Below are 57671 nucleotides of genomic sequence, written 5' to 3'. Positions count from 1 at the left end.
CATATCCAAAACGTCCCTTCGTAATTACACGTTCGGCTTATTCTGGTACACAGCGTTACACCTCAACTTGGACAGGAGATAATGTGGCGTCATGGGAGCATCTATGGATTGCTAATATGCAAGCACAACGCATGGCCATGTCTGGCTTTTCTTTTGCAGGAAGCGATATCGGTGGTTTTGCAGAACAACCTCAAGGCGAATTATTTACACGCTGGATTCAATTAGGTATATTTCACCCATTTTTTAGAGTTCACTCTTCGGGAGATCACGGTGACCAAGAGCCTTGGGCTTTTGATGAAGAAGTAACGGATATAGTTAGAAAGTTTATTGAAATTCGTTATCAATTATTACCTTATTTATATACCTCATTTTGGAATTATGTAGATCACGGTACGCCAATATTAAAGTCTTTAGTACTTTACGATCAAGATGATTCACAAACACATTACAGAACTGATGAGTTTGTTTTTGGAGAACAAATATTAGCTTGTCCCATCTTAGAACCAAACGCCAAAGGTAGACGAATGTATCTACCACAAGGATTATGGTATAATTTCTGGACCGATGATATTATAAAAGGAGGTAAGGAAATGTGGGTGGAAGCCGATATTGATAGTATGCCAATTTTTGTAAAAGAAGGAGCTATTATTCCAAAATATCCAATTCAACAGTACGTTGGTGAAAAAGAAATTACGGAAATTACTTTAGATGTCTACTATAAAGAAGGTAAGGAAGAAAGTGAATTGTATAGCGATGCTAATGATGGTTATGATTATACAAAAGGACGTTATAGTTTAAGGAATTTTACCCTTAGAGGAAAGTCTAATGAATTAATTATTAATCAATACAAAGAAGGGAAATTTGTAACACCTTATGAAACGTTCAATGTTCAGTTTCATGGTTTACCTTTTGATGTGGTTGAAGTTCAGCTCGATAATGAAAAAATTAACATTGAAAGCTTAAAAGTTAATGGAGTAACGTCAATTGTGGTAGACAAGAATTTTTCTGAGTTACATATACTAGGTATAACGTCAAAAACTTAGTGACCTATTGATTATTTTAGTGTCTTAGAATTGCAAATTGATTTTTGTATTTTTAATAACTTTAAATAAAAATTATTAGCTATGAAATTTAATAAAACAATATTAAGTTTAGTGATTATTGCAGTTGTATATTCATGTGCAACAAATCCTTTCACAAAGAAGAAAACTTTAGCATTTGTAAGTAATGATCAATTATTTCCATCTGCTTTTGCCCAATATAATCAAGTACTTACAGAGAATAAAGTAATTACTGGAACAAAAGATGCTCAGATGATTACTCGTGTCGGTCAACGTATTGCCGTGGCGGCCGAACGATATTTAAATGCGAATGGTTTTCAGGGATATTTAGATGATTATAAATGGGAATATACCTTAATTCAATCCGAGCAAGTGAATGCTTGGTGTATGCCAGGTGGTAAAATTGCATTTTATACGGGTATTTTACCAATTGCAGCCAATGAAACGGGTGTGGCAGCGATTATGGGACATGAGGTGGCACATGCATTGGCTAATCATGGTCAGCAGCGTATGAGTGCTGCGTATATACAGCAAGGTTTAGCAGTTGCTGGTAATGTGGCATTGTCTAGTGATGAACAAGCTTTAGGTATTTTTAATCAATCTTATGGTGTGGTATCTAATGTGGCAGGGATGTTACCATTTAGTAGAAGTCATGAAACAGAAGCAGATAAAATAGGTCTTTATCTAATGTCAATTGCGGGTTACAATCCTACTGAAGCAGCAGAACTATGGAAACGTATGAAAGCAAATAGTGGTGGTCAGTCACAACCAGAATTTTTAAGTACGCATCCAAGTAATGATTCGAGAATTCAGAATTTACAAGCTTTAGCGCCACAAGCTAAGGCTGAAGCAAAAAAATATGGCGTTACTAATTTCAGACCTATTAATTAGTTTTGAATTTATAAATATTTGATTACTTTAGAAGCTGCTCTCCTGAAATGTCGGGATGAGCAGCTTTTTTTACAAAATTATTTTAAAGAAAAATGATTTAATAGCCCCGATGAAAATTGGGGTCTCATTATTATAGGAAACAAATTTATTTATGAGCGAATTGAAAAAAGGAAGTAAAAAACTTCTTAATGCATGGGCATTTTACGATTGGGCAAATTCCGTATATACCTTAACCATTGCATCCTCTATATTTCCTATTTTTTATTCTGCATTATTTTTAGGAACCGTTGAAAAAACTGTGCCTGCTTTTGGTTTAGTTTTTAAAAGTACAGCATTAATTACCTATGTGACGGCCTTCACATTTTTAGTTGTTGCTTTTACCTCACCTATTTTATCGGGAATTGCCGATTACGTCGGTAATAAAAAGAAATTCATGAAATTCTTTTGTTATATCGGAGGTCTCGGTTGTATTGGCTTGTACTGGTTTAGCTTAGAAAGTATACATATTAGCCTCTTATTTTATTTTATGGGATTGATTGGTTATTGGGGAAGTTTAGTGTTTTATAATTCGTACTTGCCAGACATTGCTTATCCGGAGCAACAAGATACTATTAGTGCTAAAGGGTTTAGTATGGGATATTTTGGAAGTGTTATTCTTTTAGTAATTAACCTCGCCATGGTAATGTATCCTGATGTATTTTATATATCCGATAACCTAAATGAAAATGGAGAAATTATTGAAACCGCTGCTCAAGTAGGTATGAGATATTCGTTTGTTATGGTAGGATTATGGTGGATTCTTTTTAGCCAGTACACATTTTATATACTTCCTAAAGGCGTTTCAAGTGGAGATAAGGTTTCTAAAGATGTTATCTTAAATGGTTTAAAAGAATTGAAACAAGTTTGGCTTCAATTGAAACAAAATCTACGATTAAAACGTTACTTAGTGGCTTTTTTTGTATTCAGTATGGCTGTACAAACTATTATGTTAGTCGCTGTATATTTTGGAGAAGAAGAAATTGCTTGGGGTGATTCTGATGCTAAAACACAAGGCTTAATTGTAAGTATATTAGTTATTCAATTAGTGGCCATATTAGGTGCATTTCTAACGTCACGAGCGTCCCTAAAATTTGGAAATATTAGGACACTCATTGTTATAAATTTCTTTTGGATGTCATTATGCTTTTATGCATATTTTATGGAGACACCACTTCAGTTTTATATTGCTGCAAGTTTTGTAGGTTTGGTAATGGGAGGTGTACAATCTTTAGCCAGATCAACGTATTCTAAATTTTTGCCAAAAACAGAAGATACGACTTCATATTTTAGTTTTTACGATGTCGCAGAAAAAATAGGAATTGTTATAGGAATGATAATTTTTGCTACTATAGATCAGGTTACAGGAAGTATGCGAAATGCTATATTGTTTTTAGTCATCTTTTTCATCGCTGGGATTTTACTTTTATTTAGAGTACCAAGCACCGAAATAGAAAAAAGCACGTCAGTATAAAAATATTAATTTATATTCTTAATGAGGCCATTATTGTGGTTTTCAATTTTACCGTTTCTATTTTTCTCCTCGTGCGGAGATGGTAATACCATTAATTTAGTTATTGATAACCCAACGAATATGATCATAGAAATGTCTATGGATTCGCTTAACGTCGATGTGCCTTCAATGCATACAGTTAATCTTAATATCAGTAAAGGAGAACATCGACTAGTGTTGGCAAATGATAGTGTAATTAGATTCAATTTTACGGAACCTACTTATTTTATAAATCCATCGTTATCAAACTACTTAATAACCGAAGAATATTATGGGCCGGAAGAATATTTAGAAAACCGAAATACTAAAATTCCGAAACAAGAGGTGAGTTTTTCAGGTATCACTCTTAATGGTAATTACAAAATAATTTCGAATGTAATTAATAATGTAAATTGGGATTATGGACCACGAGAACTGTTACCAAAAGCGTTGGAAATAAATGACGATATAGCCTACACTAGTGCAATTAAAGTTTTTGATGCCAAGGAATTTATTAATTATATCAATTCAAAACGGTAAAAGTAAAGCGTAACATTTTAATAGTACTAAAAGTAAACTTCTACTCTAAGTTATATTAATTACTAACACTGCCAGAACCTGTTATCTTAGTGTCTTTATTTGTTGGTTTACCAGAATAATTAACATCACCCGAACCTGTGATTCTTGCGATGAGTTCTCCATTGCAAACTACATTTGCAGAACCAGAACCAGTTATTTTCGCTGTAACATCGCTGCTTTTCAATTCCTTACCATCAAAATCTCCAGAACCTGCAATTTTTACGGTTAAGCTATTTGTGGAACCATCTAATTCAATATCTTCTGAGCCAGCGATACTACTTTCAGTAGATTGTGTACTGATGTTTAAATTTATATCACCGGAGCCAGATAAGGATACCTTAAAATCATCTGCTTCTATGACCCCACTATTTTCTACGTCACCGGATCCCGCTAGTGAAACTGAGCTGATAGATTCATAAGGAATTGTGACTTTGATAGTTCGACTTGGCCTTAAATTATAACCATCTTTTATTTGAACAAAAAGTTGATTCTTTTTAACTTCAACAATAATATACTCCATAAGATTGGCATCACCTTTAATCTTAATCTCGCCTTCCGATCCTTTTACTAATTGAAAATCCATTGATCCGGCGACTTTAATTCCATCATACCCACTTGTAGTTCTAGTGACTGTGGTGATGTTTTGATCTCCTTTAATTTTTCTTCCGTTCCCCCATTGGGCACAAGATACGATTGTGCTTAATAGAAATGCTAATACTGTTATTGATTTAAATAAATTCATAATTGCTTGCTTTTTTAATTGATTTTATATTTTCTGTATAATCTGGTACTGCGACTGAAACCTAGTTCTTCTTAAACGTTACACTGCCATATTCAGAGTTGATTTTAATCAAATTACCTGAATTCTTCGATCCATGGTAACCTTCGTATTTTTTCTCTGTATGATCAATTTCCTTATTCGTAAAATTGAAACCATCAGACTCTCTTAACGAAGCGTATTCTAATGCTATGTTGAAGTCAAAATTATAGGCTGAATCATGTCCGATAGTTATTCCTGTGAAATCAGCATTAATATCAATATTATTTGCTTTTGAAGCCATGCGATCAATTTTTACAGAACCATAATTCGCTTTCAGTTCTACGTTTTTAAAAACGTTACCTAATCGTAAAGCTAAGTAATCTCCATTGCCAGAAAAATTATTGATATTATCTATTTTTAAAGAGCCATAATCACAATTATAGGATACGTTTTCTGCCACTTCAACAATAGATTTGGTGTAGTCTGCTTTTATATTTAAATCTTTTGTTTTCGCTACAGTGAATCCGCTGTAATCCGCTGTGATTTTACCACTTTTAATGTATTCGAAATAACAGTTAGAGCTATAATCGAATCGTATATCATTGTGATCTGCCATCAATTCCTTTGTGGTTATTTTGCCGTAATCACAACTAATTTTTGCCACACCATCCAAACGGTCTAAATTAATAGAGCCATAATCTTGAGTTAAATCTACGTTTCCAGAAATTGGCATTTTAATCACATACTTAATATTGAGCTGTAAGTTGTTGTTTTTTCCCCAGATCCACCAACTGCTTTTAGTTTCTCTTATTTTAGTAATTGCCGTAATAACATCGGTAGATGCCGAAAATACAACAGTTATTTCATCCAATTTATCTTGTATTTTTTCAGAATCATTTCCTGTAACTTTAATCAGGATATCGAATTCAATGCGGTTGTTTTCCCACGTAATTACGTCCACACTACCATAGCTGTTATTCACATTTAATGTCACATCAGGTGCTACGTTAAACATTTTTTTAATACGTTTTTCTTCGGTTGTTTTAATTAGGGTTTTACCTACATTGGCTAGTGAAATAACCGGAATGAGTAAAAATAGCAATGCAATTCTATATTGTAAATTTAGTTTCATTTTCGTTAATTTTAATTTGTTTTACAACTTCTATTTGTTCTAGAACGGTATTTAAAATATCAATTCTATTCTGAAAATTTGAAATCATCGCATAAATAACACGTTGGTTTTTTCCACTTTCGGTTAACGCTGATTTTAATTTTTTGTAATCAGTTTCTAAAATTCCTATTTGTTCCAAAGCATCAGAAATAATCTGTTCCGTTAAAGGCGAACGTTCCTTGTTTAGTTTTTTTAATTCATTTTCAATAGTTACGGTAAAAAAATCTTGAGTTTCAGACATTTCTGGGGAGATGCTTGCGAGATCTAAGGTTTCAGGCTGATATTGCAAGGTTGTAAAAACACTTATGCATATTATTATGGCAGCAGCAACTGCTAATAAGGGTTTCCAATTAAACGGCGATTGCCTTATTACACCGTTTGAAGCCATATCGACTTCGTTCAACTTTTGTAAGAACCGTTGTTCATGATGTTCTTGAAGAGTTTCAGTATCAAACTGATCTTTCAAATCATCAAATAAATGATCAAATTTATCTTTATTCATATTTAATTCAAAACTAATTTCTTGCGCAAACTTTCTTTAGCCCTCGATATCAACGTTCGGCAGTTGGCATAAGAGATATTCATAATTTCACAAATTTCTTCGTAATCATAACCTTCAATTAAATGCAAAGTTAAACTCAAATGGTAGTTGGGTTTTAAAGATTTCATAACGTATAAAACTTGCTTCATTTTAGCATTAAATTGTTCACAGTCGGTAATGCCATCATCTTCTTCAACTTTATAAATAACCGTGTCTAAAGGCACTAGATTTTGTTTTACTGTTTTATTGTAGTGCCCAATGCTATTATTTATAACAATTCGTTTTAACCACGCTCCAAACAAATGTCTATCTTCTAAGGTGTTTAGTTTTGTAAAAGCCGTTAAAAAAGACTCTTGCATAATATCCTCAGCCTTATAAGAATCTTTTACAATTCTAATGGCTGTATTATACATGGCTTTGCTGTATCTGTTGTAAACCTCTAATTGTGCACGCTGGTTACCAGAACTACAAAGCAATATTAACTGTTCGATATCTTGATTGGTTGATGACAAAAAAACAATTGCTTTAAAGTATAGAGCGTATAAATTTTAAATTGTTACAGTTTTCAATAAAAAAATTAATGATGTCCTAAAGATAATGGCATAACAATTGAAATTAAAATAGTGTGAATAACTTTGAATATCTTATAAAACGTTGATGTTCAGTATAAAGTTAATTTTTAATACATTTAAACTAATGTTGTTCTGCATTTATTAATGACAGAATGGCTCGAAAATATATATGGGAAAATCAAATTTTTTAAATTTAGACAATCTGTCATTTCAGGATTTCGATGAGAATTCAGAGTTAATTCCATTGATGACGCCTGAAGATGAAGAAGCAATTAATAACGAATCTTTACCAGAATCTTTACCAATTTTGCCCTTGCGAAACACGGTTTTGTTTCCTGGAGTTGTAATTCCAATTACTGCTGGACGTGATACCTCGATAAAACTGATTAATGATGCTAATAAAGGCGGAAAAGTAATTGGTGTGGTTTCGCAAAAGGATGAATCGGTAGAAAATCCTTCAGCGAAGGATATTTATAAAACAGGGACGGTGGCACGCATATTAAAAGTGCTAAAAATGCCAGATGGTAATACTACCGTTATTATTCAAGGTAAAAAACGATTTGTAATTAATGAAGTCGTTTCAGAAAAACCGTATTTAACAGCAACTATTTCTGATATTGCTGAAGCGAAACCAGCACCAGATAATCAAGAATTTAAAGCGATTATAGATTCCATAAAAGATTTGTCTTTAGATATTATAAAGCAAAGTCCAAACATTCCTTCAGAAGCGAGTTTTGCAATTAAGAATATTGAAAGCAATTCCTTTTTAATCAATTTTGTGTCCTCTAATATGAATCTTAAAGTTGAGGAAAAGCAAGAGCTGTTAAAGATTAATGATTTAAAGGAACGTGCACTTCAAACGTTGAAGTACATGAACATGGAATATCAGAAGCTAGAGCTTAAGAATGATATTCAGTCTAAGGTTCAAAGCGATATGAACCAACAACAACGTGAATATTTTTTGCATCAGCAAATGAAAACCATTCAAGAAGAGTTGGGTGGCGGGGTATCTTCGGGTGAAGAAATCGAAGATATGAAAACACGCGCCAAGGATAAGAAATGGGACGAAAAGGTTGAGAAACATTTCAATAAAGAGTTGGCAAAAATGCAACGAATGAACCCTCAGGTGGCTGAGTATTCTATTCAACGTAATTATTTAGACTTGTTTTTAGATTTACCTTGGAATGAATTTAGTAAGGATAAATTCGATTTAAAGCGCGCAGAAAAAATTCTAGACCGTGACCATTTTGGATTGGAAGACGTTAAAAAACGAATCATTGAATATTTAGCGGTTTTAAAACTCAGAAATGATATGAAATCTCCGATTCTATGTTTATACGGCCCTCCTGGTGTAGGTAAAACCTCATTAGGAAAGTCGGTAGCCGAAGCATTGGGTAGAGAATATGTGCGTATTTCATTAGGTGGATTACGAGATGAAGCTGAAATTAGAGGACATAGAAAGACTTATATTGGTGCCATGCCAGGTCGAATTATCCAAAGTTTAAAGAAAGCGCAAACGTCTAACCCTGTATTTGTTTTAGATGAGATAGATAAATTGTCTACAGGCAATCAAGGTGATCCTTCTTCTGCGATGTTAGAAGTCTTAGATCCTGAGCAAAATAATGAGTTTTACGATAATTTCCTAGAGATGGGTTATGATCTGTCTAAAGTGATGTTTATTGCTACGTCTAATAGTTTAAATACTATACAGCCAGCTTTAAGAGATCGAATGGAGATCATAAATGTAACGGGTTATACTATAGAAGAGAAAGTAGAAATTGCAAAAAGACACTTATTGCCAAAGCAATTAAAGGAGCATGGTTTAGATAATTCTAATCTAAAAATAGCGAAACCACAACTCGAAAAAATCGTAGAAGGTTACACACGCGAATCTGGTGTTAGAGGTTTAGAAAAACAAATTGCTAAAATGGTGCGATACGCAGCTAAGAACATCGCCATGGAAGAAGAGTACAATGTTAAAATTTCTAATGAAGATGTTATTGAAGTATTAGGAAGTCCTAGAATGGAACGTGATAAGTACGAGAATAACGATGTTGCTGGAGTTGTTACAGGTTTGGCTTGGACGAGAGTTGGCGGAGATATTCTGTTTATAGAATCTATTTTGTCTAAAGGAAAAGGTACGTTATCGATTACTGGAAATTTGGGTAAGGTGATGAAAGAGTCTGCAACTATTGCGATGGAATATATAAAAGCAAATGCAGACGAATTTGGAATTAACCCTGAAGTGTTCGAAAAATATAATGTTCATATCCACGTGCCAGAAGGTGCCACACCAAAAGACGGACCTAGTGCAGGTGTAACCATGTTAACATCATTAGTTTCTTTATTTACGCAACGTAAAGTGAAAAAGAGTATAGCGATGACAGGAGAGATCACCTTACGTGGTAAAGTATTGCCGGTAGGAGGTATCAAAGAAAAAATCTTAGCTGCAAAACGTGCGCGTATTAAAGAAATTTTACTTTGTGAAGATAACCGAAGAGATATTGAAGAAATAAAACCTGAATATTTAAAAGGGTTAACATTTCACTATGTAAAAGATATGAGTGACGTGTTGAAATTAGCGCTTACTAAACAGAAAGTTCAAAATGCTAAGAAACTTTAAGTCTCAGAAATATAATTCAGAAGTCTTGCATTGAAATAAAAATTTTAAGTAAAACATGTATAAAAAGGTGTGTTAGAGTTGAAACTTATTTTCAGCTCAGCACACCAAAAATTTATATATCTATGATTAACGCTGTAGAGTAGAAAACTGTAGAGTAGAAATGGGAAATCGTCTCAGAATAGTGAGTTAATGTTTTACTCTACTATATCAATCGTTTTTATTGGTATGGTGACGATTCATAACCAAAAAACTGCAATTCATAGAAAACATTTATATTCCAAAAAATAAAAAATCCATATCCTCGTTTAAACATAGATTGATTTCTCATTTTTTTACAAAAAATGTTCTAAAAGTTGGTGATGATTTTTGCTTTTAATGAACTAAATGGAAAACATTACTTTAACTATAGTTGGCTATTGTATTGATTTATAATGAAAAAAAGAGCGTTTTATTTAAGTTATTTTTTAGGAAAAATGATATATTTTTGCCGCTTCTATGATTAAGAGGATTTCTACCTTATGTATTATGCTAATGGCATTGCCTGTGTTCGCACAATTGGGTGGAGAGTCAACCTATCAATTTCTCAATTTGGTGTCCTCACCTAGACAAGCTGCTTTAGGTGGTAAAATAATTACCAATTTCGATCACGATGTTACAGAAGCGCTTTATAATCCTACTTCTATTAATTATCAAATGGATAATCAGTTAGCTATTAATGTTTCTAACTATTTAGGTGGAATTACTTACGGAACTGCTGCTTATGCTTATACTTGGGATAGGCATTTGCAAACTTTTCATGTTGGTGTAACCTATATTAATTATGGCTCTTTTGATGGTTATGATGTTAATGGTAATTCCACAGGTTCGTTTAACGGTAACGAAACGGCGGTATCATTTGGTTACAATTACAATATTCCTTCTACAGATTTTTATGTGGGAGCCAATTTAAAATTTATAACCTCGCTTTTAGAACAGTATAATTCCATTGGTGGTGCTTTCGATTTTGGAGCCATGTATATAAATGAAAAGCTCGATTTTCATGCCGCTCTGACGGTTAGAAATGTCGGAACGCAATTCAAAACTTATGCCGGCCGACAAGAACCTTTGCCATTCGAAATTAATTTTGGGATGTCACAAACCTTAGAAAATGTACCATTGCGATGGCATTTAACGTTAGAAAATTTACAAAAATGGCCTATTGGCGTTAGTAACCCTGCACGAGCCACAACCGATTTAGATGGTAATCAAACTGAGGAAAAAGTCAGTTTTTTTAGTAAAGGATTACGACATTTAATTTTGGGTGCCGAATTGTTTCCAGAAGGTGGCTTTAATGTCCGCTTAGGGTATAATTTTAGACGTGCAGAAGAATTGCGAATTGTAGATCAAAGAAATTTTTCAGGATTATCTATTGGTGTTGGTATTAAATTAAATAGAATGCGATTTAGTTATACACATGCCAGATTTACAAGTGCATCAAATACCAGTTTTTTTGGACTTCAGATAGATTTGGATCGAAGAAGACGCTGGTAATTTTTTTCGAAAACAAAATTTTCTTTTTGATAAGTGAGTCAAAATACATTTTATAATAGAACTAACGCTTAAACCGCATTAAGTATGGTTTCATCTCAGCTTTAAAAGAAAAGAATGGTAAATTTAATTTAGATAAGTATTAAACTGCATTGTTTTAACTAATTTTGAATTCGATTAAATAACATATTTCCCATTTCGAAGGTCATAACTACTGAAATTAATTCAGCTCAAAAATGAATAAAATCACCATAGCCATTGATGGATTTTCATCCACAGGAAAAAGTACAATTGCTAAATTATTAGCCAAAAGCTTAAACTATATTTATGTAGATACTGGGGCAATGTATAGAGCTGTGACCTATTTTGCGCTTGAAAATAACTTTATTTCTGATAAATTTTTTAATGAGGAAGAATTAATTGCTAGGTTAGGAGATATTAGAATAACTTTTAAATTTAATGAAATATTAGGTTTTGCAGAAGTTTATTTAAACGGAAAAAATATTGAAGGAGATATTAGAACCTTAAAAGTGTCTAAATTTGTGAGTCCTGTCGCAACCTTATCTGAAGTGCGTAGAAAACTTGTTGAACAACAGCAGCTCATGGGGAAAGACAAAGGCGTTGTTATGGATGGCCGCGATATCGGAACGGTCGTTTTTCCTGATGCTGAATTAAAAATCTTTATGACCGCTTCTGCAGAGACTAGAGCTAAACGGCGCTATAAAGAGTTATTAGAGCGTGGACATAATTTGAGTTACGAAGATGTTTTAGAAAATGTAACCACACGAGACCATATAGATTCTACAAGAGAAGATTCACCTTTAGTTAAAGCAGAGGATGCTATAGCCATTGATAATTCTAATTTAACTATTAGCGAGCAGCTAGATAGATTAATTGGTTTGGCAAATAAGATTATCGCGCAATAAAAAAGCGATAAACTTTATGTTCATCGCCTTCTTTGTTAGTTTAAAATTCTTAATTAATCATTAGGAATAATCAGTTCCTGACCAGGATGAATTAAATCAGGATTCTTAAGGATATCAGTATTCGCTTGGTAAATCTTTTGATATTTACTAGGCTCACCATAATATTGTTTGGCAATTTTTCCTAAAGTTTCCCCAGACTTAACCGTATGCCTCGCATAAACAGATTCATCTTCAACTTTAATGTCTGCCATAATATCAGTGGGGTTTTCACCACCGATTCTTTTAATTTCGTCCCACAATAAATTCTTTTCATATTGTGTTGAGGCCGTTCCCCAAACTTTTAGTTTGCCATTTTCCTCTTCAACTTTACCTTCTTTAATATTTAATCTGTCGCCCAAGTCTAATACATCTTGGTATTTCGCTTTAACCATTGTTTTTAAGTTTTTATATGTTAATACTCTTGTAAAGATAAGGAAATATGAGATAAATAATTAGCGCAATCGATTTGAATATGTCTGCATTTCAATTGAATGATTTTCAATACTTTAATTTTTTATAATGTTTTGGAAAAACTAGAAATATATCGTACTTTTGCACTCCTTTTAGCGGTTTATAGAAAATAAAAAGGAATTATAGAAACAAAACAAACACTTCTACAGCTTGTATCGCTTTATTTTCTAAGAAGTTAGTAGAATACAAATTATTATTCAGCACATGTCTGAAAAAGAAACAAATCAAGCTAATTCCGACGTTTCGGGAGAAGCTAACGCAGCTGCAACAGCTGAAGCACCTCAGATCTCTGAGGCACAAAAAAATCCAGAAAAATTCTTAAAAGAGTTCGATTGGCACAATTACGAAGAAGGAATTGAGCAAGTTGCGGACACAAAATTAGAAGAGTTCGAAAAATTAGTATCAGAAAATTTCGTTGACACATTAGATGACGAAGTCGTAGAAGGTACTGTTATTACAATTACAGATCGTGATGCAATTATTGACATTAACGCAAAGTCAGAAGGTGTAATTTCTCTTAATGAGTTCCGTTACAACCCTAACTTAGCTGTTGGTGACAAAGTTGAAGTATTAATTGATGTGCGTGAAGACGCTACAGGTCAATTAGTATTATCTCACAGAAAAGCGAGAGTAATCAAAGCATGGGATCGTGTAAATAATGCACATGATACTGGCGAAATCGTAAACGGTTTTGTAAAATGTAGAACTAAAGGTGGTATGATCGTTGACGTATTTGGTATAGAAGCATTCTTACCAGGTTCTCAAATCGATGTGAAGCCAATTAGAGATTACGATCAGTATGTAAATAAAACTATGGAATTTAAAGTTGTGAAAATCAACCACGAATTCAAAAACATAGTTGTTTCTCATAAAGCTTTAATTGAAGCTGATATTGAAGAGCAAAAGAAAGAAATCATTGGTCAACTAGAAAAAGGACAAGTATTAGAAGGTATTGTGAAAAACATTACGTCTTATGGTGTGTTTATCGATTTAGGTGGTGTAGATGGTTTAGTTCATATTACAGATTTATCTTGGTCTCGTATCAACCATCCAAATGAGATTGTTGAGTTAGATCAGAAATTAAATGTTGTAATCCTTGATTTTGATGAAAACAAATCAAGAATCCAATTAGGTCTTAAACAATTATCTAAGCATCCTTGGGAAGCATTAGGTGAAAATGTAAAAGTTGGAGATAAAGTAAAAGGTAAAGTAGTAGTTATTGCTGATTACGGTGCTTTTGTTGAAGTAGAAGAAGGTGTAGAAGGCTTAGTTCACGTAAGTGAAATGTCTTGGTCTACGCATTTACGTTCAGCTCAAGATTTCGTAAACGTTGGTGATGAAATCGATGCTGTAATCTTAACTTTAGATAGAGAAGATAGAAAAATGTCTCTTGGTATTAAGCAATTAACACCAGATCCATGGACGGATATTACAACTAAGTATCCTGTAGGTTCTAAGCACACAGGTATTGTACGTAACTTTACAAACTTTGGAGTTTTTGTTGAATTAGAAGAAGGTATCGACGGATTAATTTATATCTCAGATTTATCTTGGACTAAGAAAATTAAGCATCCATCTGAGTTCTGTAACGTTGGTGATAACTTAGACGTAGTGGTATTAGAGTTAGATGTTGACGGACGTAAATTATCTTTAGGTCATAAACAAACTACAGAAAACCCTTGGGACAAGTACGAAACTGAGTTTGCATTAGATACAGTGCATAAAGCAGCTATCACAGAGATGGTAGATAAAGGAGCAACTATTGATTTTAACGAAGATATCGTTGCCTTTGTACCAGCACGTCATTTGGAGAAGGAAGATGGTTCTAAACTTGGTAAAGGTGAAGAAGCAGAATTCAAGATCATTGAATTTAATAAAGAATTCAAACGTGTTGTAGCATCTCATACCGCAGTATTTAGAGAAGAAGAAGCAAAAATCGTTAAGCAAGCTGTTAGAAAGCAGGAAGCTCAAGCGGCAGAAGCTAAACCAACTTTAGGTGATGCCAATGATGCTTTACAAGCTCTTAAAGATAAAATGGACGGGAAGAAATAATTTTCTGTTATTTTAAATAATCTAAAGCCTTTCAGAAATGAAAGGCTTTTTTTATGCACTCTGTAAGATTTTGATGCTTAACGCCTTTCGCCTTTGCATGAAAAGATATTGCAAACCACAATTTTTATCCTAACTTTGTATACCGCAATGCTTAATAGCTATATGAGTCACAAAGTACTACTTAACTCTAAAGAAGTCAATATCACCTTGCATAGATTGGCTTGCCAACTCATTGAAAATCACGATGATTTTTCCGAAACTGTTTTAATTGGTATTCAACCAAGAGGAATATTTTTAGCGGAACGCTTAGCCAATTTACTTATTGAAGATTATAAAATTAAAAATATTGAGCTCGGACATTTAGATATCACATTTTTTAGGGATGATTTTAGAAGAGGTGACAAACCATTAGAAGCTAATAAAACCAATATAAATTTTATAATCGAAGATAAAAACGTTGTTTTTATTGATGATGTTCTCTATACGGGAAGAAGTATAAGATCCGCATTAACAGCAATTCAATCTTTTGGAAGGCCAAAAGATATCGAGTTGTTAACACTTATCGATAGACGATTTAGCAGACATTTACCAATTCAGCCCAATTATAAAGGTCGTCAAGTAGATGCGATTGATAATCAGAAGGTGAAGGTAAATTGGGTGGAGAATGAAGGAGAAGATGCGGTATATTTGGTGGATAAGTGAGGGAAGCACGGTGTAAGAAACTTGAAAATTAAAAAATCAATTGCATATATAAGTTTATACTTTTAAAGCTAAAAAGTCACAAAATAATATTAAACAATTAGGTTAAGGTTTCAGATAGAGAACTGAAGACTGCCAACTGAAGACTATAACAAATGAGCGAATTAAGTGTCAATCACTTATTAGGAATAAAATACCTCAACGAAGAGGATATAGACCTTATTTTTGAAACTGCCGATCAGTTTAAAGAGGTTATTAATAGACCGATCAAAAAAGTACCTTCTTTGAGGGATATCACAATAGCGAATTTGTTTTTTGAGAATTCAACAAGAACGAAACTGTCCTTTGAGTTGGCAGAAAAACGATTATCTGCAGATGTTATAAATTTTTCGGCGTCACAATCTTCAGTTAAAAAAGGAGAAACGTTGATTGATACGGTAAACAATATTCTTTCCATGAAGGTGGATATGGTGGTGATGCGACACCCCAATCCTGGCGCAGGTGTATTTTTGTCAAAACATATTAATGCTAGTATTATCAATGCTGGCGACGGTGCACATGAACACCCAACCCAAGCCTTGTTAGATTCTTATTCTATTAGAGAGAAATTGGGAAGTGTAAAAGGAAAAAATGTCGTGATTGTTGGCGATATTTTACATAGTAGAGTAGCTTTATCTAATATTTATGCTTTGCAATTACAAGGTGCAAATGTGATGGTTTGCGGCCCAAAAACATTATTACCTAAATATATTAAAGACTTAGGAGTTAGAGTAGAAACCAATCTAAAAAAAGCTTTAGAATGGTGTGATGTCGCTAATATGTTGAGAGTTCAGAACGAACGCATGGACATAAGTTATTTTCCAACTACTAGAGAATATACGCAACAATTTGGAGTTAATAAAGAATTACTAGATAGTTTAGATAAAGAGATTGTAATAATGCATCCTGGACCCATAAACCGAGGTGTGGAAATTACAAGTGATGTCGCAGATTCCAAACAAGCCATTATTTTAAATCAAGTAGAAAATGGTGTAGCTGTTAGAATGGCTGTCATTTATCTTTTAGCCTCTAAAATAAAACAATAAGTTATGATTATAGATAGAGATGGTAATACGACCATAATAGCACAAGAAACCGCCTCGGTGAAAACATTGGTGAATAATATTGAACAAGCTTACCAAAAGTATAAAAACTATCATCTTATTGTTAGATTGTCGAGTTTAGAACAGATTTCTTTAGAAGATATTATCGAATTTTTAAGATTAAGTAACAATCATAGAAGCGCGAAAAAGAGTTTTGTGGTTGTTTCTGACCAAGTGGATTTAGATCAAATGCCGGATGAGATAGTTGTTGTGCCAAGTCTTCAAGAAGCATTCGATATTATTGAAATGGAAGATATGGAGCGTGATTTAGGATTTTGAAAATAGATATGTGTTTTTTATGGTAAAATCTAAACTGTAACTCTACAATTGATATAATGAAGTTGACCATCCTAGGTTGTCATAGCGCAACACCACGCATCAATACCAACCCAACATCTCAGGTTTTAGAGATAAAAAATCATATGTTTTTAATCGATTGTGGTGAAGGCACTCAAGTGGAGTTACGACGAAATAAAATTAAATTTTCAAGAATTAAACATATTTTCATTTCCCATCTGCACGGAGACCATTACTTTGGTTTAGTTGGATTGGTAAATACCTTTAGTCTTTTAACGCGTGAAACTGAATTACATATTTATGCACCAAAAGGTTTAAAAGAGGTAATAATACTTCAAATGAAATTAGCTTCAAGTTGGACGAAATATCAACTCATTTTTCATGAGTTAACGTCTAAAACTTCAGAATTAATATACGAAGATGAGAAAGTGGAAGTTCATACCATTCCGCTGAAACATCGTATTTATACTAATGGATTTCTATTCAAAGAAAAAGAAAACGAACGTAAACTAGATATTAATTTAGTTAATGCCGCAAATATTAATGTTGCATATTTCAGAAAATTAAAACAAGGAAGCGATGTTGTAAATGAAGATGGTATTTTAATTGCTAATGAAAAAGTAACTAAGGATCCTAATCCTCCAAAAAGTTATGCTTATTGTAGTGATACGGTTTATAATGAAGACATAATACCTATTATTAATAAGAGCACAGTTCTGTATCACGAATCCACTTTTTTAGAAAAGAACGCGTCACTTTGTATTCCCACAAAACATAGTACAGCAAAGCAAGCAGCAACCATTGCAAAAAAAGCACACGTTGATACTTTAATACTCGGACATTATTCTACACGCTATAATGGTTATGATGAGTTTAAGCAAGAAGCACGAATGATTTTTGAGAATGTGCATTTAGCCAAAGATGGTAAAACTTTTAATTTTGATTAACATTCTTAAACTCTTTTAAATTAAGAGCCCATTCTAGGGCTTCATCGAGGCTGTTGCAACGCTTCAGGCTTTTATTAAAAAACTGTTTTTCTAGCGAAGCATTGAGATAGCTAAAATCAGAATAAGAGACAATAGCACTTGCAATTAAAAAATCATAGTCATTATTGAAATCTACCCAAAGTTGAGGATTAGATGAATATGAATTAAAACGATTAGCAACGTAAACTATTTTAGTGTCATCATTAATTTTACTACTAAATCTTGAGATGATTTCACTAGCAATATCATAATCAACATGAATTCCTTCATTTAATTCGGACACAACAAAGTATTTGGTAGCATATAAAATTCCAAACGAGAAAACTTCTTTTGTGTAAGCAAAACGTTTAGAATATTTACTGTTTTCAAATGTCATATATGTGTTTTAATCCTTAAATTTAGCGAGTATAAAGCATTTGAAAAAATATTATTGTAAGAAAAATAATAAAAAATTTGTAATGGATACAGACTTAGGTGATTATAGAAAATCGTACGAGAAAGGGCAGTTATTATTAGATAATGTACCTGAAAACCCATTAGAGCTATTCCGTAATTGGTTTATGGAAGTCGATACTCATTTTAATGTGGATGAAACTAATGCTATGACCATTTCAACTTTGGGTTTAGATGGCTATCCGAAAAATAGAGTAGTGCTGCTCAAAAAATATACACATGAAGGCTTTATCTTCTATACCAATTACGATAGTGAAAAAGGAAACGCAATTGCCAAAAATCCTAATGTCTGCTTATCCTTTTTTTGGCACGCCGCAGAACGACAAATAATTATTAAGGGCAAAGCGGAAAAGGTTTCTGAAAATCTTAGTGATGGTTATTTTGAATCGAGGCCAAGAGGTAGTCAATTAGGTGCTTTAGTTTCTGATCAGAGTGCCGTAATAGACGATAGAGGAGTATTGGAAAGAAAACTAAAAACCTTAGAATCTGAATTAGAAGGTAAAGAAATAGAACGCCCTAAGAATTGGGGAGGCTATATGGTAAGACCAGTAGAGCTAGAATTTTGGCAAGGCAGACCCAATAGACTGCATGATAGAATCCGTTATCAATTACAAGAAGACTACAACTGGAAGATTGAACGTTTGGCACCGTAATTTTATTCTGGCTTCAATAAAAGCTTAAAATAAGCTGTAATTTATAATCTTAAATTTTTATGCTTATATGGCCTCTGTATTTGAAAAATATGTTTTGAGAAAGCTATGTAGTAATTTCATATTTGTGGATCAATTTTAATTCGGATTAACTGAATTTTATGGTTTTAAATCATCGATGAAATACATATTATATAGCTCAAGGGTTGAATTCTGTTTTAAAAACGTGTATTTCATCGATTATTTACATAAAATACCGACAAAACGCATGCATTTCGTCGAATACTTTTGAATATTTTTTTTTTTTATAAAGTAGGTCACTAATTTAGAGGTCCCAAACCTAAATTACCTACTTATGAAAGTTTCTCAATTATTACCATTTTTGGCAATTCTTATCTTTATTAATTTCACATCTTGCTCTAAAGATTCTATGGAAGATGAAACCATAAATGCTATTGATGTTCCTGTTGCACCTCAAGCCAAACAGATTGAAATAGAGATCATGGAGCTAATTAACGATTATAGAATAAATGAAGGATTGAACCCACTACAAAATCATAGTACTGTAAAGGCGGTAGCATATACACATACGGACTATATGATTGAGGTTAACAACGTATCTCATGATAATTTCTATTTGAGACAACAAAGTTTACAAGCTAATGCGAGTGCTAATGTGGTTTCTGAAAATGTGGCCTATGGCTTTAATTCGGCATCATCTGTAGTCAATGCATGGTTGAATAGTCCTGGGCATAAAGAAAATATTGAAGGTGATTTTACGGATTTTGAAGTGTCTGCTGAAAAGAATGCTGCAGGAAAGTGGTATTTTACTAATATGTTTATAAAGCGATAAATTTTGCTTTAATATAATGACCTTTCTTCTTAATAATCAACCTCAGTTGATTTAAATTTATGATAATTGTCCCTATGACATTATTTTCCCCATTCAATTTTTTTTCTATCTTGTCTAAATGGATAACTTCAGTATTCATAATATAGTTAAACATTAAACTTTCATATTCAATGGTAACTGTGATTGAAAATACCAACGATACTTATTATTTTTAGTAATAGCAGCAATTAACACCATAATTTTAGTTTGTGAAATTCATTTAAAAGCTGTTTATTTTATGAATTTTATATACCAGATATACATTGTAATATTTCAATGAGACATCGCCTGAGATTTAATTGAAGTATTAAATATTTCTATTTTAATTAGATTAGAGGCTTAAAGCAATTATTTTAATTCACATGCATCATATCTTTTAATTTTCATACGTCTATAACTGAAATTGAAAATTAGTTATTGATTCTAATAATTGAATTTATTAAGAGGATCTAATCATGGTTTATTATAGGCACTACATTATTTATTGATACGATTGGTAGTCGTCTATAGAAATTATATTCAACATTTATTAATGTGTTTTGGAATACGCTAAGAAGCAAAAAAAAAAGCAAGCTCATTACATGCTTGCTCTTTCATCTAAATTTTGTTGGAGTATCTATTCTCTTTTTTTATCTCCTTTAACTATATAGAAATAAGACCTTCTATTAAGTTGGTGTTCTTCCTCGGTACATTCTACACCGTTAGCACATTTATTTAATAATTGTGTCTCACCAAAACCTTCAGCGCTTACTATTCTACTAGTATCAATACCTCTAGAGATAATATATTCCGCTGTTGATTTTGCACGCCTATTTGATAACTTAAAATTGTATTTATCACGTCCTCTACTATCGGTATGAGATTCAATTCTAATAATCATTTCAGGGTGCTTACGTAGTACGTCAATAATGTTTTCTAATTCGTACTGAGCATCTGTTCTAATAGCAGATTTATCAAAGTCAAAGAATATTGGATTTATTATAATCTGGCTGTCTATAATTAAAGGCTTCAAAACTAAATCAACCTTATTAATTTTATTGTTCTCTTTTGATGTAGTTATTGTATGTTGGTCCTCTTTATAATCTGGTTTAGTTCCTAGAATGGTATAAGTTGTGTTGCATTCAACATCAAATGTATAAGATCCATCTTCTAAGGTTACAACTTCTGCGATAATTTTGCCTGTTTCGTCAATGAATTGTACCGTAACGTTGCTTAAAATAATCCCGGTACCGTCTTCTGTAGCAACGCCTGTAATTTGTTGGTTACATTCGGTAATATTAAAACTATAGATATCATCTCCACCTTTTCCGTCTGGTCGGTTAGAAGAGAAAAAACCTTTTTTAGTTTCACTATCTATAAAATAAGCGAAATCATCATATCCACTATTAAAAGGAGCTCCAATATTTTCTGGTTCTGTAATGGTTTCTTCCTTTAAAATGTTTGATTTAAAAATATCTAATAATCCTAAATTTAAATGACCATCTGAAGAAAAATAGAACGTACTATCTTTAGCCACATATGGAAACATTTCACGACCTTCAGTGTTTATATTTTCACCTAAATTAACCGGTGTGCCGTAAGAACCGTCCTCATAAATGGCCACCGAATATATATCAGTTTGACCAATGCCTCCATCACGATCAGAAACCACATATAAGGTTTTGTTATCTAAACTCAAAACAGGATGACCGGTGGAAAACACCTCATCGTTAAATGGTAATTCTTCTATATTAGACCAAGTTTCACCGTCACGCGTCGCTCTATATATTTTAAGATGGGTAGTTCCTTCTTTATCATAATTTAACCTATTACGTTTATTAATATTATCTCTTGTAAAGTACAATGTTTTACCATCGGAGGTAATAGCTATTGATGCTTCATGATAGTCTGTATTTATATTTTCAGAATTAATCTCAATAGGAGACCCATAAGAAAGTGTATCCTCTGTTTCATTCTCAGTAACTTCAATCTGGAAAATGTCTAGAAAAGGCTCTTTATTCCAACTATAAACTTTATTGTCATCACCTCGTGCAGAGGCAAAATATAACGTATTATTATACATGTAAGAACCAAAATCTGAATTTTCAGAATTAAATGATACGTTTTCAATAGTCACTACAAGCTCTTCATTTTTCGAAGTAAGTTTTTCAAAAATATCAACATTATCTGGGTTATAGCCTTTTAATCTGCTATCTCCTTGTTGGGCTTCACGTAATTTTTTAAACCATTTATCCGCTTCGTCGTAATCGCCGACACTTCTAAGTGACTGAATGTATTTGTATATATATTCCGCTTCAATATCTTTATGTTCCTCTAAGGCTTTTTTATACCAGTACACCGCTTGTTCGGAATTGGAATTATTGTAGTTGGCATCTCCTAAACGGGTTAGAACATGGACGTCTGCATTTCCTTTTTCAACCACTTTTTCATATAATTCTATAGCCTTAACATAGCCAAAATTCTCAAAAAATTTATCGGCCAGTTTCGTTTGAGCAAAAGACAACGAACTGAATAAAATTAGAACAAGCGCTAAAATTTTTATTTTCATGTGTTTAGATTTATTGTTAGTCAAAGGTCATCACGTTATTTTTCGAGACTTGTATTTTTAAATATTTGAATAAATTCTGAGCATGTCCGAAATATAATTAGGTTCTATTTAAAAATATCTTGGTGATTTAATTCGTTTGCTTTTAAACACTTCAAACATGAGTAGTATCTCATGTGTACCGCTCGTGTAAGGGGCGATATCTGAAAGTGGGTATTCATAAGCATAACCAATTCTAAATTGCTTTGATATTTGAAAATCGGCAATACCACCAAGCGCTGCTGCATGTTCGTTAGCTCTATAAGCGGCTCCGAGCCATAATGTTTCATTAAATAGAAAATTTGCTGACACATCAAAAGAAAGTGGTGCTCCATTAGTTGCTTTTAATAAAACAGAAGGTTTTAATTTTGTATTAGCACTGAGGTCAACAACATATCCACCAGTAATATAGTAACTAATACGCTCTAGTGCTACATAATCTAAAGTACCTTCACGTCCTTTATTATAGTCAGTATTTAGAATTCTTGGAACCGACAGGCCTGCATACCAACGCGATGAATGTAAATACAAACCAGCACCAATGTTGGGACTCCATCGATTGGAGACATCATTAAAAAATTGATCTCCAACAACACTTGGGTCGGTTAGTAATTCTTCATCTAAGAAGTAGTGCGTCATTCCAGCTTTTAAACCAAAGGCTAATTTGATACTTTCAGTTGCTTTTATAGTATAAGAGTAATCGGCATAGAGGTATGAAAAATTTTCATAGCCTAATTTGTCATTGATAAAGGAAATTCCTAAACCCATGTTTTCGTTTCTTAGTGGTGTATGGACCGATAAGGTTTGGGTTTCGGGACCTCCTTCTAAACCCACCCATTGACTTCTATGTAAACCTACAATACTTAAGGTTTCTCTACTACCAGCATAGGCTGGGTTTATAGAAATTGTATTAAACATGTATTGTGTAAATTGAGGTAACTGCTGCGAAAATGCAGTTGACATACTCAATAAGAGAATCACAACGCTTGTAATTTTTGATAACTTCATTGGTTAAGTTTTAATTTGTTGCTACGTAAATAGGACCTGTGAATGGTGCCAATCCACTATTTTTCACATTAATTATATAATAATAGGTACCAGTTGGGACTTTACCTGAACTTCCTATTGAAGAACTATGAGCTTCTCCATTCCAATCATTTTGGTAATTGTTAGATTTATATATTTCTGCACCCCATCGATTGAATATCTGTAATTCTATTACAAAACCACATTCCTCAATAGATTGTACGGTAAAATAATCATTTACATTATCACCATTAGCCGTTACCGTTTTAGAAATAAGAATATTATCTACAGAACTACATGGTAATACTAAGCAATCATCATCAATAGTAACATTGACTTCAACTTCTGTTGGGCAAGGTCCGTCTGTAATAGCATACAAAAATGTATATTCTCCTACTTCTGCAGTAGATGGATCGAAAGAACTTCCGTTTAGAGTTGTATCTCCACCAATAACACTCCAACTGCCATCCCTATTATAATTACCAGACAACAATTCGAATAAATCAAATTCAATATCTAGTACACAACGGAAACCGTCTTCTACGTTTATTACATTGTTAAGCTCTACACTAATATTTTGTGTATAATCAGCTGTGTTTCCACAATCATCTGTAACGGTCCAAACTCTTGTAATGTTGTAGTCTTCAGAAATGTTCGTTTGCGTTGACGTTTCATTATAAGTAACGGTGATATCGTTAGAACAAGAATCTTCAAATACTAAACTTGGTTTTTCAGGAATACCATCACAAGCTACTACAATATTTTCTTCTAATGGAGATACCAACGCTGGTGCCGTAGTATCTTGTACCGTAATTAATTGTGTATGCTCAGCTAAATTTCCACAACTATCTTCAGTTTTCCAAGTACGCTGAATAATATAATCTCCAAGACATAACCCATTGATAGTTTCTTCTTCAAAAGTAACCTCAACCGTACCACAGCTATCCGTTGCTGTTAAAGTGTCTGCAGCTGGTATAGCATCGCATTCAGCATCAATATCTGATGGTAACATTTCATTAAAAACAGGAGCCGCTGTATCTTGAACAGTTATGGTTTGTACCAGCGTGGTGGTATTGTTACAATCGTCGGTTAATGACCAAGTTCTTGTAATCATAAATTCACCTGGACAATTACCATCTATTATATTATCTGTAAATGTAGCATTTAGATCAGTTGAACAATTATCAGATTCATCAGTTACATCACCCGTTATATTCAAATCTTGCGTATCACCATTGCATTCTATTGTTAAATCTTGGGGCACAGTAAACGTTGGGGCAGTGGTATCTTGAACATTGATTATTTGATTTACTGATACCGTATTGCCACATGTATCCGTTGCAGTCCAAGTTCTAGTAATTGACTTTGCGTTTCCACAAGTAATTTCTTCAGAGTCTTCATAGGTTATATCAGTCTCAGCGCATTCATCTTCAGCTGAAGCCATTCCTGTAATTGATGGATCGATACTTTGGTTACATTCAATAGTAATATCCGAAGGAACTGTAAGAATTGGTGCTACCGTATCTATTACAGAATATGTTGCTGAAACCGTAGAACTATTTCCACAGTCATCGGTTGCCGTAAATATGACTGAAATGCCACCGTCTTCACAATTTAAATTTGTGTTAGAATCGTAATTGTTAGTCCAAGTTACTAAACCACAATTATCAGTCGCAGTGGCTCCAGCGTTATTTGCTAACCAACTTTCTAGAGTTCCGTCGGCAGAACTCGCACATTCAATATTAATATTTTCTAGAGTGGTATTATCGATTAATGGTGCCGTTGTATCCTGAACTGTAATAGTTTGCATCAAGGTTGTGGTATTATCACAATCATCCGTTAATGTCCATGTTCTTGTTATAATAGAAGCACCTGGACAAGTTCCGTCAGTAACACTATCAGTAAAAACAGCATCTAAGTTAGCCGAACAGTTATCGGCTTCATCAGTAACATCACCCGTAATAGTAAGATCTGTAACATCCACATCGCACTCAAGAGTAATATCAGCAGGCACTGAGAATGTTGGAGGTGTGGTATCTTGAACTGTAATAGTTTGCATCAAGGTTGTGGTATTATCACAATCATCTGTTAATGTCCATGTTCTTGTTATAATAGAAGAACCTGGACAAGTTCCGTCAGTAACACTATCAGTAAAAACAGCATCTAAGTTAGCCGAACAGTTATCGGCTTCATCAGTAACATCACCCGTAATAGTAAGATCTGTAACATCCACATCGCACTCAAGAGTAATATCAGCAGGCACTGAGAATGTTGGAGGTGTGGTATCTTGAACTGTAATAGTTTGCATTAAGGTTGTGGTATTATCACAATCATCCGTTAATGTCCATGTTCTTGTTATAATAGAAGAACCTGGACAAGTTCCGTCAGTAACACTATCAGTAAAAACAGCTTCTAGATTAGACGAACAGTTATCGGCTTCATCAGTAACATTACCCGTAATAGTAAGATCTGTAACATCCACATCGCACTCAAGAGTAATATCAGCAGGTACTGAGAATGTTGGAGGTGTGGTATCTTGAACTGTAATAGTTTGTACAAACGTTGTGGTATTATCACAATCGTCTGTTAAGGACCAAGTTCTTGTTATAATAGAAGCACCCGGACAAGTTCCTTCAGCAAGACTATCAGAAAAAACAGCTTCTAAGTTAGCCGAACAGTTATCGGCTTCGTCATTTACATCACCTGTAATAGTAAGATCTGTAGCATCTGCATCGCACTCAAGAGTAATGTCAGCAGGCACTGAGAATGTTGGAGGAGTGGTATCTTGAACTGTAATAGTTTGTACAAACGTTGTAGTATTATCACAATCGTCTGTTAAGGACCAAGTTCTTGTTATAATAGAAGCACCCGGACAAGTTCCTTCAGCAAGACTGTCAGTAAAAACAGCATCTAAGTTAGCCGAACAGTTATCGGCTTCATCAGTTACATCACCTGTAATAGTAAGATCTGTAGCATCTACATCGCACTCTAGAGTAATGTCAGCAGGTACTGAGAATGTTGGAGGTGTGGTATCTTGAACGGTTATAATTTGGTCTTCAGAAACGGAATTACCACATACATCAATTGCGGTCCATGTTCGTGTTATTGTTTTTGTGTTTCCACAAGCTTCGACTTCAGAATCGGTAAACGAAATATTTGGCGCAGCACAATCATCTACCGCTATAGCAGTTCCTGTAAATGTTGGGTCAGTAGATTCATTACATTCAATAGTGACATCAGTTGGCACCGTTAATGTCGGGGGAAGAGTATCACTAATTGAGTAGCTAGCAGCTACGGTAGCTGAGTTTCCACACTCGTCAGTCGCCGTGAATCTTACTATAATAGCACTATTATCACAATCAATATCTGTATTAAATCCAAAGTCGTTAGTCCAAGTAACATCTCCGCAAGAATCAGTTGCTGTTGCTCCGGCGTTATTATTAAGCCAAAGTTCTAGTGTTTCCTTTGGATCTATACCACATTCTATATTAATATTCTCAACAGTTGTTTCATCAATCATTGGTGGTGCTGTGTCTTGTATAGTAATCGTTTGGATAGATGTGGTGGTATTATCACAATCGTCTGTTAGGGACCAAGTTCTTGTTATAATAGAAGCGCCTGGACAAGTTCCGTCAGCAACACTATCCGTAAAAACAGCTTCGAGATTAGACGAACAGCTATCCGCTTCATCAGTTACATCACCTGTTAATGATAAATCCGTAGCATCTACATCACATGCTATAGTGATATCGGCAGGCACAGAAAACGTTGGTGGTGTGGTATCTTGAATTATTATAGTTTGAACATTGGTTGTAGTATTATCACAATCGTCTGTTAAGGACCAAGTTCTAGTAATTATAGAAGATCCTGAACAAATTCCATCAGCAATACTATCTGTAAAAGTAGCATCTAGATCGGTAGCGCAATTATCAGCTTCATCCGTTACATCACCTGTGAGAGCTAGATTGGTAACATCTACATCACATTCAATAGTAATATCGGCAGGGACTGTAAAAGTAGGATTCTTTGTGTCTTTAACAGTTATAATTTGATCTTCAGAAACTGAGTTCCCACAAGCATCGGTTGCTGACCAGTTTCTTGTAATGGTTTTGGTATTTCCACAAGCTTCAACTTCGGAATCTGTAAAGGAAACACTTACTGCAGCACAATCATCTACTGCTGTAGCCATTCCCGTATTCGTGGTATCGGTAGTTTCATCACATTCAACAGTGATATCGTTAGGCACAGTTAATACAGGTGCATTTGTATCTATAATAGAATAGGTTGCTGTAAATGTATCTGCATTACCACAACTATCAGTTGCTGTAAAGGTGACTACAATTGCTCCGTCGCTGCAATTTAAATTTGTATTAGCTCCAAAATCATTAGTCCAAGTTATAGTGCCACAATTATCAGAAGCAGTTGCTCCCGCATTATTAGCTAGCCAATTTTCTAGTGTTCCGTCAAGAGTAATTCCACACTGAATATCGATATTTGAAACTCCTGAATCGTCAATAATCGGCGCTGAGATATCTTGAACTGTTATGGTTTGAACAAATGTTGTAGAATTATCACATTGGTCTGTTAAGGACCAAGTTCTTGTTATTACTGAATTATTTGGACAAGTTCCATCTGCCACACTATCCGTAAAAATAGCATTGAGGTTAGAAGAACAATTATCAGATTCGTCCGTTACATCACCTGTTAATGTAAGGTCTGTTGCATCGACATCACACGCAATAGTAATGTCAGCCGGAACCGTAAAAGTAGGAGCAGTAGTATCTTCCGTTGTAATTATTTGATCGGCAGAAGCTACATTGCCACAAGCGTCAGTTGCCGTCCATGTTCTTGTCACGATTTCTGTGGTTCCACATGCAACAGTTGAGACATCGTTAAAAGTTATTGTTACTTCGCCACAAGCATCGGTCGCTGTTGCGTTTCCGATATCGGCAGGATCTAAACTCGTTCCGCATTCCACTTTTACATCGCTAGGAATGGTTAATGTTGGTGGAGTGATGTCCTCCGTTGAAATTATTTGATCGGCAGAAGCTACATTGCCACAAGTATCAGTTGCTGTCCATGTTCTAGTTACAATTTCTGTGGTTCCACAAGCAGCATTTGAGACATCGTTAAAAGTTATTGTTACTTCACCACAAGCATCGGTAGCTGTTGCGTTGCCAATATCGGCAGGATCTAAACTCGTTCCGCATTCCACTTTTACATCGCTAGGAATGGTTAATGTTGGAGGAGTGGTGTCCTCCGTTGAAATTATTTGATCGGCAGAAGCTACATTACCACAAGCATCAGTTGCTGTCCATGTTCTGGTTACTATTTCTGTGCTTCCACAAGTAGCAGTTGAGACATCGTTAAAAGTAATTGTTACCTCACCACAAGCATCGGTCGCTGTTGCATTGCCAATATCGGCAGGATCTAAACTCGTTCCGCATTCCACTTTTACATCGCTAGGAATGGCTAATGTTGGTGGAGTGGTGTCCTCCGTTGAAATTATTTGAATGGCAGAAGCTACATTGCCACAAGCATCAGTTGCCGTCCATGTTCTGGTTACTATTTCTGTGCTTCCACAAGTAGCAGTTGAGACATCGTTAAAAGTAATTGTTACCTCACCACAAGCATCAGTAGCTGTTGCGTTTCCAATATCGGCAGGTTCTAAACTCGTTCCGCATTCCACTTTTACATCGCCAGGAATGGTTAATGTTGGTGGAGTGGTATCTTCCGTTGAAATTATTTGATCGGCAGAAGCCACATTGCCACAAGCATCAGTTGCCGTCCATGTTCTTGTTACTATTTCTGTGCTTCCACAAGTAGCAGTTGAGACATCGTTAAAAGTAAGTGTTACCTCACCACAAGCATCAGTAGCTGTTGCGTTTCCAATATCGGCAGGTTCTAAACTCGTTCCGCATTCCACTTTTACATCGCTAGGAATGGTTAATGTTGGTGGAGTGGTGTCTTCAACAGTTATAACTTGTATATGTTTATTTGTATTATTACAATCATCAGTGGCTGTCCAAACACGTGTTAAAGTAAATTGATTTGAACAATTTCCGTTTGCTCTTGTTTCATTATAAGTAAGAGACGTTTCACCGCATAGTGCTGAGGCAGTAAGTATTGTGGCTTCAGGAATATTATCACATTGCACCGTAATACTTTCTGGTAGAACCTCATTAAAATCTGGTCCATTTGGATTACCGATTGTAATAACTTGTACATATTCTGAGCTTGTTCTACCACAAGCGTCAGTAAATACCCAAGTATTAGTGTACGTACCTGTACTCTGACAATTTTCATCTGGAACAAAGTCTCCAGTTACTTTTGTATAGGTAAAATCACACTTATCAGTTTCAGGAGATAAACTCTGTGCTAATGCAAGCGCATCAGTATCATCGCAATTTAATGCTCTATCTAATTCATTGATAGGTGTTGCCCATATTGCCTCCGACGGTTGATTAAAGGTTATAACTGTTGGATCTAAAATTCCGACATTACAATCATTAATTGTAGCCGAACTTAGTGTGCTAAAATCAGAAGGATTTAAGACCCCATTGTAGGTGGCATTAAATTGGAATGGATACGATAACGCACAACCATCTTCTAGAAAGTAGCATTCATCTTTAACTTTAAATTCAAAATCTACATCAATTAGAGGACTTCCTACGCTTAGTAAACCATCTGCAATAAAAAAGGTTAGTTCATTAGAATCATTATCTAACGTATAGGTAATTCCATTCGGTAAATTGCCTGGCAGAAATTCTAACTGCGGAGGAAGAAGGGTTGAAATCTCAAAATTAACCGCATTATCGTTACCCAAGTTTTGTAAGTTGAAATTTACACCGATGGTTGAATCTGGATTAATAGAGTTACCGCCAGTATTTAAAACCATTTCTATTGGATTCATATCAGGAGCCCAAACATCTATGGATAACCCTAATAAATATAAGCCATATGTTTCTTGGTTTGAAGTAAGTCTAATCTGAGCTGAGGTCTGGCTGTTACCAATTATTGAATTGAATGCACCTCCATTATTTAATTCAAAAACAGCAGCATCAAAACCAAGTGTATTAGTACTTGCAGGGTTTCTATCTGTAAAATTAGAATTGCCGACTGTGATACGACTATTAAAAAAATTGCTAGAACTTCGATTAGGAGCACTTAGATCTACAAAGTTTCCGAATCTATTTCTAATCTGTAATCTATCACCAGATAAATCTCTATCGCCTTCTAATGCTCCAATTACAAATTTTGCATTTACTGGACCAGAAGAAATTGTTTGAAATCCATTGAAATTAATATCAAAATCTTTATCAATACCCGAAATACCATTACTGATATGGGCATAACCATCAAAAAGACTGACATTTTTAGAAGGTAAGTTTGGGCTTTCATATACAAAAACAATTTGCCAACCGCCAGAAGTACCAGTGTTACCGCCACCGTGGCCTATTAAACTACCAGTTTTTGCTTCGATATTTGCAACCTGATATTTTCCATAAGGGTTTGAAATATTTAATAAATCGCTAGTTATATCCTTAACACAGATATAGGGATCATTACTAAAATGCGTGTTTCTTCCTCTAAAAATAACTTCATCTGCTGTAATTGTGTTATAACTTGTCTGACCAGGAAGCATTAGCTTAACATTGTTGTAATTCCAATTGGCATTATTATCAGAGTTCAAATATCCAGGCTCTAAGTCGGCAGCGGCCCAATATAAATAAGCCTTTCTAATACTTAAACATGCTAATTGAGGTTCTGGATTAGTGAAGTTGGCACTACTAGAATTAAAGGTAGAATTATCAGCATCAATGTCTACATAAACATTGTTGTTAAAATTATGATTTCCACTGGCACCTGTATAATTTCCAGTAGAAGTTCTAGAAATGATATTGTTAGCTATAATAGTAACATCTCCCTTAACCGTTTGGTTAAATCGAGGCGCAAAAGCTTTCTGTACTTGTGCAAATGAAGCAAAACTTAAAACTAGAGCAAACCCTAGAAAAATCTTGTGTAAATGGAAGAATTGAGTAGTTTTTTTCATAAACCCGAAAGTTTAGTTTATATTTTAAGTAGGATTAGTTGAAATCTTTTGGATCTGGTATAAATGATTCAATTGTAATGGTATTGCTAATTGGTCTACCTTCACTTGATATCGCTGTTACCTCAGTACAATTCCATGAATTTAATCTTGCAGTTTTTGATCGCATAAGTTTAATGTATACTTTAACGGATTGACCAGAATTTATATTTAATCCGTTGGGTTGTCTTGCTTTTTTGTTATCCAAAACTTGATGTGAAAAATCAGTTTGAATTGATTTACCCTTACTGCAAGGTGTGTTGGTTGTAGCTAAGGAAAACGGTGCGGATTTGGAACTGGTATTAGTAACGTTGACTAAATAGAAATGTTCGGAGGCTGTATTGGGTTCGTCTGAATTTTCAATAACCGATAGCTTTAATTCTTGTCCATAAGAAGCCAGTAAGCTCAGTCCAAAAATAATGATAGTAATAATTGTTTTCATACTTAAAAATTGATTAACAAAATTTAGGGTCGCTTTGCGATGTTATTTTCCGATAATTAAATACATTAATTAAAGGTAAACACTTGTCGTTTAACAGCCTAATCAAAATATTTAGAGGGAGGGAATTTTTAGTGAACGTACACTAAAATGGATTATTAATATATTTTTAACTTGGGGTCATTTACATTAATTTTACGTAACAAAAGAACTTATAACAAAAATCATTCACAAACATAAGCGTTAAAGCGGCAATTTAATCGTTAAAACGGAAATATGCAACATTTTGTCGAAAAAAAATGCATTTAATCGAAATTATATGAAAAGTATTATATTAATGAGACATGGTAAATCATCCTGGACACATAATGTAACAGATAAAGAAAGACCATTGAAAACTAGAGGACGAAATGACGCGAAGTTGGTTGCTAATCAGTTTAATGCAAAACATAGTACCCCTAAAATAATTTTTTCCAGTCCTGCAATTAGAGCGTTGACAACGTGTGAAATTTTTATAAATGCATTAAATATTTCCAAGGATAAAATTACAGTCGTTGATGATTTGTATGATTTCAATGGTGAAAGTGTTATTAATTTTATTAAAAATTTGAATAACTCTATAGATGAGGTTATGATTTTTGGTCATAATCATGCATTCACATCAATTTCTAATATATTTGGAGACACTTATATTGATAATCTTCCTACAAGCGGTTTGGTGAAAATCAATGTAGATATCGATAATTGGAAAGATTTAAAACAAGGAACAACAGAATTTTTAATTATTCCAAAGGAATTAAAATAATGACTAAAGATAAAAATAGCTATATAAATAGAGAATTAAGTTGGTTAAAATTTAATGAACGCGTCTTACAAGAAGCTGCAGATAAAAATGTTCCGTTAATTGAACGTTTGCGTTTTTTAGGAATTTTTTCAAATAATCTAGATGAATTTTTTAAGGTTAGATATGCAACGGTAAAACGAATTTATGAAGCAGGTAAAGGCGGTAAAAGTGAATTAGGTGGCATAAAAGCTGGTGATCTCTTAGAAGAAATTACTAAAATTGTTATAGAACAACAGACGTATAGTTTAGAGATTTTAGATGAGATTGATAAAGAGTTAGAAAACGAGAATATATACATCGTTAATGAAACGGAAATAGATAAGGATCATCATGATTTCATCATGAATTATTTTTATCAAGAAATTAGTCCAGCTTTAGTGGTAATAATGCTTAATGAAGATGTTGCTTTACCAGAACTACAAGACATTTCAGCTTATTTAAGTGTAACGATGTCTAATTCTAAAAAGAAAAATCAAATAGCATTGATAGAAATTTCCTCTACTATGGATCGGTTTATCGTGTTACCTGGTAAAGGTAAAAATAGCTATATAATTATGGTTGACGATATCTTAAGATACTGTTTGGATGAAATCTTCAATATCTTTAATTATGAGCATATTAGCGCTAATATGATTAAAATTACAAGAGATGGGGAATTAGATTTCGATAGCGATCTTAGTAAGAGTTTTGTAGACAAACTTTCAGAAAGCGTAAAAGACCGACAAAGTGGAGCTCCAGTACGTTTTGTATATGATAAAAACATAGAAAAATCTACTTTAGAATTTTTATTAAAACGAATGTCAATTGATGAAAAAGAAAGTATTATTCCTGGTGGTCGGTATCATAATCGTAGAGATTATATGAATTTCCCGAGCTTAGGAAGAACAGATTTGCTGTATAACAAAATTAAACCTCTACCTGTAAGAGGGCTGAGCTTGGAAGAGAGTATTTTTAAGACTATTGCTAAAAAAGATTATTTAGTCTATACACCTTATCATACGTTTTCTTATATCGTGAAATTTTTAAGAGAAGCCGCTTTAGATCCGCAGGTTAAATCTATAAAAATAACAATTTATAGACTTGCTCAAATTTCGCATGTGGCAAGCTCTTTAATCAATGCGGCTAAAAACGGTAAAAAAGTAACGGTTTCCATTGAACTTAGAGCCCGTTTTGATGAGGCGGCAAATATTAATTATGCCGAGCAAATGCAAAATGAAGGCATTAAGATGCTATTTGGAGTCACAGGTTTAAAAGTGCACTGTAAAATGTGTGTGATAGAACGCGAAGAAAATGATAAAATGGTACGATACGGATTTGTAAGTACAGGAAACTTCAATGAATCTACCGCAAAAATTTATACAGACTTTACTTTGATTACCGCTAATTCTAAAATTCTAAAAGATCTTAACAAAGTGTTCGATTTTCTAGAGGTGAATTATAAAGTTAATCGTTACAAGCACATCATTACATCACCACATTATACAAAGGCTAAGATTTTTACTTTAATCGATAATGAAATTGAAAGTGCAAAAAAAGGAAAACCAGCGTATATAAAGCTAAAAATGAACAGCATTAGTAGCTATAAAATGATAGATAAGTTGTACGAAGCTAGTAGAGCAGGTGTAAAAATACAAATGATAGTTAGAGGACTTTGTTGTTTGGTGCCAGGGGTGAAAGGAATGAGTGAGAATATTGAGATTATAAGTATTATCGATAAATTTCTAGAACATACGAGACTATATATTTTTTCGAATCAAAATAATCCTAAAATTTACATTTCTTCGGCAGATTGGATGACTAGAAATATTGACAATAGAGTAGAGGTAAGTTGCCCAATTTATGATGAAGATATAAAACAAGAATTACAGCATTTATATGATATTTGTTGGAACGATAATGTAAAAGCTCGCGTTATAAACGAGAAACAAGACAATACTTACCGTAGAAATGATAACCCTAAGGTTAGAGCTCAATTTGATACGTATAACTATTACTTAAATAATTTAGAAGGATAAATATGCTGAAAATACAAAAATATGCAGCTATAGATATAGGTTCAAATGCTGTAAGGTTACTAATATCAAACATTATCGAATTAGATGATGAGCCTGTAGTGTTTAAAAAAAATTCATTAGTCCGAGTCCCAATTCGATTAGGAGCGGATGTATTTTTAAAAGGGGAAATTTCTCAATATAACCAAGAACGCATGGTGGATACGATGAAAGCGTTTAGTCTCATCATAAAATCTCACGGCGTAACGCGTTACAAAGCGTGTGCCACTTCGGCAATGAGAGAAGCCAAGAATAGTGCACCTTTAACCGAAAAAATTTTTGAAACTTGTGGTATAAATATAGAAATTATTGATGGCGAGGAGGAAGCAGCTATAATTGCCGCAACGGACTTACAATCGTTTATCAACCCTAATAAAACATATTTATATGTTGATGTTGGTGGTGGAAGTACTGAATTTTCTATCATTCGTAATGGGGAGAAAATACAATCTAGATCTTTTAAAATTGGTACCGTAAGATTGCTCAACGATATTGTGAAAAGTGAAACATGGCAAGAACTGGAAAATTGGATTAAGGTAAACACCAAACATTATGATAAAATAGAATTGATAGGTTCTGGTGGAAACATCAACAAGATTTTTAAAATTTCTGGAAAAACGATAGGAAAACCTTTAACATACTTTTATTTAACTAGTTATTATAAGATGCTTCAGAATTATTCTTATGAGGAACGCATTACAAAGCTTAATTTAAATCAAGATAGAGCAGATGTTATTATTCCTGCCACGAGAATTTATCTATCTGCTATGAAATGGAGTGGAGCAAAAGATGTTTATGTGCCAAAAATAGGACTCTCAGATGGTATTATTAAAAGTATGTTTTATGAAACGGTTTCGAGTGTGAGTTTGTAGCTTTCAGATCTAAAACTGCTATATGTCCGATTTTTACCTATTAAAATCTAATAATTTATAATGATTTTTAGAATTTAATATATCTTCGCCATCTCAAATTGAAGATTATGAAAAAAAAATTACTCACTTTATTACTCGTTTCTTTTACAACTATTTGCCTTTCTCAAGACGTTTCTTACGGTGTAAGAGGAGCAATTAATGTATCTAATTTAGATTTTGAACCTGATGCTGATTTTAACAATCAACATAGAAATGGTTTTGCATTCGGCGGATTTGCAGATTTAGGATTATCTGAGAATATGTCATTATTATTAGAATTGCAATGGTCTGCAGAAGGTGGCAAGGACGAAGAACTCAGAGCAGATTACATCCACTTACCTGTATTACTAAGGTTTTCTTTATCTGATCGTTTAATGTTAGGAGTTGGTCCTAAAGTAAGTTTAAAAACATGGAAATCTAACGATTTATTTTCAACCGCTGCTTTTTCTGGTGTAGCAGGTTTGGAATATATGATAACAGATGAATTGTTTATAGATGCACGTATGTCTTATGGCGTAAAAAATGTAATCGATCAAGATTTTAAGCAATTAGAAGCAAATAACCATGTCATACAATTTGGTTTTGGCATGAAGTTATAAATGTTTCGGTCGTTTTACTTTTAACAGATAAACTAAAAAAGCCTTTCAATAGTTATGTTGAAAGGCTTTTTATATATGGGCTTATAAATTCTATTTGGAAGCTTTGTCAACTATAATTCTTTCTGATCTGTTGGCTAATTCCCAAGCCGTATAAAACACTAATCGTGTTCGATTTTCTAATAGGTCATATTCAATTTTATCGGCAGTATCACTTGGTTTGTGATAATCATCGTGCGTTCCATTAAAATAAAATATTACCGGAATATTATTTTTGGCAAAATTGTAATGGTCAGATCTGTAATAAAAACGATTTGGATCATTTTCATCATTAAATGTATAATCTAACTCAATATTAGTATATTTTTCGTTTACAGCTTCCGAAATATTGTGTAAGTCTGTACTTAATTTATCACTTCCAATTAAATAAATGTAATTTCTGTCGCCTTCTGTACGTTTAGGATCAGTTCTACCTATCATATCAATATTTAGATCAGCAACGGTATCTTCTAATGGAAATATAGGATCATTGTCAGTATAATGTCTAGAGCCTAAAAGGCCTTTTTCTTCTCCTGTAACATGCAGAAATAATACAGAACGTTTTGGACCATAACCGGCTTTTTCTGCAGCTTTAAAAGCTTCTGCAATTTCTAACATTGCAACAGTGCCAGAACCATCATCGTCAGCACCGTTGTAAATCTGGCCATCTTTAACACCTTCATGATCTAAATGAGCAGAGATTACTATAATTTCATTCGGTTTTTCTGAACCTTTAATTAGTGCAACCACATTTTCAGAAGTTATTGATTCAGAATTATTTTCAATCTCTAAATTCATTTTAGAATTCAGAACTTTAGGTGTACTGTTTTCTAAAATAGTTGGGTTTAAAGCTTTACCGAGTTCTTCATTAATCATAATCATTGTCATCCCAGCTTCATTACTTTTTAATGACAAACGTCCTGGTTCATCTGCTTCCGCTTGTCTCTTCAAATAAGAGGAATATCTAGCAAACATAGCGTCATCCATTAATAATAATCCACTAGCTCCGTTATTTCGGGCAGCTTCTCTTTTACTAGATATGGCTTGGCGGCCGTTTGTCCATTTTGTGTTTTCCGTTGTGCCAGAAGTTATATAGTTGCCGTTAGCATCCATAGGTTCACCAGCCTTAGCTAAAACCATCTTGCCTTTTACCTCTAAATTTTTATAATCGGAGTAGTTTTCTGCATCTATGCCATAACCCACATAAATGATATCATTAACTGAAAGGTTTATGTTTTCTGAAACGGCCAATACCAAATGATGTTCAAAAGTTTCAAAAGTTTTGTCATTAACACTCAATTTTGCATGTGCTACTTTTTGCTTTTCTAAGGGTACTTCCTGAAAATAATCGTCGCCGCCTAGTGGTGAAGGAACATTCATATTTTGATATTGTTCTTTTAAGTATTCCACCGCCAATTTCTGACCTTTTTCACCCGTATTTCTGCCTTCGAATTCATCGGAAGCATATGTGTAAAGCATGGTTTTTAGCTCGTCTGAAGTAATTGTTGACGCGTACTCGGCAGGGTCTGCGACTAAAACTTGAGTCGATTTATTAGAGGGAACATTTTTTTTTGATGATGTACCACAATTTAGCATAACTCCAGAAATGCAGAATATGAATAGTATTTTTTTCATTGATTAGATTGTTAGATTATTAGTTTAAAAGTGTTGATTTTCAACTTTAACAAAAAAGTCGAGGTTAAAAATACGATATTGATAAATCTTTAGGTTTGAGTTGAATTTCTTTTAACAGATTTTAACATTAAAGAATTTCCTTTTTAAGGCGTTCCTCTGAGTTAGCGATATACCAAGCCGTGGCAAAAATGAATTGTGTGCGTAATTGTAATAAAGGATAGTTTATTTTATCTGCCGTATCTGTCGGTTTTGTATAATCGACATGTTCACCGTTAAAGAAAAAAATTACAGGAATACCTTTTACAGCAAAATTGTAATGATCAGATCTATAATAATAACGGTTCGGATCATCATCGTCATTATACTTATAATCTAGGCTAAGATTGGTGAACGTTGCGTTTGCTTTTTGAGCAATAAAATCTAATTCAGTACTAATTTTATCTGAACCAATGAGATAAATATAATTTTCGTCGTTAATGTGTCTATCATCCACACGGCCGATCATATCGATATTTAAAGTAGCCACAGCATTATTTAGTGGAAACACAGGGTTTTCCGTGTAATACCTCGAGCCGTGTAGACCAACTTCCTCGGCCGTGACATGTAAAAATACAATACTTCGCTTAGGTCGATGGCCGTCTTGAACGGCAAGACTAAATGCTTCAGCCATTTCTAAAACAGCTGCAGTACCAGAACCATTGTCATCAGCACCGTTATAGATTTGTCCGTTAACAATGCCTTCATGATCTGAATGTGCAGAAATGTAAATATATTCGTCAGGAAATTCAGCACCTTCAATATAGGCTATAATGTTTTGAGAATCGTTTAGTTGTTTTGGTAATGCATCTTTAGGAACTTTTTGATAATAGTTTGTATGTGTCGCAGGTGGAATAATCTTAAGATCTTTGTAAGTCTGTCTTATGTAATTACAGACTTCATTGTGTCCGGGTTCACCAGTCCTTCTTCCTTCATATTTATCGGATGAAACTTCTACAACAATAGACTCTAAATCTTTTGATGTAATTGTGGTTAGGTAATTTTCAACCACAGTTTTGTCTTTATAAGTAATACTGTCTTTAAGATTATTAATTTTTTCGCTATGTCTAACATTGGCGCAAGAACCAACAAAAAGAAGAGCAGCAGCAATAAGTATTTTCATGTAGGCAGTAACTGATTGATTGAGTAAAAGTAATTTAAGTTAAGTGAAATATACTTTGAAATAAGTTTATAATTCTTCTTTCATTTCCTTGCTATCATTATATGTTTCATCGCCGTTGGTATCGTTTTGCTCAGTCTGCTTCGGTTGTTCAGTCGTATCTACTTCAGGAGTATAAATAAATCCTTTAAACACAATAAAACCCAAAGACATAATAACAAGAAGAAAGATATATTGAACGGGTTTAGTTTTTTGTTGATCTTTTTTTGACAGAAATAATAATATTAAACCACATATAAAAGCTATAATAATAGGTGAGATAGCGAGATTAAAAAATTTAGTGACGGATAATATGGTTGCAGCAAATGCTGAAATAAGCCCAATAACAATAAGTACTTTTTTCATGCTTTAAATTTTTGTTGCTAAATTAATGAACTCTTTTGACTTATTATTTCAAACCGAAAAGTTTGATCTTTAAAAATTAATATAATGTGCTTTTTATCAAATTTATACTACTTCTTAGTTATTCTGCCTCATCAGTAAGTTATTATAATGGAAAACTTGCTCATACCATATGAACCTCAAGGGGTTATATTTGAATAATAAATACGATGATAATAGTTTGAATATTATAATTTATAATAATTAAGGAATCGATTATAACACCGAAATCTTTAAACGAAAAATTTTTTTAAAAAACTATGAAAAAACCTTTGGCAACAACAAAAAGGATTTTATATTTGCACCCGCTAACGGAGAGTTGGCAGAGTGGTCGAATGCGGCAGTCTTGAAAACTGTTGAGGGTCACACCTCCAGGGGTTCGAATCCCTTACTCTCCGCAACAGAAAAACCCATAACGAAAGTTATGGGTTTTTTGATTATAACGACTAGAGAGAAGCTAAATAAGGTTGTGTTTCAGACAATTTGCAAATTAATTTTTAAAATGATTGTACTAGTTTGAGAATTGTGTTCTGAATTGTTTATTTTTTTAAATAGTCCATCTTTTGTAATCTTGTAATATGAATCTACCTCTAAAAGACAACGAAAACTATCATTCAATAGATTACTATAAAAATGTACTAACAAAAGGAGAGTATACCGACTGCACCTTTACTAATTGTAATTTTGAAAATGCAGATCTTTCTAATTTCAATTTCGTAGAATGTCATTTTGTGGAGTGTAATTTGAGTAATGTAAATGTAATACACACCACTTTCAATGATGTGGTATTTAATGATTGTAAAATCTTGGGGGTTCTATTTACTAATTGTAATACCTTTTTATTGTCTTTTAAGTTTACCAACTGTACCTTAGATTTATGTAGTTTCTATCAATTAAAAATTAATCAAACTCAATTTTTAAATTGTAGTATGCATCAAGTCGATTTTACGGATACCGAGGCCAAACATGTGGTCTTTAAAGATTGCGATTTATACCAATCAACTTTCGATAGAACGAACATTGAGCATGCTGATTTTACCTCTGCTTATAATTTCCAAATTAATCCTACTATAAATCGAATTAAGAAAGCTTCTTTTTCAAAAGAAAATATCTCTGGACTTTTAGAAAGTTTCAAGATTAAGATAAAATAGTAAATTGAATAATTTGATCTAATTATTATTGTTTTCTTAAATATTGGCACAGTTTAGTGCAAATCTAACACTTGTAAAATCAAACGTTTTCGTATATTTGCTCAGCTTAATTTTAAGCAAAATATTTTTCAATTTATTTTCAAGACTTATGACAAAAACAGCAAAGATTGTTTATACAAAAACGGATGAAGCACCAGCTTTAGCAACACGTTCATTTTTACCGATTGTTAAAGCATTTACAAAGTCTTCTGGTATTATTATAGAAACAAAAGATATATCACTAGCCGCTAGAATTTTAGCAGCTTTTCCAGATTTTTTAACAGATGAACAAAAGATTAATGATGCCCTTGCCGAATTAGGAGAGTTGGCTAAGACACCCGAAGCAAATATTATTAAATTACCTAATATAAGTGCGTCTGTACCACAACTTACTGCTGCAATTGAAGAGTTACAAAATAAAGGATTTAATTTACCTAATTATCCTGATGAACCTCAAGATGAAGAAGAAAAGGAAATTAAGTCACGCTATGATAAAATAAAAGGTAGTGCAGTAAATCCGGTACTTAGAGAGGGAAATTCGGATCGTCGTGCTCCAAAAGCCGTAAAGAATTATGCTAAGAAAAATCCGCATAGTATGGGGGCGTGGTCTTCTAATTCAAAAACCCACGTAGCAACCATGTCTAAAGGTGATTTTGCTCATAATGAAAAATCGATTACCTTAACAGAAGCTACGTCTGTAAAAATTGTTCATACGGATGCCAAAGGCAATGTAACTAATTTAAAAGATGGCTTAAATTTACTAAATGGCGAAATTATTGATGCCACTATTATGAGTAAAAAAGCGTTGCTCGAATTTTTGGAGGAGCAAGTTGAAGATGCCTTAGATCAAAGCGTTCTGTTTTCTTTACACATGAAAGCAACCATGATGAAAGTTTCTGATCCCATTATTTTTGGTCATGCCGTACGCGTGTTCTTTAAAGATTTATTTGAAAAGCATGGTAAAACATTTGATAAAATTGGTGTCGATGTGAATAATGGTTTTGGAAATTTACTTGAAAAATTAAGCGAACTTCCAGAAGATAAACGGGACAAAATAAGAGAAGATATTCGTTTTGCTCTCGATCATAGTGCAGATTTAGCCATGGTAAATTCAGATAGAGGAATTACCAATTTACATGTGCCTAGTGATGTAATTATTGACGCATCTATGCCAGCCATGATTAGAACATCTGGGCAAATGTGGAATGCTGATGGTAAACAACAAGATACTAAAGCAGTTATTCCAGATAGCAGTTATGCTGGTGTATATAGTGCAACTATTGCTTTTTGTAAAAAGCATGGAGCATTTGACCCAACAACGATGGGGACGGTTCCTAATGTAGGTTTAATGGCTCAAAAAGCAGAAGAGTATGGTTCTCACGACAAGACTTTTGAGATCAGTTCAAAAGGAAAAGTTGAAGTAATTGATGAAGCTGGAAATGTATTAACAAAACATAAAGTTGAAGCAGGTGATATTTGGAGAATGTGCCAAGTTAAAGATGCACCAATTCAAGATTGGGTAAAGTTAGCCGTTACTAGAGCAAGAGCGTCACAGACACCAGCAGTATTTTGGTTAGATAAAAAAAGAGCACATGATGCTGAATTGATTAAAAAAGTAAACACCTATCTTAACGATCACGATACTGAAGGTTTAGATATTAGAATATTATCGCCAATAGATGCGACTAATTTTACATTAAAAAGACTTAAGGACGGAAAAGATACAATTTCAGTTACTGGAAATGTTTTAAGAGACTACTTAACCGATTTGTTTCCAATTTTAGAAGTAGGAACGAGTGCAAAAATGCTGTCTATAGTACCATTGATGAACGGTGGTGGTTTATTTGAAACTGGTGCGGGAGGTTCTGCACCAAAACATGTTCAGCAGTTTGTTGAAGAAAATCACTTACGTTGGGATTCATTAGGTGAGTTTTTGGCATTAGCTGTTTCTTTAGAGCATTTTTCAATGGTGAACAACAATAAAAAAGCGAGTATTTTAGGAGAAACTTTGGACGATGCTTCTGATAAATTATTGGAAAATAAAAAGGGACCATCAAGAAAAGTAAATGAATTGGATAATAGAGGAAGTCACTTTTATCTTGCATTATATTGGGCAGAAGCATTAGCTAACCAAGATAAGGATCAAGATTTAAAAAATGAATTTGCAGAAATTTACAAGGCTTTGTCCTCAAATAAAGAGGCTATAGTTAAAGAATTAATAGAATGTCAAGGCGAACCAGTTAATATTGAAGGCTACTATTTTCCTAATGAAGAATTAGTTGCTAATGCTATGCGACCAAGCAAAGCTTTAAATAGTATCGTAAATAACTAATTTTAAGTTATTTTAATAATTTAATATGAAAAGAAAAAAAGCTTCTGAAAAGAAGCTTTTTTTTGGTTAACATATATTAACTTAATATTTAAATTTTATCTATTTATCTATAGAGCCTAGAACACGAGACATAAATGTATTTAATGCTTCTTTCTTAGAAGTGCCGTCTTTAACCATTTTATGCACTTCAATAGCGCCATACATGTTAGAAATTAACTCACCAATAACATCAAGTTCTTCATCTTTTAACGATGGCACTTCAGTTAAATTTTCTAAAGTTTCAATTGTTTCAATGATGTAGTCTTCATCGTTATCTTCAATGAATTGTGTTAAATGTTTTATTACAGGTAGTTTCATAATTCCAAATTTAATCTTCCTAACTGGAAGAAATTATTTATAATACGTCTTCAACAAGTTCTTTTAAAACATCAAACTTATTAGTTTGTGCCTGTTTTTTAAATTCACCATTCTTAAAAGTGGCAAATGTAGGTAGGTTATCAACTGATGCTAATTTTCTACTTTCCGGAAATTTTTCAGCATCAACAATAACAAAATTAGCCTCATTATGTTCCGTTGCTAATTTCTTGAACTTAGGTTTCATAATGCGGCAGTTACCACACCAAGTTGCAGAATACTGGACAATGACGGTGTCATTTTCTGAAATAATATCTTGTAAGTTGTCTTTCTCTAATTCTTGAATCATAATGTTATTGGTTTTCAATGCTTAAATTACCAAATTCCAAAACCACTTTAGTAGCATTTTGGAATTTGGTTTTTTAGATTATTAGAAATTTACGTTATTTAATGTTTCGCTAAATAAGAAGCTGTACCCTTAACATTTGCTTGCATGGCATCTTTACCTTCTTCCCAGTTCGCTGGACAAACTTCTCCTTTTTCTTGTACATGAGTCAAGGCATCGATTATTCTTAAATATTCATTAACGTTTCTACCTAGTGGCATGTTGTTAATGCTTTCATGTTGAATTGTACCTTCTTCATCGATAATATATGTCGCTCTAAACGTAACGTTATCACCTTCTACAGTTAAAAGTCCAGTTTCTTCATCGTACTGTTCATTAAAGATATCTAAGATGCCTAATGCTGAAGCTAGATTACGATTAGAATCTGCTAAAATTGGGTAAGTTACACCTTCAATTCCACCATTATCTTTAGCTGTGCTCAACCATGCGAAGTGAACTTCTGCAGTATCACAAGACGCACCAATTACAATAGTGTTTCTTTTTTCGAATTCACTTTGAGCGTTTTGAAATGCATGTAATTCTGTTGGACATACAAATGTAAAATCCTTTGGATACCAAAATAATACTACTTTTTTATTATTGTTTTTCGCTTCTTCTAAAACGTTAACTTTAAACGTATCACCCATTTCGTTCATTGCGTTTACGTCTAAATCTGGAAATTGTCTTCCTACTAATGCCATGTTATTACGTGTTTTTAAGATTAATTATTTTCTACAACAAAGATACTTTTCATTACCGATATTTAGTCTTAACTAAATTTTAATTTTTTATAAAGGAATAGATTTTAGCTATGTAAAGTATTTTGTTTAATAATCAAAATCTATTTGTCTCTAATCATTTTAATTTTAATTCTTAAGGCTACAAATAATAAGGTCATAAAAGGACTAATAATACTAAATAATGCATAAGGAATATATGCTGTGGCCCCGGCGTAACCAAATAAAACTTTAGAATGGTATGCTCCACAGGTATTCCATGGAATAAGTACAGAAGTTACAGTTCCTGAATCTTCTAAAGTTCTACTTAAATTCTCAGGAGCAAGTCCTTTATCTTCATAGGCTTTTTTAAACATTTTCCCAGGCACCACTATAGCTAAATATTGATCGGATGCTGTTAAGTTTAATGTTAAGCAACTTGCCACTGTACTTGCAAATAGACCAAAAATAGAAGTAGCCATTTTAAGTAAAGCGTCGGTTATTCTTGCTAATGCACCTATGGCATCCATAACACCTCCAAATACCATAGCACAAATAATTAACCATATAGTGCTGAGCATACCTTTCATACCGCCTGCTGTAAATAAATCATTGAGTTCTGCACTAGTTGTTATAACAGCAGTATCAACCGTTAAAGCATTCATTACTCCTTTGTATGCCGATTGAAATGTTAAATTGTCATACCCCGCTACTGATGCTACAATTTCTGGTTGTGCAATTATTGCGGTAACTCCTCCTAATAATGCTCCAAATAAAAGCGCAATCAATGGTGGTGTTTTTTTTACAATCATAAAAATAACTAATACAGGAACAGTAAATAACCATGGACTAATATTAAAAGCACCGTCAATTGCGTTGAGTTTATCTGAGATTTGCGGTGTACCGGTGGTATCTAGGTTTAATCCGATAATGACGAAAACGATAAGGGTAATTACAATGGTAGGAATCGTTGTTAACGTCATATATTTAATATGACTAAATAATTCAGCCCCAGCCATGGCAGGTGCAAGATTGGTAGTATCACTTAATGGAGACATTTTATCTCCAAAATAGGCACCAGATAAAACCGCACCGGCCGTCATGCCGATATCAATTCCTAAGGTTTTTCCAATCCCTATAAGTGCTATTCCTATCGTTGCAGAAGTGGTCCAACTACTGCCTGTGGCAATTGAAATGATAGAACAAATAATAACACTTGCCGCAAGGAATATGGTAGGGTTAAGAATTTGCAATCCATAATAAATCATACTAGGAATAATACCACTTATTAACCATGTGCCAGCTAATGCGCCTACCATAAGTAAAATAAGAATCGCACCCACCGTAGACTTTATGTTTTCCGCAACTTCTTCGAGCATGCGCTTATATTTTACCTTATTATAAAAGCCTACTATGGCTGCTATTGCAGCTCCCATTATTAAAATAAATTGATTACTTCCGTTCAATGCATCATCTCCATAAACAAAAATATTATAGGAGAGCATCGCAACTAGCGCAAATACAGGAATTAAGGCTTCCCAAATATTAAGCGCTTTATTATCAATGATGTGTTGATCCTCTATCTTAATCTTAGGTTGGCGGTCGTTTTCTTGCATATTAATTGAATTTAGTTGTGTAATGTTACGATAATATCAATTTTATAGCAAATTATGCTCATGCCATTTTTTGAATGTTTTAAAAAAACGATAGTTTATAGCATATTGTTTACTTTTTGTAACTATCTATGAGTTCTATAAATAATTGTATTTAATTATCAGGTCGTAAAACTGTAAAATTTAAGACATGTTTCTTTGAGAATATATTTACTCATATAAATATTGGCTTTAGTCGAAAAAAGCTATAAAAAAACTAAATTTTCATTTTATGCAATAAGACAGCGCACCATTAGAAAATTTTTAGCTAAAAATCGGAATTTGAAGACTTCGGATTATTAATTATAACTAAATTTTAGGTTCATTAATAAGTAGGAAAAATTTAAAGATTTCGATAAACTTAAAAGAAATTTATAGCGCGAATTCGAGATTAGGAAGTGTTTAGTTTATAGAATACCTAATTGCACCATGCAATCCTTCATCATTTTGTACGTACGCTCAATATCAGCATCTAGTCCAATAGAAAAACGAATTAATCCGTCACTCAAACCCATTTCTTTTTGTTCGTCTTCTGGAATTTCTGAAGAGGTAGAACTGCCTGGGGCACTAAATAAAGTTTTATAAAAACCCAAACTTACGGCTAAGTAGCCTAAGTTGTGCTCTTGCATCATTTCCATTAGTGCATTGGCGTTATCTATTGTACCCACATCAATAGTCATCATTCCACCAAATCCATATTTATCATTCATCATAGATTTAAATAATCCATGAGATGGGTGAGAGGCTAAACCGGGATAGACAGTTTTTAAACCATCGTTTTCAAATTTTTCGGCTAAATAAGAAGCATTTTGGCTGTGTTGCATCATTCTAATATGTAATGTTCTGAGGTTTTTTAAAACCGAAGCTGAACGTAAACTATCCATTGTAGCACCTAATAGCATAGCGGCACCACTATTAACGTTTCGTAAATTGTCAATTAACTCTTGTGTACCACAAACCACACCGCCAACCGTATCAGAAGAACCGTTGATAAATTTAGTTAAGCTGTGCACTACGATATCGGCACCCAATGTAATGGGTGAAATAGATAAAGGTGAAAAGGTGTTATCTACTACTAATTTAAGATTGTACTTTTTTGCTAAATTGGATAATCCTTTTATATCGGCTACTTCTAATAGAGGATTGCTAACGGATTCGCAATATAATACTTTTGTATTTGGAGTGATTGCAGCTTCAACAATGTCTAATTTTGTGATATCTATAAAAGTAGTTTCAATACCTAATCTTGGTGTAAAGTTTTTTAAAAAAGCATAAGTGCCTCCATAAATTGTTCTACTACTTACGACGTGATCACCCGCACCACAAAGTTGCAATATTACTGGAGTAATGGCTCCCATACCAGATGCTGTAACCGTTGCGGTTTCGGTACCTTCCATTGCGGCCAATGCTTCACCTAGGTATAAATTTGAAGGGGAAGAGTGACGAGAGTATAAATAACAGCCATCGGCATTACCCTCAAACGTATCGAACATTGTTTTTGCCGACAAAAATGTATACGTTGATGAATCAGAAATTGAAGGATTCACGCCTCCGAATTCACCGAAGTATTGTAAATCTTGAATGTGGTTTGCAGGTTTAAAAGCCATGGTAGTTTTTTTAAAATTATATAGTCCAAATTTCAATTAATTTAGATTATAAGTCAATAGTTAATATGATATTCAGAATAAATTACTATTACAAGTTGTTTCTATAGATAAAAATTCATTAATTGTGAATATCTAATAACTTATTCCGAAAATTTATAACTATGATCTTCGACGATATCGACAAAAAACTACTTAACTTACTTCAAACTGATAGTAAACAAACCAATAAAGCTTTGGCACATCAGTTAAATTTATCGGTTACTGCAGTTTATGAACGTATTAAAAAACTTGAAAAAAATAATATTGTAAAAAAATATGTTGCATTGGTTGATAAAAGCAAGGTGGAAAAAGATTTTGTGGCTTTTTGCCATGTAAAATTGATACAACATTCACAAGATTATGTTGTGAAATTTGAACGTGAAGTTAAGCAACTCAACGAAGTTCTAGAATGCTATCACCTCAGTGGAGATTATGATTATTTGCTAAAAGTTCTGGTGAAAGATATGCAAGCGTTTCGAGAGTTTATGGTTGAAAAACTGACTAAAATAGATCATATTGGTAGCACACATAGTATGTTTATGATAAATGAGGTGAAACATACAACCGCAATTTCAATGTACTGATAATTTAGAATTAAAGTTTTATTTTTACCATATGGAAATATACCATACTAAATATTGATATCGAATTGATTATCTAAATGTTTCAGGCGAAAAAATGATAAAATAAATATACAAATGACACCATCTCATATTAAAGATTTATACCGCGTTATATTTAAATCTTATGACAAGCCATTTTTAAAAGAGCATATCGAAAAAATGATGGAGCTAGATAAGTATCTACCATATAGTTCAACATTTTTCTGCGTTACTAATACTCAGAAATTAACTTTTGAATATATCAGTAAAAATTATACGGCATGTCTTGGTCTAGATGCGAATGAATTAAAAACCCAAGGTATGCGTTATTTTTGGAGTAGAATTCATCCAGATGATGTTGACGCTTGGTTAAGTGCTCTTAATAGTTTAATGGAATTCACACTGAAGGAAATACCAGAAAATAGACGTAAAGATGCCAATTATACATGGAATTTTAGACTAAAGAACGCTGAGGGTATTTACGTAAATATTGTACAAAATACAACTCCGTTGGTTTTCGATTCGGAGGGTAAACCAATTATAGGTTTAGCGCATTACACCGTATTAGATGCTAATATTAAAATGGATATCACGGCCTCTACAAAATTGTTAAATTCTAAAAATGAATATGAAACTATCTATTTTAATAATTTTTCTCAAAAATTATTAAACGAAGGCATAAGTAATAGAGAACGCGATATTATTAGATTACTTGTTTTAAACAATACTAGTAAACAAATTTCTGAGAAGTTAAGTATTAGTTCACATACCGTTGATACGCATCGTAGAAATATTTTAAAAAAATTAAAAATTTCGTCAACAGGAGAACTTGTTGGTATGTTAAAAATGAATCAACATTGGTTATGAGTACAATAAATACTCAAATTGAGTATTGTTAGATAATCTTTTTTTTTGCAATTTTGAGTTGCTATTAGCATCTTAGGGAAAAGTTGTCCATTCGGTTAGATTATTTTGAATAATTTAAAAGTTTGGACTTTTTTTATGGAATAAGTCACGGTGTAAATTTAATGATAAGTCTTTCGTAAATCATTAATGTAAATCGTATTTTTGTTCGTATTAAAACTAATCAGACAAAAATTTTCTTATGAAATCATATGATGTAGCAATAATAGGTTCTGGACCTGGAGGATACGTAGCAGCAATTCGTTGTGCACAATTAGGGATGAAAACAGCCATTATTGAAAAATATTCTACACTTGGTGGTACTTGCTTAAATGTAGGTTGTATTCCAAGTAAAGCCTTATTGAGTTCTTCGCATCATTACGAAGAAGCCACGAAACATTTTGAAGAACATGGCATCGAAATTCCGGGTGATATCAAAGTAAACCTTGAAAAAATGATCGGTCGTAAGCAAGCTGTTGTAGATCAAACTACAGGCGGTATTGATTTCTTAATGAAGAAAAACAATATTGATGTCTTTGAAGGATTAGGATCTTTTAAAGATGCTACTCATATTAAAATTGAAGGTAAAGATGCTCAAGAGATTGAAGCAAAAAATATCATTGTCGCCACCGGAAGCAAACCAAGTAATTTACCATTTATTAAATTGGATAAAGAGCGCATTATCACTTCTACGGAAGCTTTAAAATTGAAAGAAATTCCGAAGCATTTAATTATCATAGGTGGTGGCGTGATTGGATTAGAGTTAGGGCAAGTATATCGTCGTTTAGGTGCTGAAGTGACTGTAGTAGAATTTATGGACAGAATCTTACCAACAATGGATGCTGGTTTGTCTAAAGAACTTAATAAGGTCTTTAAGAAAGCCAAATGCAAAATGATGCCATCGCATAAGGTGCAATCTGTAGAACGTAATGGTGATGAAGTCATTGTTAAAGCTGAAAATAAAAAAGGTGAGGTTGTAGAATTTAAAGGAGATTATTGTTTAGTTTCTGTTGGTCGACGCCCTTATACCGATGGTCTAAACGCAGAAGCAGCGGGAGTAAAAATAAATGATAGAGGGCAGATTGAGGTTAATGAGCATTTACAAACGTCTGTATCAAATATTTACGCGATAGGTGATGTTATAAAAGGCGCTATGTTAGCTCACAAAGCGGAAGAAGAAGGTGTTTTTGTGGCGGAAACTTTAGCAGGACAAAAACCTCATATTGATTATAATTTAATTCCAGGTGTCGTTTATACTTGGCCAGAAGTAGCCGCTGTAGGTAAAACAGAAGAGGAATTGAAAGCGGATAACGTAGCGTATAAAGTAGGTCAATTTCCATTTAGAGCTTTAGGCCGTGCAAGAGCAAGTGGTGATTTAGATGGGTTTGTGAAAATCTTGGCCGATAAAACTACAGACGAAGTGCTTGGCGTTCATATGATTGGTGCACGTTGTGCCGATTTAATTGCAGAAGCCGTTGTAGCCATGGAGTATAGAGCTTCAGCCGAAGATATCTCTCGCATGTCGCACGCACATCCTACATTTGCAGAGGCGGTAAAAGAGGCAGCATTAGCCGCAACAGAAGATAGAGCATTACACGTTTAGATTTTTAATATATGATAATAGAACCAAGAACTAGAGGATTTATATGTTTAACCTCACATCCTACAGGTTGTGCGCAAAACGTACAAAACCAGATTGATTATATAAGACAAAGACCAACTGAAAATGGTCCTAAAAACGTATTGGTAATTGGAGCATCAACCGGTTTTGGATTAGCTTCGAGAATTACAAGTGCTTATGGCTCTAAGGCATCGACCATTGGCGTGTTTTTTGAAAAGCCACCAACCAAGGGACGACCAGCCTCCCCAGGTTGGTATAATAGTGCTGCTTTTGAAAAACAAGCTCACAAAGATGGATTGTATGCAAAGAGTATTAATGGCGATGCATTTTCTAACGAAATTAAAACGCAAACGCTAGAATTAATAAAAGAGGATTTAGGTAAAATTGATATGTTAATTTACAGTTTGGCCTCACCAGTAAGAACGCATCCAGATACTGGTGAACGTTTTAAATCGGTTTTAAAACCCATTGGTGACACCTTTACCAACAACACTGTCGATTTTCATACAGGTGAAGTAAAAGAAATTTCAATCGAGCCAAGTTCAGACGATGATATTGAAAATACAATTGCTGTAATGGGTGGAGAAGATTGGCAAATGTGGATTGATCTTTTAAAGTCAGAAAATGTATTGGCTGAAGATTTTAAAACAGTTGCCTATTCTTATATTGGCCCATCCTTAACCGAAGCGGTTTATAGAAAAGGAACTATCGGAGCAGCAAAAGATGATTTAGAAGCCACAGCCTTCAAAATTACGGATTCATTAAAAGAAATCAACGGAAAAGGTTATGTGTCCGTAAATAAGGCCTTAGTTACACAAGCAAGTTCTGCTATTCCTGTTATTCCATTGTACATTTCATTATTGTATAAAGTGATGAAAGAAGAAGGATTACATGAAGGTTGTATTGAGCAAATTGAACGTTTATTTAATGAACGCTTATATGCCGAAGATTTGCAGTTAGATGACGCAGGAAGAATTAGAATTGATGATTGGGAAATGCGAGATGACATTCAAGCTAAGGTTTTAAAACTTTGGCAAGAAGCCACTACAGAAACTTTGCCTAATATTGGCGATTTAGAAGGTTATAAGAATGATTTCTTTAACCTCTTTGGTTTCAACGTTGATGGTGTGAATTATGATAAAGATGTGGATGAAATAGTTGCTATTCCTGGATTGCAGGAGTAGGTGATCAAAATAATATAAAAAAATTAAAAGCGGAAGTCTATTAAGATTTTCGCTTTTTTTAGTAAAAGAAAATTCAAAGTTCCTGAATTAAATCTTCAATACGCATTCGCTTACTATAATCATATTCATTGACGTCTTTTACAAAACAGTAAGCACTTATTTCTCCACTATTTACTTTCTCGGCTAATTCCTCAACTTTAAAAGGACCGTATTCCTTGGCTTGTTCAATGTAATAGAACTCATGGTCGTATATTACTGTGCTAACTTTCTTCCTGTATTTATCTTTTAAAAATGCTTGGATATCTTCAATAGAATTGAGCTCGTCATCATATTTAGAAGTGTTTATATATAGTGCGAAGTCTTTCTTTTCTAGATTGTTAAGAACCAAAATATCATCATCTTTAAAATAAGCTTTCACTTTTATAAATCCATCTTCGGTTTCTATCGTAAACGTATTTTGCAAATTGAAATTCCATGATGTTTTAATTATATTATCTTTTCTAGAAATTTCAAGAATATTATCCTCTTTAAACGTATAAATCGATTTATTTTTAGAAATACCGTTGACTAAAACCCATGGCTGATTTATAAAATGAGAATCGTGATGACGCTCATAACTAAATGGTTTTAAATTAGGAATAGTTTTGTGTAGGTAATCGTTCATTTAGCACGTTTAAAAAGTACAGCGGTAACTATACAACGTTAAACTTGGGACATTTATTTTTTTATACTCAGGTTTAAAGTTAAAAATTTTCTAGACGTTTCAAAACTTCTTTCTTATAACTTCGACTAATGGAAAGCGCTTTTCGATGAACCGTAATATGTTCATTTGTAAAGGACTGTATTTGTAATATGGCCACTATGTACGATCTGTGAATGCGCAAAAATCTAGAATGTGGTAATTTTGCTTCGAAGGCCGTAATGGTTTCTCTTGTGATAATAGTAGTATTGCGACAATGAATTTTAAGATAATCACTGTAACTTTCAACGTATATAATTTCAGAAAAATCAACTTTAAGCATTTTACGGTCAGCGCGGACAAATATAAAATCGTTATATTCTGTAGTATGCGAAATGTTTTCTTATGATAATAAAGTTACTTCAAAATACCTATCAACAGATTTTAATAATCTTTTAAAAGCTATTGGTTTTAATAGGTAATCAACAGCTTGCAAATCAAATCCTTCTACTGGGTAATCTCTATAGGCTGTTGTGAATATAATTTTAATCTCTTTATTAATAGATCTTGCAAACGATATACCTGATATTTCTGGCATATTGATGTTTAGAAAAATTAAATCTACATTATGGTTACTAATGTAATTGAAAGCTTCAATAGCATTTTTACATTGTGCAGTGACCTCTATATTTTTAATTTTTAATAAATGATTAGCTATAATGTCTCTTGCCATTATTTCATCATCGACAATAATGCAGGACACCACGTTAGACATCTTCTAATTTTAATTTAGACGTTAATAATAATGCTACTTCAAATTCGGTTTCACTTTGATTAATTTTAAGTAGATGTTGATCTGGATATAATAATTTTAACCGCGTTTTTATATTATGCAAACCAAGTCCGTCAATAAAATTTGAATCATTAGAACTGCTATTAATAATTGTGAATTTAATTTCAGTTGGGTTCGTTTCAATAAAGATTGAAATATATAAACTGCCGTTTATAATCTTTCCGTGTTTAAAGCTATTTTCAACAAATGGTATAAATAACATTGGCGGAATTTCAATAAACTCTGAACTTATGTTTTTTGAAAAACCCAATTTCAATGTATCATTAAATCGCATTTGTTCTAAACTTATATAATCTTCAATATGATAAATTTCATCATTTAAATTCACAAAAGGCTTATCGACTTGGTATAATAAATAGTCCAATAAGTTAGATAATTTTAATATCATTTCTGGGGTCTCATCTGCTTTTTTTAATGCAAATCCATACATGGTGTTTAGGGTGTTGAATAAGAAGTGTGGATGAATTTATTTTCTATTTATTTCTTAATAAGAGGTTTCATAGTTCTAAAAAAAGATAAAATTAAAACTGAAAAATTTTTAAAGTTAACAGTAGATGCTAGTCTACTAGGATTAGTATTAGGATTTTTAGCTTCAGTAATAGGATTGATAACCGCTTTCGATTCGGTCGAAGCTATTGAAATCCAGATCCTGCAATTTTCGCAGGGGGATTAAAAGTGTCACTTTTAACGGCCACCTTCGGATTATTTACCTTTGTAATTGCTAGATTAGGAATCTTGGTGTTACGCTGGTTTATATATGCTGAAAAACATCGATAAGTCTAACTTAAAAAATATTTTTATTACAGCGAACTTTTTTTGAAGTTCGCTTTTTTTATTCAATAGTGACTTCTCTTACAATATTGTGTCTTAACTTTATAAACTCGTTAAAATGAGTTTGAGATTTATCTATTAATTCGACCAAAATCCCTTGACACAAGACGCTGTTCATAGCCTAACCGATGAAGCGCTCGTAGAAGCTATCGTAAAAACCAACGACACATTGTTGTTCGAGGTGCTATACGATAGATATGAATCTATGGTGTATAATAAATGTTATGGATTTGCCAATGGAATTGATGAAGCAAAAGATTTAACTCAAGACGTATTTTTAAGGGTTTTTGTGAAATTGGCTAGTTTTAAAGGCAAGTCAAAATTTTCAACTTGGTTATATGCGTTTACCTATAACCATTGTGTGAATTATGTAACTCGAAATACAGCTAAAAAGTTTGAAAAGAAATCCGTTAGTTCTGAAATCGTTGATATCGAAAACATTGGCGAAGACATTGATTCTACTGTAGAGTTCGAAAGTATGCGGGTAGAACAACTTAAAAAAGTCATGGAGTTGATTTCACCAGATGAAAAGATGATTTTATTACTAAAATATCAAGATAATTTATCTATTAAAGACATTTCAGATGCATTAGATATTGGAGAAAGCGCAGTTAAAATGCGATTAAAAAGAGCAAAAGAAAAACTTGTACAGAAGTACTCAAATTATACGAAAGATGGAAAATCCATTTAAGAACTTAGACCAACCTCTACAGAAAGTTCCACATGAACTGAAAGGCAAAGTTATGCACGATATAGCGATGGCAAAGCTCTTTATGGAATTAGCGGAGTTATTCTCGTATAATATTGGGCATATCATAGAAAGCGTAACAAATAAAAGAAAAAAGTAATAGTACAGAGGTGATTGAGATTTTATGATCTGTAGTAAAAAATATAAATGTTTTTTAAGAAACGACATTAACATAGTTGCGCTATTATGATAAATCTATGAAAAGATAAAATAAGATAAATTTGTAGTCGAAAGATTATGTTAGTAATACTTAATCAATCAACTGGAACTTAAAAATATTAGTATGGAAAGATTCATAAATTATAAAAACTCAGCAATGCAATCTATAGCTGCAATTTGGCCAGAAATAGCCTCCATTGCTTTCAAGGTGTTAGGAGCATTATTAATTATTCTAATTGGTTGGTTCATAACTCAATTCGTTGTGAAAGCTGTTAGGAAGCTATTGAAACTTGCTAAAGCCAATAAATTGGATGAGAAATTAAACAATATTGAGATTGTAGAAGGTAAACAATTGAATTTTGATACCATTAAAGTGGTTTCTAAGTTTGTGAAATATATAATGTATATCATTATAATCATTACCGCATCCGACGCTATTGGCTTAGAGATAATTTCTAATCATGTAGGGGAATTATTAGCCTATTTACCTCAATTATTCGCTGCATTAGTAATATTTATATTAGGTTTAATATTTTCGAACTTTGTAAAAAACAGTTTAAAATCACTATTTGAGTCTATGGAATTGTCTGGTGGAAAAATGATTAGTCAAGTAGTGTTTTTTATATTATTGACGTTTATCTCAATTACAGCTTTGAATCAAGCAGGAATAGATACATACATCATTACTAGTAATATCACAATGATATTAGCTGCTTTCTTAGGAGCATTTGCAATTGCAGTTGGCCTAGGAGCTAAAGAAGTTGTAGGTAAGTTATTAAACACATTTTACGCACGTAAAACATTTGAGGTTGGAGATAAAATTGTTTTTAATGAACAAATATATACTATTGAAGCTGTGGAAAGTATATCGGTAATATTAAAAAATTCTAAAGGGAAACTTATTGTTCCTATAAAAGATTTAGTAGAAAATCAAATACTTATTCAAGATTAATTATCAAGTTAGCAGTATAAATATTTTGATTATATAAATAGCAGTCTTTGATGTACTCAAATTCAAATATTTATTTTATCATTATGAATTTGTAATTCGCTTCGTATTTATGTACACTTGATTGCTGTAATTAAAATAACAATTCACTCAATTTCGTCTTTTTTTTCCTCTTATACTCTAGTGCTCATTATGTATTTACGATTATACTTTTTAATCCACTCATTGACTGTTGTTGGGGCAATAGAGTAGAGTTTACAAAGTTCACTCTTTGTGTATTTACCTTTGCTAAGTTCGTCAAGAATTTTTAGTTTAAGAGGTTCTGAATCCGTATAATTACTTTGTCATTTTTGTACATAATATTTAAAATTATGTAGCCTTTATTCAGGACGGGTATATTATACTGAAATAGGTTGACCTTTTTTTTGTTATTATTTCGACGTTCAAAAGATTTTTTTTAGCCGTTTAGAAGGCAAAAAAATAGTTTGAACTAGGTCTGTATTTAAATCGTTAGTTCAGGTAAATTTACATTATTTTTTCGATAGGATTTGTATTTGATGTTAGGATTCAAATGTACTTCAGCTGGTTTTCTTAGATCCAGGCTAAAATGTGTTCTCAGATTGTTATAGATATACACAGCTTGCTCAGTCATTTTTTGAGCTAGGTCAGTGTTTTTAATGGTTTTTTTTAATCCATATTCATACTTAAGAGTTCTGTTAATTCGTTCAGCGACAGCGTTTTCATAAGGATCGTACTGTTTGGTCATACTCATCGTAATTCCATTGTTTTCAGCAAATTCAGTGTATTTAGGATTACAATATTGGAACCCTCTATCAGAATGATGAATAAGCTTTTGATTAGGATATTTTCTATTTTTAATAGCCATGGCTAGCGCATCCTTACAAAGCGATGTTTTCATATGGTTGTCGAGTTTATAGCCCATAATCCTTTTAGAATAAGCATCTGTAACTAAAGCTAAATAGTTATGTCCATTTTGAGTTTTAATATAGGTTATATCGCTAACCCAAAGTTGTTCTGGTCGAGTAGGCACGTGGTCTTTTATCATGTATTTATATTTTTTATACATATGATTAGAATTGGTTGTTGTGATATAGTTCTTTGTTTTTGGCACTAGTAGTTTATTAAGTCTCAAGAAGTTGAAGAACTTGTCTCTACCAATTTTAATACCAGCGTTT

The 57671-nt window shown here is 33.2% G+C and carries 51 protein-coding genes and 1 tRNA gene (1 of these 52 running past the window's edge); 28 read left to right on the top strand and 24 right to left on the bottom strand.

Annotation, left to right across the window (positions count from 1 at the left end; genetic code table 11):
* The 4 genes from QMA06_RS05210 to QMA06_RS05195 all read left to right on the top strand — a co-directional run.
* Nucleotides 1-1043: the final stretch of a glycoside hydrolase family 31 protein gene (locus tag QMA06_RS05210; protein ID WP_290205818.1), read on the top strand. Its footprint begins 1375 nt before the window's first position; only the last 1043 of its 2418 coding nucleotides appear in the window; its start codon lies off the left edge, out of view; it ends in the stop codon at nt 1041-1043.
* Between the two features lie 81 nt (nt 1044-1124).
* Nucleotides 1125-1952: a M48 family metallopeptidase gene (locus QMA06_RS05205; protein ID WP_290205817.1), complete on the top strand. Its 828-nt coding sequence runs from the start codon at nt 1125-1127 to the stop codon at nt 1950-1952.
* A 151-nt stretch (nt 1953-2103) separates the two neighbouring features.
* Nucleotides 2104-3462 carry an MFS transporter gene (locus QMA06_RS05200; RefSeq protein ID WP_290205816.1) on the top strand — a complete coding sequence of 453 codons (1359 nt, stop codon included), beginning with the start codon at nt 2104-2106 and terminating at the stop codon, nt 3460-3462.
* Nucleotides 3463-3483: 21 nt separating this feature from the next.
* The gene (locus QMA06_RS05195) at nt 3484-4020 is read left to right on the top strand and encodes a hypothetical protein (RefSeq protein WP_290205815.1); all 537 of its coding nucleotides are present in this window, start codon (nt 3484-3486) and stop codon (nt 4018-4020) included.
* A gap of 55 nt (nt 4021-4075) precedes the next feature.
* Here the strand turns inward: QMA06_RS05195 and QMA06_RS05190 are convergent, their stop codons facing one another.
* From QMA06_RS05190 to QMA06_RS05175, 4 genes are all read right to left on the bottom strand, one after another.
* Nucleotides 4076-4801, bottom strand: coding sequence for a head GIN domain-containing protein (locus tag QMA06_RS05190; RefSeq protein ID WP_290205814.1), 726 nt, complete (start codon nt 4799-4801; stop codon nt 4076-4078).
* 61 nt (nt 4802-4862) lie between these two features.
* The gene (locus QMA06_RS05185; RefSeq protein WP_290205813.1) at nt 4863-5951 is read right to left on the bottom strand and encodes a hypothetical protein; all 1089 of its coding nucleotides are present in this window, start codon (nt 5949-5951) and stop codon (nt 4863-4865) included.
* Nucleotides 5929-6492 (bottom strand): hypothetical protein, encoded by a 564-nt coding sequence (locus QMA06_RS05180; protein ID WP_290205812.1) that lies wholly within the window; start codon nt 6490-6492, stop codon nt 5929-5931. Before QMA06_RS05180 ends, QMA06_RS05185 begins: the two co-directional genes overlap by 23 nt.
* A gap of 2 nt (nt 6493-6494) precedes the next feature.
* Complete coding sequence (locus tag QMA06_RS05175) at nt 6495-7043, bottom strand: RNA polymerase sigma factor (RefSeq protein WP_290205811.1); 549 nt, start codon at nt 7041-7043, stop codon at nt 6495-6497.
* Nucleotides 7044-7272: 229 nt separating this feature from the next.
* On the opposite strand from QMA06_RS05175, the gene lon reads away from it, so the two are divergent.
* The 3 genes from lon to cmk all read left to right on the top strand — a co-directional run bounded on the left by lon (nt 7273) and on the right by cmk (nt 12179).
* Nucleotides 7273-9726, top strand: coding sequence for an endopeptidase La (gene lon / locus QMA06_RS05170; RefSeq protein WP_290205810.1), 2454 nt, complete (start codon nt 7273-7275; stop codon nt 9724-9726).
* Nucleotides 9727-10221: 495 nt separating this feature from the next.
* Nucleotides 10222-11256: a type IX secretion system protein PorQ gene (gene porQ, locus QMA06_RS05165; RefSeq protein ID WP_290205809.1), complete on the top strand. Its 1035-nt coding sequence runs from the start codon at nt 10222-10224 to the stop codon at nt 11254-11256.
* Between the two features lie 233 nt (nt 11257-11489).
* Nucleotides 11490-12179: a (d)CMP kinase gene (cmk, locus tag QMA06_RS05160; protein ID WP_290205808.1), complete on the top strand. Its 690-nt coding sequence runs from the start codon at nt 11490-11492 to the stop codon at nt 12177-12179.
* 53 nt (nt 12180-12232) lie between these two features.
* Here cmk and QMA06_RS05155 read toward each other — a convergent pair whose 3' ends face one another.
* A complete protein-coding gene (locus QMA06_RS05155) occupies nt 12233-12610 on the bottom strand; it encodes a LysM peptidoglycan-binding domain-containing protein (RefSeq protein ID WP_290205807.1) in 378 nt (125 codons plus the stop codon).
* Nucleotides 12611-12893: 283 nt separating this feature from the next.
* On the opposite strand from QMA06_RS05155, the gene rpsA reads away from it, so the two are divergent.
* The 5 genes from rpsA (at nt 12894) to QMA06_RS05130 (ending at nt 17826) form a co-directional block, all read left to right on the top strand.
* A complete protein-coding gene (gene rpsA / locus QMA06_RS05150) occupies nt 12894-14741 on the top strand; it encodes a 30S ribosomal protein S1 (RefSeq protein ID WP_290205806.1) in 1848 nt (615 codons plus the stop codon).
* A 162-nt stretch (nt 14742-14903) separates the two neighbouring features.
* Complete coding sequence (gene pyrR, locus QMA06_RS05145; protein ID WP_290205805.1) at nt 14904-15443, top strand: bifunctional pyr operon transcriptional regulator/uracil phosphoribosyltransferase PyrR; 540 nt, start codon at nt 14904-14906, stop codon at nt 15441-15443.
* Nucleotides 15444-15595: 152 nt separating this feature from the next.
* On the top strand, nt 15596-16525 hold the full coding sequence (locus tag QMA06_RS05140; protein ID WP_290205804.1) for an aspartate carbamoyltransferase catalytic subunit: 930 nt from the start codon (nt 15596-15598) through the stop codon (nt 16523-16525).
* 3 nt (nt 16526-16528) lie between these two features.
* Nucleotides 16529-16861, top strand: coding sequence for a ribonuclease Z (locus QMA06_RS05135; protein WP_290205803.1), 333 nt, complete (start codon nt 16529-16531; stop codon nt 16859-16861).
* Between the two features lie 56 nt (nt 16862-16917).
* Nucleotides 16918-17826 carry a ribonuclease Z gene (locus QMA06_RS05130; RefSeq protein WP_290205802.1) on the top strand — a complete coding sequence of 303 codons (909 nt, stop codon included), beginning with the start codon at nt 16918-16920 and terminating at the stop codon, nt 17824-17826.
* Here QMA06_RS05130 and QMA06_RS05125 read toward each other — a convergent pair.
* Nucleotides 17813-18241, bottom strand: coding sequence for a hypothetical protein (locus QMA06_RS05125; protein WP_290205801.1), 429 nt, complete (start codon nt 18239-18241; stop codon nt 17813-17815). The genes QMA06_RS05130 and QMA06_RS05125 overlap by 14 nt on opposite strands.
* Nucleotides 18242-18323: 82 nt before the next feature.
* On the opposite strand from QMA06_RS05125, the gene pdxH reads away from it, so the two are divergent.
* A complete protein-coding gene (pdxH, locus tag QMA06_RS05120) occupies nt 18324-18971 on the top strand; it encodes a pyridoxamine 5'-phosphate oxidase (protein WP_290205800.1) in 648 nt (215 codons plus the stop codon).
* Between the two features lie 352 nt (nt 18972-19323).
* The gene (locus QMA06_RS05115) at nt 19324-19821 is read left to right on the top strand and encodes a CAP domain-containing protein (RefSeq protein WP_290205799.1); all 498 of its coding nucleotides are present in this window, start codon (nt 19324-19326) and stop codon (nt 19819-19821) included.
* Nucleotides 19822-20476: 655 nt separating this feature from the next.
* Here the strand turns inward: QMA06_RS05115 and QMA06_RS05110 are convergent.
* From QMA06_RS05110 to QMA06_RS05095, 4 genes are all read right to left on the bottom strand, one after another.
* The gene (locus QMA06_RS05110; RefSeq protein WP_290205798.1) at nt 20477-22408 is read right to left on the bottom strand and encodes an OmpA family protein; all 1932 of its coding nucleotides are present in this window, start codon (nt 22406-22408) and stop codon (nt 20477-20479) included.
* Nucleotides 22409-22516: 108 nt separating this feature from the next.
* Nucleotides 22517-23452 (bottom strand): PorP/SprF family type IX secretion system membrane protein, encoded by a 936-nt coding sequence (locus tag QMA06_RS05105; RefSeq protein WP_290205797.1) that lies wholly within the window; start codon nt 23450-23452, stop codon nt 22517-22519.
* Nucleotides 23453-23462: 10 nt separating this feature from the next.
* Nucleotides 23463-31523: a T9SS type B sorting domain-containing protein gene (locus tag QMA06_RS05100; RefSeq protein WP_290205796.1), complete on the bottom strand. Its 8061-nt coding sequence runs from the start codon at nt 31521-31523 to the stop codon at nt 23463-23465.
* A 34-nt stretch (nt 31524-31557) separates the two neighbouring features.
* Complete coding sequence (locus QMA06_RS05095; protein WP_290205795.1) at nt 31558-32001, bottom strand: hypothetical protein; 444 nt, start codon at nt 31999-32001, stop codon at nt 31558-31560.
* A gap of 316 nt (nt 32002-32317) precedes the next feature.
* Here QMA06_RS05095 and QMA06_RS05090 point away from each other — a divergent pair, with 316 nt between their 5' ends.
* The 4 genes from QMA06_RS05090 (at nt 32318) to QMA06_RS05075 (ending at nt 36403) form a co-directional block, all read left to right on the top strand.
* Nucleotides 32318-32803 (top strand): SixA phosphatase family protein, encoded by a 486-nt coding sequence (locus QMA06_RS05090; protein WP_290205794.1) that lies wholly within the window; start codon nt 32318-32320, stop codon nt 32801-32803.
* The gene (gene ppk1, locus QMA06_RS05085) at nt 32803-34857 is read left to right on the top strand and encodes a polyphosphate kinase 1 (protein WP_290205793.1); all 2055 of its coding nucleotides are present in this window, start codon (nt 32803-32805) and stop codon (nt 34855-34857) included. The genes QMA06_RS05090 and ppk1 overlap by 1 nt, the downstream gene beginning before the upstream one ends.
* 2 nt (nt 34858-34859) lie before the next feature.
* On the top strand, nt 34860-35765 hold the full coding sequence (locus tag QMA06_RS05080; protein ID WP_290205792.1) for a Ppx/GppA phosphatase family protein: 906 nt from the start codon (nt 34860-34862) through the stop codon (nt 35763-35765).
* A 107-nt stretch (nt 35766-35872) separates the two neighbouring features.
* Nucleotides 35873-36403, top strand: coding sequence for a porin family protein (locus tag QMA06_RS05075; RefSeq protein ID WP_290205791.1), 531 nt, complete (start codon nt 35873-35875; stop codon nt 36401-36403).
* Between the two features lie 90 nt (nt 36404-36493).
* Here the strand turns inward: QMA06_RS05075 and QMA06_RS05070 are convergent, their stop codons facing one another.
* The 3 genes from QMA06_RS05070 to QMA06_RS05060 form a co-directional block, all read right to left on the bottom strand.
* Nucleotides 36494-38074, bottom strand: a complete 1581-nt coding sequence (locus QMA06_RS05070) for a M28 family peptidase (RefSeq protein ID WP_290205790.1) — start codon at nt 38072-38074, stop codon at nt 36494-36496.
* 127 nt (nt 38075-38201) lie between these two features.
* Nucleotides 38202-39233 (bottom strand): M28 family metallopeptidase, encoded by a 1032-nt coding sequence (locus tag QMA06_RS05065; protein ID WP_290205789.1) that lies wholly within the window; start codon nt 39231-39233, stop codon nt 38202-38204.
* A 66-nt stretch (nt 39234-39299) separates the two neighbouring features.
* On the bottom strand, nt 39300-39635 hold the full coding sequence (locus tag QMA06_RS05060) for a hypothetical protein (protein ID WP_290205788.1): 336 nt from the start codon (nt 39633-39635) through the stop codon (nt 39300-39302).
* A gap of 349 nt (nt 39636-39984) precedes the next feature.
* Here QMA06_RS05060 and QMA06_RS05055 point away from each other — a divergent pair.
* The 3 genes from QMA06_RS05055 to QMA06_RS05045 all read left to right on the top strand — a co-directional run bounded on the left by QMA06_RS05055 (nt 39985) and on the right by QMA06_RS05045 (nt 43193).
* Nucleotides 39985-40069: transfer RNA gene (locus tag QMA06_RS05055), tRNA-Ser, on the top strand.
* Nucleotides 40070-40249: 180 nt separating this feature from the next.
* Complete coding sequence (locus QMA06_RS05050) at nt 40250-40822, top strand: pentapeptide repeat-containing protein (RefSeq protein ID WP_290205787.1); 573 nt, start codon at nt 40250-40252, stop codon at nt 40820-40822.
* A gap of 148 nt (nt 40823-40970) precedes the next feature.
* A complete protein-coding gene (locus QMA06_RS05045) occupies nt 40971-43193 on the top strand; it encodes an NADP-dependent isocitrate dehydrogenase (protein ID WP_290205786.1) in 2223 nt (740 codons plus the stop codon).
* A 99-nt stretch (nt 43194-43292) separates the two neighbouring features.
* Here QMA06_RS05045 and QMA06_RS05040 read toward each other — a convergent pair whose 3' ends face one another.
* The 5 genes from QMA06_RS05040 to QMA06_RS05020 form a co-directional block, all read right to left on the bottom strand.
* Nucleotides 43293-43550 carry a DUF6952 family protein gene (locus tag QMA06_RS05040; protein WP_290205785.1) on the bottom strand — a complete coding sequence of 86 codons (258 nt, stop codon included), beginning with the start codon at nt 43548-43550 and terminating at the stop codon, nt 43293-43295.
* Nucleotides 43551-43587: 37 nt separating this feature from the next.
* On the bottom strand, nt 43588-43896 hold the full coding sequence (locus tag QMA06_RS05035; RefSeq protein WP_290205784.1) for a thioredoxin family protein: 309 nt from the start codon (nt 43894-43896) through the stop codon (nt 43588-43590).
* A gap of 98 nt (nt 43897-43994) precedes the next feature.
* The gene (locus QMA06_RS05030; RefSeq protein WP_290205783.1) at nt 43995-44633 is read right to left on the bottom strand and encodes a peroxiredoxin; all 639 of its coding nucleotides are present in this window, start codon (nt 44631-44633) and stop codon (nt 43995-43997) included.
* 140 nt (nt 44634-44773) lie between these two features.
* Nucleotides 44774-46264, bottom strand: coding sequence for a Na+/H+ antiporter NhaC (gene nhaC / locus QMA06_RS05025; RefSeq protein ID WP_290205782.1), 1491 nt, complete (start codon nt 46262-46264; stop codon nt 44774-44776).
* 443 nt (nt 46265-46707) lie between these two features.
* Entirely contained in the window at nt 46708-47907 is a 1200-nt protein-coding gene (locus QMA06_RS05020) for an aminotransferase class I/II-fold pyridoxal phosphate-dependent enzyme (protein WP_290205781.1), read from the bottom strand.
* Nucleotides 47908-48068: 161 nt separating this feature from the next.
* Here QMA06_RS05020 and QMA06_RS05015 point away from each other — a divergent pair, with 161 nt between their 5' ends.
* From QMA06_RS05015 to fabV, 4 genes are all read left to right on the top strand, one after another.
* Entirely contained in the window at nt 48069-48530 is a 462-nt protein-coding gene (locus QMA06_RS05015; protein ID WP_290205780.1) for an Lrp/AsnC family transcriptional regulator, read from the top strand.
* 114 nt (nt 48531-48644) lie between these two features.
* The gene (locus QMA06_RS05010) at nt 48645-49415 is read left to right on the top strand and encodes a LuxR C-terminal-related transcriptional regulator (RefSeq protein WP_290205779.1); all 771 of its coding nucleotides are present in this window, start codon (nt 48645-48647) and stop codon (nt 49413-49415) included.
* A gap of 238 nt (nt 49416-49653) precedes the next feature.
* Nucleotides 49654-51054: a dihydrolipoyl dehydrogenase gene (gene lpdA / locus QMA06_RS05005; RefSeq protein WP_290205778.1), complete on the top strand. Its 1401-nt coding sequence runs from the start codon at nt 49654-49656 to the stop codon at nt 51052-51054.
* 11 nt (nt 51055-51065) lie between these two features.
* A complete protein-coding gene (gene fabV, locus QMA06_RS05000) occupies nt 51066-52256 on the top strand; it encodes an enoyl-ACP reductase FabV (protein ID WP_290205777.1) in 1191 nt (396 codons plus the stop codon).
* Nucleotides 52257-52329: 73 nt separating this feature from the next.
* Here fabV and QMA06_RS04995 read toward each other — a convergent pair whose 3' ends face one another.
* The 4 genes from QMA06_RS04995 to QMA06_RS04985 form a co-directional block, all read right to left on the bottom strand.
* Complete coding sequence (locus QMA06_RS04995) at nt 52330-52920, bottom strand: hypothetical protein (protein ID WP_290205776.1); 591 nt, start codon at nt 52918-52920, stop codon at nt 52330-52332.
* Between the two features lie 79 nt (nt 52921-52999).
* Entirely contained in the window at nt 53000-53278 is a 279-nt protein-coding gene (locus tag QMA06_RS16465) for a LytR/AlgR family response regulator transcription factor (protein ID WP_318036593.1), read from the bottom strand.
* Nucleotides 53279-53338: 60 nt separating this feature from the next.
* The gene (locus QMA06_RS16460; RefSeq protein WP_318036592.1) at nt 53339-53710 is read right to left on the bottom strand and encodes a LytR/AlgR family response regulator transcription factor; all 372 of its coding nucleotides are present in this window, start codon (nt 53708-53710) and stop codon (nt 53339-53341) included.
* Nucleotides 53703-54218 carry a sensor histidine kinase gene (locus QMA06_RS04985; protein ID WP_290205775.1) on the bottom strand — a complete coding sequence of 172 codons (516 nt, stop codon included), beginning with the start codon at nt 54216-54218 and terminating at the stop codon, nt 53703-53705. The genes QMA06_RS16460 and QMA06_RS04985 overlap by 8 nt, the downstream gene beginning before the upstream one ends.
* A gap of 30 nt (nt 54219-54248) precedes the next feature.
* Here QMA06_RS04985 and QMA06_RS04980 point away from each other — a divergent pair, with 30 nt between their 5' ends.
* The 3 genes from QMA06_RS04980 (at nt 54249) to QMA06_RS04970 (ending at nt 56478) form a co-directional block, all read left to right on the top strand.
* Nucleotides 54249-54461 (top strand): hypothetical protein, encoded by a 213-nt coding sequence (locus tag QMA06_RS04980; protein ID WP_290205774.1) that lies wholly within the window; start codon nt 54249-54251, stop codon nt 54459-54461.
* Between the two features lie 255 nt (nt 54462-54716).
* Nucleotides 54717-55310 (top strand): RNA polymerase sigma factor, encoded by a 594-nt coding sequence (locus QMA06_RS04975; RefSeq protein ID WP_290205773.1) that lies wholly within the window; start codon nt 54717-54719, stop codon nt 55308-55310.
* 340 nt (nt 55311-55650) lie between these two features.
* Nucleotides 55651-56478 carry a mechanosensitive ion channel family protein gene (locus QMA06_RS04970; RefSeq protein ID WP_290205772.1) on the top strand — a complete coding sequence of 276 codons (828 nt, stop codon included), beginning with the start codon at nt 55651-55653 and terminating at the stop codon, nt 56476-56478.
* A 170-nt stretch (nt 56479-56648) separates the two neighbouring features.
* Here QMA06_RS04970 and QMA06_RS04965 read toward each other — a convergent pair whose 3' ends face one another.
* On the bottom strand, nt 56649-56780 hold the full coding sequence (locus QMA06_RS04965) for a hypothetical protein (protein ID WP_290206624.1): 132 nt from the start codon (nt 56778-56780) through the stop codon (nt 56649-56651).
* Between the two features lie 197 nt (nt 56781-56977).
* On the bottom strand, nt 56978-57671 hold a 694-nt coding region (locus QMA06_RS04960; protein ID WP_290205771.1), incomplete at its 5' end, for an IS3 family transposase.

Origin of the sequence: Winogradskyella bathintestinalis, from assembly GCF_030407435.1 — a bacterium.
GTDB lineage: Bacteria > Bacteroidota > Bacteroidia > Flavobacteriales > Flavobacteriaceae > Winogradskyella > Winogradskyella bathintestinalis.
The sequence above is the reverse complement of the archived record's forward strand: the minus strand, read 5'-3'. Positions and strand labels throughout refer to the sequence as shown.

Bases quoted from the DNA above. Each gene is read 5' to 3' on its own strand.
- nhaC (WP_290205782.1), bottom strand. From the start codon at position 46,264: ATGCAAGAAAACGACCGCCAACCTAAGATTAAGATAGAGGATCAACAC.
- QMA06_RS05035 (WP_290205784.1), bottom strand. From the start codon at position 43,896: ATGATTCAAGAATTAGAGAAAGACAACTTACAAGATATTATTTCAGAA.
- QMA06_RS05050 (WP_290205787.1), top strand. From the start codon at position 40,250: ATGAATCTACCTCTAAAAGACAACGAAAACTATCATTCAATAGATTAC.
- lpdA (WP_290205778.1), top strand. From the start codon at position 49,654: ATGAAATCATATGATGTAGCAATAATAGGTTCTGGACCTGGAGGATAC.
- QMA06_RS05100 (WP_290205796.1), bottom strand. From the start codon at position 31,523: ATGAAAAAAACTACTCAATTCTTCCATTTACACAAGATTTTTCTAGGG.
- rpsA (WP_290205806.1), top strand. From the start codon at position 12,894: ATGTCTGAAAAAGAAACAAATCAAGCTAATTCCGACGTTTCGGGAGAA.
- QMA06_RS05040 (WP_290205785.1), bottom strand. From the start codon at position 43,550: ATGAAACTACCTGTAATAAAACATTTAACACAATTCATTGAAGATAAC.
- QMA06_RS05110 (WP_290205798.1), bottom strand. From the start codon at position 22,408: ATGAAAATAAAAATTTTAGCGCTTGTTCTAATTTTATTCAGTTCGTTG.
- QMA06_RS05105 (WP_290205797.1), bottom strand. From the start codon at position 23,452: ATGAAGTTATCAAAAATTACAAGCGTTGTGATTCTCTTATTGAGTATG.
- QMA06_RS05015 (WP_290205780.1), top strand. From the start codon at position 48,069: ATGATCTTCGACGATATCGACAAAAAACTACTTAACTTACTTCAAACT.
- QMA06_RS05020 (WP_290205781.1), bottom strand. From the start codon at position 47,907: ATGGCTTTTAAACCTGCAAACCACATTCAAGATTTACAATACTTCGGT.
- QMA06_RS05135 (WP_290205803.1), top strand. From the start codon at position 16,529: ATGATTATAGATAGAGATGGTAATACGACCATAATAGCACAAGAAACC.
- QMA06_RS04970 (WP_290205772.1), top strand. From the start codon at position 55,651: ATGGAAAGATTCATAAATTATAAAAACTCAGCAATGCAATCTATAGCT.
- QMA06_RS05180 (WP_290205812.1), bottom strand. From the start codon at position 6,492: ATGAATAAAGATAAATTTGATCATTTATTTGATGATTTGAAAGATCAG.
- QMA06_RS16465 (WP_318036593.1), bottom strand. From the start codon at position 53,278: ATGCTTAAAGTTGATTTTTCTGAAATTATATACGTTGAAAGTTACAGT.
- QMA06_RS05060 (WP_290205788.1), bottom strand. From the start codon at position 39,635: ATGAAAAAAGTACTTATTGTTATTGGGCTTATTTCAGCATTTGCTGCA.
- porQ (WP_290205809.1), top strand. From the start codon at position 10,222: ATGATTAAGAGGATTTCTACCTTATGTATTATGCTAATGGCATTGCCT.
- QMA06_RS05190 (WP_290205814.1), bottom strand. From the start codon at position 4,801: ATGAATTTATTTAAATCAATAACAGTATTAGCATTTCTATTAAGCACA.
- QMA06_RS05075 (WP_290205791.1), top strand. From the start codon at position 35,873: ATGAAAAAAAAATTACTCACTTTATTACTCGTTTCTTTTACAACTATT.
- pyrR (WP_290205805.1), top strand. From the start codon at position 14,904: ATGAGTCACAAAGTACTACTTAACTCTAAAGAAGTCAATATCACCTTG.
- QMA06_RS05065 (WP_290205789.1), bottom strand. From the start codon at position 39,233: ATGAAAATACTTATTGCTGCTGCTCTTCTTTTTGTTGGTTCTTGCGCC.
- QMA06_RS05095 (WP_290205795.1), bottom strand. From the start codon at position 32,001: ATGAAAACAATTATTACTATCATTATTTTTGGACTGAGCTTACTGGCT.
- QMA06_RS05130 (WP_290205802.1), top strand. From the start codon at position 16,918: ATGAAGTTGACCATCCTAGGTTGTCATAGCGCAACACCACGCATCAAT.
- fabV (WP_290205777.1), top strand. From the start codon at position 51,066: ATGATAATAGAACCAAGAACTAGAGGATTTATATGTTTAACCTCACAT.
- QMA06_RS05195 (WP_290205815.1), top strand. From the start codon at position 3,484: ATGAGGCCATTATTGTGGTTTTCAATTTTACCGTTTCTATTTTTCTCC.
- QMA06_RS05030 (WP_290205783.1), bottom strand. From the start codon at position 44,633: ATGGCATTAGTAGGAAGACAATTTCCAGATTTAGACGTAAACGCAATG.
- QMA06_RS05115 (WP_290205799.1), top strand. From the start codon at position 19,324: ATGAAAGTTTCTCAATTATTACCATTTTTGGCAATTCTTATCTTTATT.
- pdxH (WP_290205800.1), top strand. From the start codon at position 18,324: ATGGATACAGACTTAGGTGATTATAGAAAATCGTACGAGAAAGGGCAG.
- QMA06_RS05155 (WP_290205807.1), bottom strand. From the start codon at position 12,610: ATGGTTAAAGCGAAATACCAAGATGTATTAGACTTGGGCGACAGATTA.
- QMA06_RS05090 (WP_290205794.1), top strand. From the start codon at position 32,318: ATGAAAAGTATTATATTAATGAGACATGGTAAATCATCCTGGACACAT.
- QMA06_RS05070 (WP_290205790.1), bottom strand. From the start codon at position 38,074: ATGAAAAAAATACTATTCATATTCTGCATTTCTGGAGTTATGCTAAAT.
- QMA06_RS04985 (WP_290205775.1), bottom strand. From the start codon at position 54,218: ATGTATGGATTTGCATTAAAAAAAGCAGATGAGACCCCAGAAATGATA.
- QMA06_RS05125 (WP_290205801.1), bottom strand. From the start codon at position 18,241: ATGACATTTGAAAACAGTAAATATTCTAAACGTTTTGCTTACACAAAA.
- QMA06_RS04995 (WP_290205776.1), bottom strand. From the start codon at position 52,920: ATGAACGATTACCTACACAAAACTATTCCTAATTTAAAACCATTTAGT.
- QMA06_RS05205 (WP_290205817.1), top strand. From the start codon at position 1,125: ATGAAATTTAATAAAACAATATTAAGTTTAGTGATTATTGCAGTTGTA.
- QMA06_RS05080 (WP_290205792.1), top strand. From the start codon at position 34,860: ATGCTGAAAATACAAAAATATGCAGCTATAGATATAGGTTCAAATGCT.
- QMA06_RS16460 (WP_318036592.1), bottom strand. From the start codon at position 53,710: ATGTCTAACGTGGTGTCCTGCATTATTGTCGATGATGAAATAATGGCA.
- QMA06_RS05200 (WP_290205816.1), top strand. From the start codon at position 2,104: ATGAGCGAATTGAAAAAAGGAAGTAAAAAACTTCTTAATGCATGGGCA.
- cmk (WP_290205808.1), top strand. From the start codon at position 11,490: ATGAATAAAATCACCATAGCCATTGATGGATTTTCATCCACAGGAAAA.
- QMA06_RS05140 (WP_290205804.1), top strand. From the start codon at position 15,596: ATGAGCGAATTAAGTGTCAATCACTTATTAGGAATAAAATACCTCAAC.
- QMA06_RS05010 (WP_290205779.1), top strand. From the start codon at position 48,645: ATGACACCATCTCATATTAAAGATTTATACCGCGTTATATTTAAATCT.
- lon (WP_290205810.1), top strand. From the start codon at position 7,273: ATGGGAAAATCAAATTTTTTAAATTTAGACAATCTGTCATTTCAGGAT.
- QMA06_RS04980 (WP_290205774.1), top strand. From the start codon at position 54,249: ATGAATTTATTTTCTATTTATTTCTTAATAAGAGGTTTCATAGTTCTA.
- QMA06_RS05185 (WP_290205813.1), bottom strand. From the start codon at position 5,951: ATGAAACTAAATTTACAATATAGAATTGCATTGCTATTTTTACTCATT.
- ppk1 (WP_290205793.1), top strand. From the start codon at position 32,803: ATGACTAAAGATAAAAATAGCTATATAAATAGAGAATTAAGTTGGTTA.
- QMA06_RS05045 (WP_290205786.1), top strand. From the start codon at position 40,971: ATGACAAAAACAGCAAAGATTGTTTATACAAAAACGGATGAAGCACCA.